The following is a 57,671-nucleotide window of genomic DNA, read 5'->3' as shown; positions in this document are numbered from 1 at the left end:
GCCCTGCTGGACGGCATGAAGGCCAAGAAGCCGACGGGCCCGTACAACATCGAACTGTTCGCCGGTTCCCCCGATGACGCCAACGCCAAGGTCTTCTTCGACGGTGCCATGAAGGTGCTCAAGCCGAAGATCGACGACGGTACCCTCAAGGTCCTGTCCGGCCAGACGTCCTTCGAGCAGGCCGTTATCCAGGGCTGGAAGGCTGAGAACGCCCAGCGTCGTGCCGACACCCTGCTGACCGGCAGCTACGGCAGCGCCACGCTCGACGGCGTGCTGTCCCCGAACGACACGCTGGCCCGCGCGGTCCTGACCTCTGTCAAGGCCGCCGGCAAGCCGCTGCCGGTCATCACGGGCCAGGACTCCGAGGTCGAGTCGGTCAAGTCGATCCTCGCCGGTGAGCAGTACTCCACCATCAACAAGGACACCCGCAAGCTCGTCGAGCACGCGATCACCATGGTCAAGGACATCCAGGCCGGCAAGAAGCCTGAGATCAACGATGACAAGTCCTACAACAACAAGGTCAAGACCGTTCCGGCGTTCCTGCTGCAGCCGGTCATCGTGACCAAGGAAAACGTTAAGACGGCCTACGTCGACGATCCGGTACTCGGACCGCTGACCAAGTAGTCTCAACGCTCCACCATTAGGGCCCCGGCTCCCCCCGCTGACCAATTCGGTCAGGGGAGGGCCGGGGCTCTTTTGTGCGCCGGGGACGGCATTCCGCTACGGAATCGGACACAGGCAGGCCGGGCCCGGGGTGCAGCTGTCCGAAACCGCAGCGGAAAGTCCCCGGGCCGCGTGGGCCACGGGGTGAGAAGATGACACCATGTCTGCCCCCATCGCCACCCCGTGGCTGTTCAGCCAGCCGGACCAAGACCCGCGGACGGCCACCGGCGCCAGGCTGCGGTGGGGCGTGGTCGCCACCGGCGGCATTGCCGCCGCGGTGACCCGGGACCTTGAGCTCCTGGCCGATGCGGAGTTGTACGCGGTGAGCTCGCGCAGCCAGGCCGCGGCCGACGCATTCGCGGCCGACTACGGCTTCGCCCGGGCGTACGGCGACCAGGACGGGTCGGCCGGTTATGAACGGCTGCTGGCCGACGACGCCGTCGACGTCGTCTACGTCGCCACACCGCACGCCCAGCATCACACGATTGCGCGGGCGGCCCTGGCGGCTGGCAAACACGTGCTGTGCGAGAAGGCCCTCACCATCAATGCCCGGGAGGCCTCCGAGCTGGTGGAGCTGGCGCGGGACAGGGGCCTGTTCCTGATGGAAGCCATGTGGAGCCGGTTCGTGCCCAGCATGCAGCGGGCGTTTGAAATCGCCACCTCCGGCGAGATCGGCGAAGTCAAGTGGGTCGCCGCCGACCTGGGCTTCCCCGCCCCGTACTCCCCCACGTCCAGGCTCTGGGCGCCGCGCGACGGCGGCGGCGCCCTGCTGGACATCACGGTCTACCCGCTGCTGTGGGCGCTCGGGACGCTCGGGTTCCCGCAGACGGTCAGTGCCACCGGCTGGCTCAACGACGACGGCGTGGACGCCCAGAACGCGCTGACCCTGGGCTACCACCACGGCGCCCAGGCCCAGCTCACGTCCTCGCTCCTGGCCCACGGCCCCCGCGTTGCCACCGTGGCCGGCAGCGGTGGCTTCCTGCAGAGCCTGGGGTCGATCAACAACCCGAAGGAACTCCTGGTGCGGGTGGGCTTCGACGAGCCGCGCACCGAGCGGTTCAGCGTGGTAGGGCGCGGCTACAGCTATGAACTCCGCGAGGTCACACGCTGCATTCAGCAGGGCCTCACCGAAAGCCCGGTCATGCCGCTGGAGGATTCGCTCAACACCATGCGGCTGTTCGACGGCGTCCGCGCGCAGCTGGGAGTGAGCTACCCGAACGACCTGCACTGACCAGGGTCTGTGGGGGGGCGGCCGCGGCGGCTACGGCGCTGGATTCGCGGGCCGAAATCACGGCTCTGCGGCGGCCAAATTTACCGTCCGCTATGGACTAGCCCCGGCCCCCGGACTTAGGCTGTAGACCAATCGTCGATAGATTTCGGGGAGGGGTGTTGCGCATGCAATCAGCAGCGAGCCCCTCCCCTGCGCGCCGCATCGTGCGGACCGTGTTGCTTGCCATAGCGGCCGCGCTGACGTGGTTGGCGCTCTCTGCCGCAGCCGCGAGCGCCGACGGACTCACGGTCTCCAGCACCGTTCCGAGTACCTCGAGTACTTCGATTGCGGCCATGATCCAGCTGCCGATGACGGACGACGTGACGGAGCCCAGTTTGCCGGCCCCGATTCCAGTGGCGCCCGCCCCGACGCTGCCGGCAATCGTCCCGGACCTGCCACCGGCTCCGATGCCTCCGGCCCTGCCGCCCCCGCCCGTGGCGCAGCCGGCCCCGCCCGTGGCGCAGCCGGCCCCGCCCGTCGTGCCGGTGACCTTGCCGGCACCGCCCGCAGCCCCAGCGCCGGCCCCTGCCCCGCCCGCGGCTGAGAGCCCGCCCCGGTCCCGCCAGCAACCGGGCCGGTGGCCTCTCCGCCTGCGGAGCCTGCCCCCGTTCCCGCGCCTGCCCCCCCCCCGCCCCCGCCCCGTCACGTGCTCCCTCCCCCGTTCCTGCCCCTGCCCCTGCGCCAGCACCGGCGCCAGCCCCCGTCCCTGAGCCCGCACCCGCGCCGCCGGTCGTCGACCCTGCCCTCCCGGCCCCGGATCCGGTGACCGACCCGGCTCAGGACCCTGGCGGCCTGCCAGGTGTCCCGGTGGTTCAACCGGCCCCGGACCCCACGCTCCCGGTGGGCCAGCCCGCGACTGGCACAACACCGACGGCGCCGCTGCCCGGTGGGGTCCCGGCGGTGCCGGCTCCCGGGCCCGCGGTGCCCGGTACGACGCCGACTGTCCCTGTCCCTGCGCCCGCCCCCGTGACCACCCCGGCGGCGCCGGCGCCGGTGCTCCTTGTCCTGCCGATGGAAACGGTGGCGGCCGTGTCCCCTGCCGACCCCGCGCTGGCCTGCGGCCCCGGGGCGGCAGCGCAGCCCCAGCCCGGCATGGCCAATTCGACCGGATACGCGACCGTACGCCAGGCCTATGTTCCGCTCATGGTCCTGCCGGAACCTCACGCCGCGGGCAGTCCGGCCAGCGCCCCGCCCGCAGAGAACCCAGTACCCGCCAGCCCCGTCCCGTCCGGCGGCAACACCCCGGCCGCGCCGGCGGCGCCGGCCGGCGGGAACGACGGCCCGCGCCCTTGGGGTGGCGGAACCGGCCTCCCGGCGCCCAGTGCCCTGCCGCCGGTGCCGGGCTCGGGTTCTGGCAGCGGAGCCGCCTCCAGCGGCACGTCCGGCGCCCTGGCCTGGCTGCCGGGTTCACTGTTCTTCATTCCCCCCATGGGCGCCGACCCGATCAGCGGTCCGCTCCAGCACGTCCATCCTGCTGACGCCGCCGATCCCGGATCTTCTCCTGACTAGAAGGGCCGTTCTCTGCCAATTTCCTGCGCAGAGCACGGTCCTTCGGGCTGCCATGTGCGCCCGCCATCAGTCATTCAGGAGAATTTCCCATGGACCTCACAGTCCGCGACCGGATCAACGGCACCCCCGCTTCGCCTAGGCGCCCCGTCTCAGCGCCGTCGGCGAACCGGCCCGCGCCGGCCCCTCGCGCATCCCTTCAGCTTCGCCGCACCCAAGTGAGACCCCCGCACGCAGAACGTCCGCCGTAGCGCGTGGCCGCTCCTGTCCTGGTCCCTTAACCGCCGGAGCGATGTCGTTGGGTCCGCTGGGGGATCCAACGGCCTCACAGGCAATGGCGAAGCCTCTTCCCTACGAGTGAAAGGTGGATACATCAACCCCTATGCCAGGTGGGCGGAACAGCGCCATGCTGGACCGCGATACCCGTACCCGTATTATTCTTTAGGGGCGCCACCACGGCGCCGATGAGAGGGACGGGGTAACATCGTGGACGCTTCGCCCAGCGAGGTCACGACAGAGATTCTGAGCGGCCGCTACCGGCTTGGGGAAGTGGTCGGCCGGGGCGGTATGGCCTCCGTGTACTCGGCCCGGGACGAGAACCTGGGCCGGGACGTCGCGCTGAAGCTGTTCGCTCCGCAGTCCGCCGATGCCGATGAGCTCAAGCGGCAGCAGGCCGAAATCGAACTGCTGGCCACGTTGAACCATCCGAGCCTGGTGACGCTGTTCGACGCCGGCACAGACACGCGGATCCCGGAGGAGCCGAGGCCCTTCCTGACCATGGAACTGGTGGACGGCCAGGACCTCCGGAGCCGGATCCGGCACAGTCCCGTGCCGCTCGACGAACTTGCTGTCATCGGCGCGGGACTCGCGGATGCCCTCGCCTACGTCCACTCCCTCGGCATCATCCACCGCGACATCAAGCCGGCGAATGTGCTGCTGGTGCAGGTCCGGCCGGGCGAGCCGCTACGGCCGAAGCTGACCGATTTCGGCATTGCCAGGATCGTGGACGGAACCCGGCTCACCGCTACCGGCACCATGGTGGGTACGGCGGCGTACCTGAGCCCCGAGCAGGCCCGCGGCGCAGACATGGGTCCGGCCAGCGACATCTACTCGCTCGGCCTGGTCCTGCTGGAGTGCATCAAGGGTTCGGTCGAATACCCGGGAAGCGCCGTCGAGTCCGCGGTGGCCCGGCTGCACCGTGCCCCGGTCATTCCGGACAGTGTTCCGGCGGAGTGGGCCACGCTGATCCGGGCGATGACCGCGCTGGACCCCTTGGACCGTCCGGCGGCCGCCGAGCTGGAGTCGGCCCTGCGCCAGGCGCTGATCTCCCCGGACTCGCTGCCGGGTGCCCTGGCCGAAGAGCGCACCCGGGTGCTGCCTGCCCCGCCCGCCAGGGCTCCGCGGTCAGCGCAGGACACGGGTCCCGGAATCACACGGAACACCGCCCAGGATTCCGTCGGCGCCGCTCCCCGCCTGGACGGGCAATCGCACCCCCGCTACGCCCTGAACCCCGACGGCCCGGCTGCCGGCCGTTCAGACGGCCGCAGCGTCCCCTCCCGCTGGCTCACCCGGTTCCGTGCGAGCCGGCGGCGCACTAAGGTCGCCCTGGTCCTGGCCGTGCTCGCACTCCTTGCGGCAATCGCCGTCGCCGCCACCATCCTGGCCGCACCGAAGCCCGCACCCGCCGTCGTCCCCTACCCCGCCGTCACCGGCGACCTGGGGGAACACCTGAAACAACTGCAGAAGAGCGTGCAACCATGATCGGCAAAAGCACACGGCGTTGGAGCCCAGCACTGGCCGCACCCGTGCTGACGGCCGTCCTGGTCGCGGGCTCGCTCTCCGGCTGTGCCGGGACGGCGCCCGAACTGGACGGCGGGGCGGCCACACAACTCCAGTCCCAGGTCCTCGCCGTCACCGAGGCGGCGGCCACCGAGGACTCTGCCGGCGCGCTGAAGCTCCTGGACGAACTTATGACCAAGCTCGATGCGGCCGCCGCGGACGGAAAGGTGTCCTTCAAACGCCACCAGAGCATCAAGGCGTCCGTTGATGTTGTCCGCGCCGATCTCACGGCCAAGATCGCCCAACAACAGGCGGCCGCGGCCGAGGCTGCGAAGGCCGCCGCGGCAGCCCAAGCCGCCGCCCAGGAAGCGGCAGCAAAGGCGGCCGCGGATCAGACAGCGGCCCAGGCGCCGGCGCCCGCACCGGCCCCCGCTGATAACGGCAAAGCTAAGGGAAAAGGCAAAGGCGGCGGCTAGCCACTCCCGGCTTTCCCTATCCGCCGGTTCCGGCTAGCTTGGTCAGTCAGGCCGAAACCGGCCTGCCGGCCGCCGACTGAAGGAGTGAAGCAAGCATGGCAACAGTCCAGGAATCCATCAATGTGAACGTTCCCCTGAGCCAGGCCTACAACCAGTGGACCCAGTTTGAGGACTTCCCGCAGTTCATGAGCGGCGTCGACGCCGTCAGGCAACTCGACGACACCACGGTCCACTTCCAGACCAGCATCGGCGGGGTCAAGCGCGACTACGACGCCCGGATCACCAATCAGGACCCCGACCGGCAGGTGTCGTGGGAGAGCCTTGACGGTCCCCGCAACGCAGGCACCGTGCGGTTCGCGGAACTCGGACCGGCGGAAACCAGGGTCGACGTCGAACTCAGCTGGGAGCCCGGCTCGGCGACCGAGAAAATCGGCGCAGCCGTCGGCCTCGACTCCCGGCAGGTCGGCGCAGACCTGCGGCGGTTCAAGACTTTCATTGAGGGCCGGGACTTCGAAACGGGCGCCTGGCGCGAGCGCGTGAGCGGCGGCGAGGTGGATGGGCAGCTGCCCGCGGCGCCGCTGCTGACCGACACCGGCTACGACGTCGTCGGCGCCTCCGGGTCGCTGAACACCGATCCGGACATGGCCACCGAACCGGCCTTCGACGGCGGCACAACCGACGACCGCCGCAACCGCAGGGCCTCCGACCGCTGACGCGGGGGCCGCTTAAACGCCCAAGGGCGCACCGGGTCCTCCCGGTGCGCCCTTGTTATTGCGGAGTTATTGCGGAGTCGTTGCGGAGGCTAGCCCAGCAGGGACAGCACGTCGCTGAACTTGGCCGAGGGCCGCATCACGGCGGAGACCTTGTCCTCGTCCGGACGGTAGTAGCCGCCGATGTCGACCGGGGACCCCTGCACGGAGAGCAGTTCGCCGACGATGGTCTCCTCGTTGGAGCTCAGCGCGTCGGAGACCGCGGCGAAGGCGGCGGCCAGCTCGGCGTCGTCCTTCTGGCGTGCCAGCTCGTCGGCCCAGAACTTGGCGAGGTAGAAGTGGCTGCCGCGGTTGTCCAGCTCGCCGGCCTTGCGCTTGGGCGACTTGTCCTCCAGCAGGAACGTGCCGGTGGCGCGGTCCAGGGTGTCCGCCAGGACCTGTGCGCGGGCGTTGCCCGTGGTGGTCGCGAGGTGCTCGAAGCTCACGGCGAGGGCCAGGAACTCGCCCAGGCTGTCCCAGCGCAGGTGGTTTTCCTTGAGCAGCTGCTGGACGTGCTTGGGGGCGGAGCCGCCGGCGCCGGTCTCGAACAGACCGCCGCCGTTGATCAGCGGGACGATCGAGAGCATCTTGGCGCTGGTGCCGAGTTCGAGGATCGGGAACAGGTCCGTGAGGTAGTCGCGGAGCACGTTGCCGGTGACCGAGATGGTGTCCTCGCCCTTGCGCAGGCGTGCCAGGGTGAAGGCCGTGGCCTCATCCGGGGACATGATTTCCAGCTGCAGGCCTTCGGTGTCGTGGTCCTTGAGGTATTCCTCGACCTTGGCGATCATCTGGGCGTCGTGGGCGCGGGTCTTGTCCAGCCAGAAGACGGCCGGGGTGGCGGAGGCGCGGGCGCGGGTGACGGCCAGCTTGACCCAGTCGCGGATCGGCACGTCCTTGGTCTGGCAGGCGCGCCAGATGTCGCCGGGGGCAACCTGGTGCTCGATCAGCACGGTGCCGGCGTCGTCGACCACCTGGACGGTGCCGGCGGACTGGATCTCGAAGGTCTTGTCGTGGCTGCCGTATTCCTCGGCCGCCTGGGCCATCAGGCCGACGTTCGGGACGGTGCCCATGGTGGTCGGGTCGAAGGCGCCGTTGGCACGGCAGTCGTCGATGACGACCTGGTAGATGCCGGCGTAGCTGCTGTCCGGCAGGACGGCGAGGGTGTCGGCCTCCTGGCCGTCGCGGCCCCACATGTGACCGGAGCTGCGGATCATGGCCGGCATCGAAGCGTCGACGATGACGTCGGACGGCACGTGCAGGTTGGTGATGCCCTTGTCCGAGTCAACCATGGCGAGCTCGGGGCCGTCGTTGAGCCCCTTCTGGATGGCCGCCGCGACGTCGTCGCGGATTTCCTCCGGCAGGTCTTCGAGGCCGTTGAGGATGGAGGCCAGGCCGTTGTTGGGGCTGAGGCCGGCCGCGGCGATCTGCTCGCCGTAGGTGGCGAAGAGCTCGGAGAAGTACGCCTTGACGACGTGGCCGAAGATGATCGGGTCCGAGACCTTCATCATGGTGGCCTTCAGGTGTGCGGAGAAGAGCACGCCCTCTTCCTTGGCTCGGGCAACCTGGGCGGCGAGGAAGCTGTCCAGTGCGGCGGCGCGCATCACGGTACCGTCGATGACCTCGCCGGCCAGCACGGGGAAGGCCCGCTTGAGGACCTTGACCGTGCCGTCTTCCTTGACCAGCTGGATCTTGAGGTTCGTGTCAGCCTCGATCACGACGGACTTCTCGTTGGAGCGGAAGTCGTCGGCATCCATGTGGGCGACGTTGGTCTTCGATTCCGGGGACCAGGCGCCCATGCTGTGCGGGTTCTGGCGGGCGTAGTTCTTGACCGAGAGCGGCGCGCGGCGGTCGGAGTTGCCCTCGCGGAGCACCGGGTTCACGGCGGAGCCCTTGATCTTGTCGTAGCGGGAGCGGACGTCCGTCTCCTCGTCCGAGGCGGGGTTGTCCGGGTAGTCCGGCAGGGCGTAGCCCTGGCCCTGCAGCTCGGCAATGGCGGCCTTCAGCTGCGGCACGGAGGCGCTGATGTTGGGCAGCTTGATGATGTTGGCCTCGGGCGTCTTGGCGAGCTCGCCCAGTTCGGCCAGGGCGTCGCTGACGCGCTGCTCTTCGGTGAGGTAATCGCCGAAGACGGCGATGATGCGGCCGGCTAGCGAAATGTCGCGGGTCTCCACTTCCACACCGGCCGTCGAGGCGAACGCCTCGACAATCGGCAAGAACGAATAGGTGGCCAGCATCGGCGCTTCGTCGGTGTGGGTATAGATAATCTTGGCCATTGCTCGGGCGTCTCCCTGAAAGTCTGCGGAAATCTTTGTTATCTCAACGGCTCTAACTTACCCGAGTTGGCCGCATTGGCGGCTATCCGGGACGGGCTCCCGGGCCCGCGTGACACCGAAACCGCAGTAACTTTGCGGAAATCTTGCGTGACAAATGTTGACAGATCGCTTTACCCATTCGTCAAGTTGACGTAGTTTCTAACCCATCACAGCGGCCCGCCCCGGCTGACCGCCCCGCATTCCTCCCGGTTAGGACACCCATGAGAACACCCAAGACTCTGGCCACCAGCCTCCTCAGCCTCTCCGCCGCCGCACTCCTGGCGGTCTGCGCGGCCGGCTCCGCGTCGGCCACACCTGCCCCCGCAGCGCAGGACAAGGAAACTTCGCTGGTGGCCAGCCAGTCCCTCGACGGCGCCCAGGCTGCCGAGTACTGGACGCCCGAGCGCATGAAGTCCGCGATCCCGGGTGATGTGTTGGCCAACAAGGCGCTGGCCCGCGGCAACAAGTCCCCGGCCGCCACGGTGGAGAAGGGCTCGAGCACCCAGATTTCCGGCAAGGCTGCCCGGGGCAAGACAACCCTGCATGCGGACGAGTCCCCGGTCTCCAACATCGGAAAAGTGTTCTTCACCATGGGCGGCAGCAACTACGTTTGCTCCGGCAACTCAGTCAGCGCCAGCAACAAGAGCACGGTCTCGACCGCCGGCCACTGCGTCAACGAGGGCCCAGGGGCGTTCGCCACCAACTTCGTCTTCGTCCCGGCCTACCTCAACGGCGCCGCGCCCTACGGCAAATGGGCTGCCAAGGCCCTCTACACCACGACCCAGTGGAGCTCGGCCGGGGACATGCAGTACGACACCGGGTTCGCCGTCGTCACCCCGCTGAACGGACAGAACCTGTCCGACGTCGTCGGTTCCTCCGGCGTCCAGTTCAACGCCGCCCGCGGCCTCACCTACAAGTCCTACGGCTACCCCGCCGCCTCGCCGTTCGACGGCCAGTCCCTGGTCAGCTGCACCGGCCCGGCCTCCGATGACCCGAACAACCCGCAGTTCAACGCCCAGGGCATCCCCTGCGACATGACCGGCGGATCCTCCGGCGGCCCCTGGTTCATCGGCACCAGCTCCTCCGGCTACCAGAACTCCATCAACAGCTACGGCTACGGCACCCGTTCCACCGTTATGTACGGCCCGTACTGGGGCTCTGTCATCCAGCAGGCCTACACGACCGCCGCAGCTTCCTAAACCCTCATCCCCGAGAAACCCTCAACCCAGGAAAGGAAAAAGCGACGCGGGGCTCTTGCCGCCCAACCCCCTCGACAGGGCGGCAAGAGACCCCGCGTTGCTGTGTGCCTGCGGTTGCTGGCTGCTGGGTGCTGGGCTCTAGGCCCTGGACCCTGGACCCTGGACCCGCGAATGGACATGCCCATCGCTGGGGCCGCCCTGCACCGGGCATGCCCATCGCTCGGGCCGACCGGTGGACATAACCTACATATGTCCATTCACGGGCGCGAAGAATGAGCATGTCCGTCGGTCCTGACGCTCATGTCCATCCCTGGGCGCGAAGAATGGGCATGTCCGTCGGCCCTGACGCTCATGCCCATCCCTGGGCGCGAAGAATGGGCATGCTCGTCGGCGTCGCCCGCCCGGACCCCGCAGCATCAAACCACGCGCTTCCCCCACAACCCCGCACCCCGAAACGCCACAAAAAATGGACATGCCCTCCCGGAAGGAAGGGCATGTCCATTCTTCGGAGCAGCCGTTGAGCATGTCCCCTAGCGGAACCTAGTGGAAGAAGTGGCGCGCGCCGGTGAAGTACATCGTGATCCCCGCGGCGTTGGCGGCGGCAATGACTTCCTCGTCCCGGACGGAGCCGCCGGGCTGCACGACGGCGCGGACACCGGCGTCGATCAGGATCTGCAGGCCGTCGGCGAACGGGAAGAACGCGTCCGACGCTGCGACGGCGCCCCGGGCCCGTTCGGGGGCGCCGGTGGCATCGGCGTTGGAGGCCCCGCCGGCGCCCTCCACATCGGAGCTCACCGAAACCCCGAGGGTGTTGGCCCGTTCGACGGCGAGCCGGCAGGAATCGAGCCTGTTGACCTGACCCATCCCGATTCCGACGGCGGCACCGTCGGCAGCGAGCAGGATCGCGTTGGACTTGGCCGCCCGGCACGCGGTCCAGGCGAAGGCGAGGTCGGCCAGGGTCGCGGCGTCTGCGGCGTCGCCCGCAGCGAGGGTCCAGTTGGCCGGGTTGTCGCCCTCGGCGTCGACCTTGTCCGTGGCCTGGACCAGCATGCCGCCGGAGACCTGGCGGAACTCGGTCGGGTAGCGGCCGTAGCCCTCGGGCAGGGTCAGCAGGCGGATGTTCTTCTTCTTGGACAGGATTTCGACGGCCTCGTCCTCAAAGCCCGGGGCAATAACGACCTCGGTGAAGATGCCGGCCACGGTCCGGGCCATGCCGGCGGTAACGGTGCGGTTGGCCGCGATCACGCCGCCGAACGCGGAGACCGGGTCGCAGGCGTGGGCCTTGGCGTGGGCGTCGGCGATCGGGTCCGCGGCGGAGGCGGAGCCAACGGCCACGCCACAGGGGTTGGCGTGCTTGATGATGGCGACGGCGGGCTCGTCGAAGTCGTAGGCGGCGCGGAGGGCGGCGTCGGCGTCGACGAAGTTGTTGTAGCTCATGGCCTTCCCGTGCAGCTGGTCGGCCTGCGCGATGCCGGCCGGAGCGGCCTTGTCCACGTAGAGGGCCGCCTGCTGGTGCGGGTTTTCGCCGTAGCGGAGCACCTCGGAGCGCTCCAGGGCAAGGCCGGCGTAGGCGGGCCAGTCGATCACGCCGTCGCCGTCCTCGTCGAGGAACTGGCTGGCGGTCCAGGTGGCCACGGCGGTGTCGTAGCTCGCGGTGTGCGCAAACGCCTTGGCGGCGAGCCGGCGCCGGGTCTTCAGGTCAAAGCCGCCGGAGGAGGCTGCTTCCACCACGGCACCGTAGGAGGACGGGTCCACCACGATCGCGACGGCGGCGTGGTTCTTCGCGGCAGAACGCACCATCGCGGGGCCGCCGATGTCGATCTGTTCGACGACGTCGTCCTGTGCGGCGCCGGACTTCACGGTCGCCACAAAGGGGTAGAGGTTTACGACGACGAGGTCGAACGGCTCGATCTCCATGTCCTGGAGGGTCTTCATGTGCGCCGGGACGCGGCGGTCGGCGAGGATGCCGCCGTGCACGCGCGGGTGCAGGGTCTTGACGCGGCCGTCCAGCATTTCCGGGGAGCCGGTGACTTCTTCGACTTCCTGGACCGGGATTCCGGCGGCGGCGATCTTCTTGGCGGTGGAGCCCGTGGAGACGATCTTGACGCCGGCTTCGTGCAGGCCCTTCGCGAGTTCCTCCAGACCGGTCTTGTCGTAGACCGAAATGAGGGCCCGGCGGATGGGAACACGGTCGATGGATACACGGTCAAGCTGCGTAAAGCTCACAAAAGTCTCCGTCTTATATCGCGGCGCGGCCGCGGGTGGTGGGGATGCGGCCAGTTTATCGCGTCACGGCTGCAGGGCTGCCCGCGCGCCGGAGTGTGAAGCTTCACGGCAGGCGCGCCCCGGGACGTAGAGTTTTCACAGGAGGCCGAGATGAATACGTACACCACTGTGCCCAGCGGCGAACAGGTGGTCCAGGAACTGCCGTGGCGGTGGAAGGTCCAGGGCAGGATTTTCCTGATCGGCGGCCTGGGCTTCATGTTCGATGCCTGGGACGTCACGCTCAACGGCATCCTCATTCCTCTGCTGTCCAGGCACTGGTCGCTGAGCCCGGGCGATGCCGCGTGGATCGGCACGTCGAACCTGATCGGCATGGCCCTGGGCGCCTTCATCTGGGGCACCATCGCGGACACCATCGGCCGCAAGAAGGCCTTCACCGCCACCTTGCTGATCTTCTCGATCTTCACGGTCCTCGGCGCCTTCTCCCCCGACTTCCTCTGGTTCGTGGTGTTCCGGTTCATGGCCGGCTTCGGCCTGGGCGGCTGTATCCCGGTGGACTACGCGCTGGTGGGCGAGTTCACCCCCCGCAAGCAGCGCGGCAAGGTCCTGACTGCGATGGACGGCTGGTGGCCCATCGGCGCGGCGCTGTGCGGCTTCGTCTCGGCCGGACTCGTCGCCGTCTTCGCGGACTGGCGGCTCACCATGCTGGTCATGGTGCTGCCCGCCCTGCTGGTGTTCTGGATCCGGCGCAGCGTTCCGGAGTCGCCGCTGTTCCTGATCCGCAAGGGACGCCGCGAGGAAGCCGCCAGGGTGATCGACGACCTGGTCGAGGCCACCGGCGCCGAAGCCCGGGTCTACAGCCTGCCCGAACCCCAGGACGCACCCCGGCTCTCCGCCGGCAGCGCCTGGACCCAGCTTCGCGCGCTCTGGCAGTTCAACTGGAAGATCACGACGGCGGCTTGGGCCCTGTTCTTTTCCATCCTGCTGGTCTATTACCTGTCGCTGACCTGGATGCCACGGATCCTGATCGGCGCCGGCTTCGAGGAGTACAAGGCGTTCCTCACCACGGCGTCGATGGCCGCCGTCGGCCTCCTGGGCGTGGTGGTCGCCGCGCTGCTGGTGGAGCGGACGGGTCGCAAGTGGATCCTCGCCGTTACGGGCCCGCTCTCGGCGCTGACGCTGGTGATTGTCGCCGTCGTCGTGGATATCCCGACGGCGGCCGTCTTCTGGCTGCTCGTGTTCGGCTTCGTGGTGCAGGTGGCGATCCCGGTGCTCTACGCCTATGTATCGGAGCTGTACCCGACAGAGCTGCGCGGCTCGGGCTTCGGTTGGGCCTCGACGTTTTCCCGGCTCGGCGCCGGCTTCGGGCCGCTGGTCTTCGCCGCCTTCCTGTGGCCCGAGCTGGGACTGGCCACGTCCTTCGCCTTGGCCGGCGGCCTGGTGCTTCTCTCGGTGCTGTGGATGGCGTTCTTCGCCCCGGAGACCAAGCAGCGCCGGCTGGAGTAGCTCCCCACCGGCTCCGGACGCCGGAATGCCCTATCACCTATGGTTGCTCTGAGGGCTCAGAAGTAGCCATACGTGATAGGGCATCCGGGGATGGGCCTACTGGATGCAGGTCACGTATACCGTGAGGGCGTTGTTCTTGATTTGGGTGACGGACCATCCGGTGGTCCCCAGGGGCTGGCTGGCCGTCACCTGATTGCCGTTGCCGCTGTTAAGCACGAAGCCACCGCCGACGGCGACCTTGCCGGCCGGGCAGCTCGCCGTGACGGTGAACGCGGTACCGCTGCCCGACGCGGTGCTCACGGACGTGGATGCCGCCGCGCCGGTAGCTCCCGTGGCTCCGGTTGCGCCGGTGGCCCCGGCGGGTCCAACAGGGCCGATGGCTCCGGTCTCGCCCTGGATGCCCTGGGCACCCGTCGCGCCGGTCGCCCCCGTGGCTCCGGTCTCGCCCTTCTCGCCCTGGAGGCCCTGGGCACCGGTTGCGCCGGTCGCACCGGTGTCACCCTTCTCGCCCTGGAGGCCCTGGGCGCCGGTTGCTCCGGTGTCACCCTTCTCGCCCTGGACGCCCTGGGCACCGGTGTCGCCCTTGTCGCCGGTATCGCCCTTGGCCCCCGTCGCCCCCGTCTCACCGGTCGCCCCGGTGTCACCCTTGTCGCCGGTATCGCCCTTGGCGCCCGTCGCCCCCGTCTCACCGGTGGCCCCGGTATCACCCTTCTCCCCCTGGATGCCCTGGATGCCCTGGGCGCCGGTCTCGCCGGTGAGGCCGATCAGACCCTGGATCCCCTGCGGGCCGACGGGTCCCACGGCACCCTGGATCCCTTGCGGACCGGCGATGCCCTGGATGCCCTGCGCGTTCCAGGTGATGGCGGTTTCCTTCTTCGGATCGCAGGTTTGTCCGGGTGCCAGCACCCGGAGCTGACCGCCGTTGTTGATGTTGTAGCAGCCGTTGATTTCGCCGGTGCCGGACGTCGTCGAGGCGGCGTAGGCTGCCGAAACGGCGCCCGTCCCGAGAACGAGCGCAGCGGTCAGGCACAGGACTTTTGGACTTGTTTTTGAAAAGCTGAACTGAGACACGAGGTACCCCCAGAGACGCAAGAGACGAATGAGATTGCGCCAGACTATGGCCCCGGAGGGCAGTAAAACCTGCCGCAGAATACTCGACTTTCGCCCGGTACTACCCGACTTTTTGGACCGGTACTCGCTTTTCAGCCGACTACTACTTGGTGCGGCCAAACGGGCCCGCGGTCGGGGTCGGTTGAGGGCTCAAACGACCACTAATGCGAGTTAGTTGGACGGGGCGGCCGCCGCGGCGGCGAGGGCCTTGAGGGTCGAAACCAGCAGCCGCCGTTCCACGATCTTGATCCGTTCGTGCAGGGTTTCCTCGGTGTCGCCGTCCGCCACGGTCACCGCCTCCTGCGCGATGATCGGCCCGGTGTCCACGCCGGCGTCGGCCCAGTGCACCGTGCACCCCGTGACCTTCACACCGTAGGCCAGGGCGTCGCGTACGCCGTGCGCGCCGGGGAAGGCTGGCAGCAGGGCCGGGTGGGTGTTCAGGTATTTGCCCCCGAACGCCTCGATGAAGTCCGCGCTGACAATGCGCATAAAGCCGGAAGAGACGACGACGTCGGGCCGATACTCGGCCACGGCCCGGGTGAGCGCGGCGTTCCAGGCGGCGCGGTCCGGGTAGGCCTTGAAGTCCACCACGAACGTGGGGATTCCGGCGGCGGCGGAGCGCTCCACACCGTAGGTTCCGGGCCGGTCCGCCCCGACGGCGGCTAGCTCAACGTCCAGCTCGCCGGTCTTGACGGCGTCGATGACGGCCTGGAGGTTGGAGCCGGTGCCGGAGACGAGGACAACAATGCGCATTGCCTTAGCTTATGGGGCCGCTCGCGTACGCTGGAAAATATGAATTCACCCCTCGTACCCGGCGGAAGCCCGCGGAACCAGAATCCGCGGAGCGAGGCGGCAAAAGCGTCGCTGCTCAGGACGCACAACCTGTTCCGCATGTTCATCGTGGCGGTGCTCGGGGCGTTCTTCGTGTTCCAGTTGGACGTCAACTACCTTTGGCTGGCCGCGCTCCTGACCGTCGCGGGGCTGGTGCTCGGAGTCCTGCTCCTGGTCCGCGCCACGAAACTGCGGGAATCCCGCCTCGTGCTTTTTGGAACCATCTCCGGTCTGGTGGTCACCGTGGTGATGGCCCTGATGATCATGGTGTCCGCGGTGTTTTTCAACCAGATCCGGGACTACCAGCAATGCGCCCGGCATGCACTCACCCAGCAGGCCGCCTCGGCCTGCCGGACGGAGCTGGAAAAGTCGATGCCCACCCAGCTGCGCTAGAGCAGCTGCCGGATTAGTCGGACTCGGCGGCCAGCTCCAGGTCCGCCTCATGCAGTTTCTGCCGGCGTTCCAGCCACGGCCCCGCTGCGTAGCCGATCACGACGCCAATGCCGGCTTCCACCCCGACGAACAGCGCCGTCATCAGCGGGTCCGGGCCGATGTCCGTGAGCCTGCCAATACCGGCCGATCCCCGTGCCAGCCAGGCCAGCGCGGCGGCCAGCAGCCCCGCCACGGCCCCGGTCATGGCACCCAGGACCAGGGTGGAAACCGTGGCGGTGAACCAGCGCGCCTTGACCTTGATGGAGAGCCATTCGTCAAAGTGGTTTTCGCCTTCGCGCAGGAACCACCAGCCCGCCAGGACACCGGCGAGGGCCGGCACCACCAGGGCCACGAAACCGTACTCCAGCGCGCCGGAGGGCAACGCGGCGAAGACCGGGATGGAGGGCAGTGGCCCGACGGCGGTGTCCAGCGGCCCGGCATGGGAGCCGACGCCGAGCGCGAAGCCGGAGCCGGACGTCCAGGCGAGCGCAAACACGGCCAGGTTGGGCAGGTAACCCAGTTGGGCGATGGTCAGGGCGGCACCGCCCACGGCGCCGGCGTCGAGCGCTTCGTAGACCGCAATGACGAGGTTCCAGTGAATGAGGAGGTCGACGGTGAGCAAGGTGGCGGCCATCGCCAGGCTGGCCATCACCGCCACGAACCCGGCTTTGAGGACGGAGCCGAGGTAGGAGCCGGCCCAGCGCGAATGCTGGCTGGTGCGCGAGAGCCAGGCGACGGCGTCGACGCCGATCAGCCGGCTCCAGGAACCCGCCTCACGCCGGGCCCCTATCACCATGCCGAGCGCAAAGGGGATCAGCGGGACGATGGAGGCGTACCAGAGGCTGACGCCCACCTCGGCGGTGCGGCAGACGAAGCCGGTGGCGAACCCGAAGGCGCCGTACATCAGCCAGGAGCCGAGCAGCGCCTGCCACAGCTGGTCGGTGTACGAAGCCCGGGCAAGCCGGCGGCCGGCGCGCCAGGCGAGCAGGAACGGGATCAGGGTGAGCCCCAGCGGGACCAGCGACAGGACGCCTGATTCAGGCTGGGCCGCGGCGCCGTCGCCGACGGTGTCCAGCAGCAGGGGCACCCCGTGGATCACCAGCCACGCCTGGCCGGCGAGCCGTGCGAGGAATTCAAACCCACCGTCCCGGAAGCCGGCCGTGGCCCAGACCGCGACGATGGGTGCCACCACGGCGAGCGCGGAAATCACTGCCGCCTGTGCGGACTCAAGCGCCCCCTGCAGCCACAAAGGCATCGGAAGGCCACGGTCCCCGGTCTGATCAGCGCGCAGTTTCATCGTGATCCATCGTGCCACGCGCCGGGCCGTGTCCGGCGTTCCGACAGGCTTTCTCCCCCGCATTTCCAAGCCGCCGGGACGGCCCGCGGCGGCGCTTTTTCCCCTACCCCGCCGTAAAATTTAAAGTGTCCGCAATCACTGGTTGGAGGCAGAAAATGACTACCGCATCTCCACATGCGCACGGCGTACATTTCGGACGGACAGATGTCCAAAACGTCGGCATGGGTGTGGGTATTGTCCTAATTGTCGTGGGCGTCCTGGGGTTCATCCCGGGCATCACCACGCAGTACAGCGAGCTGAGGTTCTTCGGGCCCGATTCCCGGGCCATGTTCCTCGGCCTGTTCCAGGTGTCCATGCTGCTGAACATCGTCCAGCTGGCCATCGGCGCCACCGGCTTGACCATGTCCCGCAACGGCATGGGAGCCCGGAACTTCCTCATGGGCTTTGGCCTGCTGTACATCATCTTCAGCGTTTACGGGCTGATCGTCGGCGTAGGGTCGGCGGCCAATTTCCTTGCGTTCAACACCATGGACAACTGGACCCACCTGGTGCTGGGCGTGGCAATGATTGGCGCCGGCTGGCTGCTTTCGAGGCATCTGGCCGATGACGCACAAACCCGGTAAGCGAACACCGGGAAAAGGGAGCCGCGAATGAGGACCGTTTCATAGCAATCCAATAATTCGTACTACCTGCTGGTGCGGACGCTGCGAGGTAACTCAGGCGTCCGCACCAGCTTTCTCTTTTTCCCCGCGTCCGCGGGCAGGGCTTTGCGCCAAATGCTGGACTTATTCGACGGCGGAACCCCAGACTGGCCTGACTCACCGACCTGAAAGGTTTTCCATGCCGGACTTCTCAACCTTTATCCCGTTCCTCGCGATCCTCGCCGGGGCGCTCCTCGTCGTCGCCGTCGTCTGGGTGGCGATCAAGCTGATGTGGAAGGTGGCCGAGCCGAACGAGGCGCTGATCATCTCCGGCCTGACCCGCGGCACCCTGGAGACCAGGGACGGCATGGACTTCAAAATCGTCACCGGCAAGGGGGCGCTGGTGTTCCCCGGCCTGCAGACCGTGCGGACCCTGTCCCTGACCCTGAACGAGACCGAGCTCAAGGTCTCCTGCGTGACGTCCCAGGGCATCCAGGTGATTGTCGAGGGCGTGGTGATCTACAAGATCGGGGATGCCCCGCCCTTCATCGCCAATGCCGCGCGCCGGTTCCTCGGCCAACAGCCCAAGATGCAGAGCCAGGTCTACAACGTCTTCGAGGGGCACCTGCGGTCCATCATCGGCAGCATGACCGTGGAGGAAATCATCCGCGAGCGCGACAAACTCGGCTCACAGGTCCGCAGCGCCAGCGGGGTGGAGATGGAGAAGCTGGGCCTGGTGGTCGACTCACTCCAGATCAAGGACCTCCAGGATCCCACGGGCTACATCCAGAACATCGCCAAGCCGCACATCGCGCAGGTCAAGATGGAAGCCCGGATCGCCGAAGCCACCCGCAACCGGGAGGCGGCCGAGCGGGAGGCGGAGGCGGCCGCGCAAATCGCCGACGCGCAGAGCCTGTCCGCGATCAAGCAGTCGGAGGCCCAGGCCAACGCCGAACGCGCCCGTGCCAACGCCGCCCAGGCCGGCCCGCTGGCGGAGGCGACCGCGCGCCAGCAGGTGGTGGTGCAGGAAACCGAAGTCGCCAAGCTCGAAGCGGACCGCGAGGAACAAAAACTCCAGACCACCATCCGGAAACCCGCGGACGCCAAGGCCTACGCCAAGCGCACCGAGGCCGAGGGCCAGAAATCCGCCGACATCAGCGCGGCCGAGGCGCTGGCCCGCCGGACCGAGCTTGAGGCCCAGGTCAACGCCCGGCGCACCGAGCTCCAGGCGCAGGCCAACGCCACGGCAGCCGCGGCCGCAGCCGGGGCCACCCGCGTCACCGGCGAAGCGGAAGCTGCCGCCACAAAAGCCCGCGGTGACGCCACGGCGTCGTCGATCCAGGCCAAGGCGCTGGCCGAAGCGGAAGGCATCAAGGCCCGCGGCGAAGCGCTCGGCACCAACCAGGACGCGGTCATCTCACAGCAACTGGCCGAAAACATGCCCGCCATCATTGCGGCGGCCGCCGAGCCTTTCGCCCACGTCGGGCAGCTCACCGTCCTCAACGGCGGGGAAGGCATCAACCGGATGATCGGCGGCATCCTGGCCCAGGTGGGCGACTACCTGCCCGCGCTGCGGACGGCACTGAAGGACGGCCGGCAGGCAGCCAAACAACCGCCGAAAGCTCCGGATGCCTAGGAACGTCGACCGCAGCCTCACTGGCAGGATCGGCCGGGTCACGGGACGGGTGGGGCCTGGCACCATCGGAGAGGTCATGCTGCCCTTCCGTGGCGGCACGAGCGCGTTCCACGCCCACCCTTTCGACAAAACGAGCGTCTTCGCCGTCGGGGACGAGGTGCTGGTGATCTACTTCGAACCGCCCCAGACGGTCTATGTGGACGAACTCCCGGACGTGCTCCGGCACGACGGCCTCGGCTAACGCTGCCGGGCGCCCGGAGGCAAGGGCGGGTCGATCCCCGCGTCCATTTGCCGGAGATGGCCGCTCCGAGGCCCGTCTGAGCGGCCGTCTCTGGCAAATGGGCGCCAACGGGCTGGAGGGCGCCTGAGGCCGCCGCCTGTTAACCCACTCTTCCCCCTCAGGCCACACCCGTGACCCCGCGCCGTCAGCCGCCGCGGCCACGGTGGAGGCGTGAGGATCGCACTAGTCGCCGAATCATTCCTGCCCCAGATGAACGGGGTCACGCACTCCATCCTGAGGGTCCTGGAGCATCTGCAGGACCGCGGGGACGAGGTGCTGGTGATCGCGCCGTCGACCCAGGACACCGCCGTCCCCGGCGAGGTTCACGGCGCTCAGGTCCACCGGCTTCCCTCCGTGCCTTTGGCCGGCTACACGAACGTACGGGTGGCGTTGGGCGGTGTGGCCCGGGTCAAGCGAATCCTTGCCGACTACGCCCCCGACGTCGTCCACCTCGCCTCACCGTTCGTGCTCGGCTGGCGGGCAGCCCAGGCCGCGCACCAGCTTGGCATCCCCAGCGTCGCCATCTACCAGACCGAGGTCCCCGGCTACGCGGCCCGGTACGGCGTCCCGTTCCTGGAGAACTGGGCCTGGAACCGGGTGGACCAGATCCACCTGCTCGCCTCGCGCACCCTGGTCCCGTCCACGTTCGCGCTGAACCAGTTCCTGGGCCGCGGCATTCCACGGGTTCAGATGTGGCGGCGCGGGGTGGACACCGCCCGCTTCAGCCCGGCCAAGCGCGACGCCGCGTGGCGGGCCGCCGTTGCCCCCGGCGGCGAGCGCATCATCGGCTACGTGGGCCGGCTCGCGGTGGAGAAACAGGTTCAGGATCTGGCGGTGCTCGCGGACGTTCCCGGCACCAAGCTGGTGATCGTCGGCGACGGTCCGCAGCGCGACGCCCTTGAGGCCGCGCTCCCGCAGGCCGTGTTCACCGGTTTCCTCGGCGGCGAGGAGCTGGCCCGCGCTGTCGCTTCCTTTGATCTCTTTGTCCATCCCGGCGAGTTCGAGACCTTCTGCCAGACCATCCAGGAGGCCATGGCATCCGGTGTCCCGGTGGTCGCCACGGGCCGCGGCGGCCCACTGGACCTCGTCGAGAACTCGCGGACCGGCTGGCTCTACCCGCCCGGCGACCTCGCCGCGCTGCGGGCCCGGGTGACGGACCTGACCGGCGACGACGCCAAGCGTCGCGCCTTCGCCGCCGCCGCCCACGCCTCGGTCCAGGGCCGGACCTGGCACGCGCTGGGCGAGGAACTGGTGCTGCATTACCAGGCGGCCCTGGCCAGACCCGCCACCCCCGGCCCTAGCAGCCCCACCCCAACCATCCCCAGCCCCACCAGAGGAGCAACCCTGTGAAGATTTCCGTGATCGGCTGCGGCTACCTCGGTGCCGTGCACGCGGCCACCCTGGCCTCGATGGGGCACTCGGTGGTGGGAATCGACGTCGACGCCGCCAAGGTGGCCCAGCTGGACCGCGGCACCGCCCCGTTCTACGAACCCGGCCTGGACGAGCTCCTGCGCGACGGCCGCGCCAACGGCCGGCTCGCCTTCTCCACCAACTTCGCCGACACCGCCGGCGCCGAGCTGCACTTCCTCTGCGTCGGCACGCCGCAGTCAAAGACTTCCGACGGCGCCGACCTCAGCTACCTGGTGGCCGCCACTCAGGCGCTGCTGCCCTTCCTGGCGCCGCGCGCCGCCGTCGTGGGCAAGTCCACCGTGCCGGTGGGAACGGTGGACATGCTCCGCGGTGTGCTGGCCGGACGGCCGGATGTGCTCCTCGGCTGGAACCCCGAGTTCCTGCGCCAGGGGACGGCCGTCAAGGATTCACTGGTCCCTGACCGGCTGGTGTACGGCGTACCCGGCGGCGCGGATTCGGCGCGTCATCCCGACAGCGCCGGCGCGGCCGTCACTGCGGCCCTGGACACGGTGTACGCACCCCTGATCTGCGCCGGCATCCCCCGGATCATCTGCAACTTCGCGACGGCGGAACTGATCAAGTCGGCGTCGAACGCCTACCTGGCCACCAAACTGAGCTTCATCAACGCCATGGCCGAACTCTGCGAGGCCTCCGGTGCGGACGTGACGGAGCTGGGCGAAGCGATGGGCTTGGATCCGCGGATCGGCGGCCGTTACCTGCACGCCGGCCTCGGCTTCGGCGGCGGCTGCCTGCCCAAGGACATCCGCTCGCTCCGGGTGCAGGCCGCCGCCCTGGGCGTGGACTCGGTGGACGCCTGGATGGCCACGGTGGACGGCATCAACCAGGGCCAGCGCTCCCGCACGGTGGAAGCCGCCCGGGAGCTGTGCGGCGGCCAGCTGGGCGGCCGGCGGGTGACCGTGCTGGGAGCGGCGTTCAAACCGGACACCGATGACATCCGCGACTCCCCCGCCCTGGACGTGGCGCAGCAACTGGCGGACGCCGGTGCGCACGTCACCGTCACTGACCCGGCCGCGATCAACAACGCGTGGTTGCGCTACCCGCAGCTGCGCTTCGAGGCCTCCACCGAACAGGCGCTCGACGGTGCCGAGCTGGTGCTGCTGCTGACCGAATGGGAGGCCTACCGGGGCCTCTCGCCTGCGGCGGCCGGGGACCTGGTCCGGCGTCGGACGGTGCTGGACGCCCGGAACGCACTCGACGCCGCAGCCTGGGCGGCGGCGGGCTGGACCGTGCGCGGGCTGGGCAGGGCAGAGGCCCAGGCCAGGACCACAAGCCAGGCCGCAAGCCAGGCCGCCGCTGCACCCGGCCGGCCCGCCTCCGCCGGCTGAGTCCCGCGCCGTGGCGCCCGGGCCGCGCTGCGCCCCCTATGATTTCTGAGGGGAGGATTCAGCATGCAGCATCGTAGGTCTCAGATTCATCCGGTCGTGTCCGGGTGAGCACTTCAGCGCGCACCGAAGAGGACGCCCGGCTCCGCGAAGCCATGTCCCTGCTCTCAGCCACGCTGGAGTCCACCGCAGACGGCATCCTCGTGGTCAGCGCCGCGGGCCGGATCTCTTCCGTGAACAACAAGTTCCTTTCGATGTGGGGCATCCCGCGCGAGCTTGTGGACGCCGGCGACGACGAGGCCGTGATCGGCTCCGTGATGGGCCAGCTGGTGGATCCCGATGCCTTCGTTGAGAAGGTCACCGCCCTCTACGCGGACCCGGATGCCGAGAGCCACGACGTGCTGCGCTTCCGCGACGGACGCACCTTTGAACGCTATTCGCGCCCGCAAAAGGTTGAAGACCGGGTAGTGGGCCGCGTCTGGAGCTTCCGCGACGTCACCCAGGCCCGGCGCGACCAGGACCAGATCAACCGGGCGATGGCGGATCTCGCGGCGCAGGCCAGCCAGCTGAAGCGGCTCGCATTCCAGGATCCGCTGACCGGGCTTTCCAACCGCCAGCTCTTCAACGACCGGCTGGCGCACGCGCTGGCCGGGCCCTGCGGGACCGCCGTCGACGTCCTTCTGCTGGACCTGGACGATTTCAAGGAAGTCAACGACGTCCACGGCCACCACGCCGGGGACCAGATGCTGATCGAGGTGGGCCGCCGGCTCCGCGCCTGCGTCCGGCCCAGCGACGTTGTAGCACGGCTGGGCGGCGACGAGTTCGTGGTACTGCTGGTCGGTTCGCTCGACGCCGACGCCGCCGCCGAGCGGATCGTCGAATCCCTGGGGGTGCCGGTCTGGCTCGACGGCACGATGCTGCGGCCCAGCCTGAGCCTGGGCCTGGCCTCCATCGGCGAAGGCGCAGACGACGCCTCCGAGCTGCTCCGCCGCGCGGACATCGCCATGTACGCGGCCAAGGCCGCCGGCAAGAACCGCTACCTGCGCTTCCGCCCGGAAATGATGGCGGCCCTGCTCGAACGCACCGACCTCGAGGCCGGGCTGCGGGCCGCCGTCGACGGCGGGGAGATCACCGTGCATTACCAGCCGATCGTCTCGGCCCGGCTGGGCACCGTGGTCAAGGTTGAGGCGCTGGCCCGCTGGGAACGCGACGGTGTCCTGGTCCCGCCGCAGCAGTTCATCCCCACCGCCGAACGCAGCGGCCTGATCGTGGAAATCGGCACCGAGGTCCTGCACCGCGGCTGCACCGAGCTCGTGTCCTGGCTTGCCGAGGACCCCACCCGGTCGCTCGCCGTCAACGTCTCCGGCGTGCAGCTGCAGCACGGCAACTTCCCTGAGCTGCTGTTCGCCACCGCCGGCTCCTGCGGCGTCGATCCGCACCAGCTGGTGGTGGAGGTCACCGAGAGTGTCTTCTTCGACGACGACTGCCTGGTCCAGCGCCAGCTGCTGCAACTCCGCAGCGCCGGAGTGCGGGTGGCGCTGGACGACTTCGGCACCGGCTACTCCTCGCTGGGGCGGCTCCAGGACCTGCCCGTGGACACGCTCAAGATCGACCAGTCCTTCGTCGCCATGATCCGCACCGGCGACGAGCGCCTGCCCATCCTCAACTCCATGATCGACATGGCCCACGGCCTGGGCCTGACCGTCACCGCAGAGGGCGTCGAGACCCCGGAGCAGGCGGGATACCTGATGAGGCGCGGCTGCGATTCCCTTCAGGGTTTCCTGTTTTCCAAGCCAAAGCCGGCGTCTGAGCTCCCCGCTGCGCTCCAGGCGTCAACGCAGACCATCACCGCGCTGCGCGCCGACACTGCCGCCCAAAGGCAACCGGTGCTGTGATTTGAGTCTCATGGCCCTATGATGCTTGAAGTTTAATGACCACCGCCCTGTCGGTGGAATGGGAAATCAAGCGCCTGGGGGCTGGCATCGACGTGGAACAAGGACTGGCGGAGACCCTGCTTGAGCAGGGCCCCGATGGGTTGCTGCTGCTCAACACCGACGGAACCATCTCCTTCCTCAACCCGGCCGCCGAACGCCTGTTCGGGTACACCTCGGAGCAGCTGGTCGGCCTGGTGCACACCCGCCTCCTGGTGGAGGATGACCGCGGCGGGTTCCTACGGGTCCTGAGCCGCCTCGGCCGCGCGGGCACCTTCGGCACCAAGCCCTTTCCCGCCGTCGGGCTGCACCGCAACGGCACCGAAATCCCGCTGGAACTGACCTGTTCCCTGGTCACGACGCGCGCGAAAACCTCGATGGCGGTTGCGGTACGGGAGACCACCCACCGCGTGGACGACGACGCCGGGCGGCGCCACGCCGTCTCGCTCCTCGACGCGACCCTGGAGACGACGGCGGACGGCATCGTCGTGGTATCCAACACCGGCCAGATCACCGGCGTCAACGAACAATACCTGCGGCTGTGGGGCATGCCGCGCGAGATCCTGGCGGAGGATGACGCCTCCGCGCTGGTCCGGTTCATCGCCAAGCAGCTGCTGGACCCGGACTCCTTCAAGGCCAAGGTTGCCGAGCTGTACGCCAACCACGAGTTGCACAGCCAGGACCTGCTGGAGTTCAAGGACGGCCGCACCGTGGAACTGTATTCGCGCCCGCAGAAGGTCGCGGACGAAGTGGTGGGCCGGATCTGGAACTTCCGCGACGTGACCACGCGGATCATGGCGCAGGACCAGGCCCGGCGCGCCCTCGACGAGCTGGCCCAGCAGGCCGACCAGCTCAAGGCCTTGGCCTTCCAGGACCCGCTGACCGGGCTGGCCAACCGCATGCTGTTCAACGAACGCGCCACGGCAGCGCTGGAGACCTCGGGCCCGGTGGCGGTGCTGCTGCTTGACCTGGACGACTTCAAGGAAGTCAACGACATCCTGGGCCACCACGCCGGAGACCAGATGCTGGTGGAAATTTCCCGCCGGCTGCAGAACTGCGTGGGACCGCACGGCACCGTGGCCCGGCTGGGCGGCGACGAATTCGTGGTCCTGCTGGAGGGCTGCAACGACTCCGACGCCGTGGCGCAGCGGATCGTGGGCACCCTGAATGCCCCGGTCTCCATCGAGGGGACCCTGATGCGCCCGGGGCTGAGCCTGGGCGTGGCGACGCGCGGGGCGGAGAGCATGTCCTCCTCCGAGCTGCTGCGGCAGGCGGACGTGGCCATGTACGCCGCCAAGGAGGCCGGCAAAAACTGCTACGTGCACTTCCAGCCGGAGATGCTGGCCACCCTGCTGGAACGCACCCAGCTGACCGCGGGGCTGCGCCGCGCCGTCGAACTCGGTCAGATCACCGTCTTCTACCAGCCCGTGGTTTCCACGAACCGGCGCGAGGTGGTGCAGTTCGAGGCCCTGGCCCGCTGGGAACGCGACGGGGAACTGATGGCCCCGGACGCCTTCATCCAGACCGCAGAGCGCAGCGGCCTGATCCGTGACATCGGGGCCGAGGTGCTCCGGCAGAGCTGCACCGAGCTGCAGCCCTGGCTGGCCGAGGATCCCGGCCGGACCCTCGCCGTGAACGTCTCCGGCGTGCAGCTGCAGCACAAGGACTTTGCCGAGCGGGTGCTGGACATTGCCGCGTGGAGCCGGGTCGATCCGCACCAACTGGTCATCGAGGTCACGGAAAGCGTGTTCTTCGACGCCGACTCCCACGTGATCCAGCAGCTGATCACCCTGCGTGCTGCCGGGATCCGGGTGGCGCTTGACGACTTCGGCACCGGCTACTCCTCATTGGGACGCCTGCAGGAACTCCCCGTGGACGCGGTGAAGATCGACAAGTCGTTCGTTTCCATGCTGCACACCGGCGAGGAGCGGCTTCCCATCCTGACCTCGATGATCCACATGGCGCACAGCCTGGGCCTGCGGGTGACGGCGGAGGGCATCGAAACGCCCACCCAGGCCCGGTATCTGATGGAGCACGAGTGCGACGCCCTGCAGGGCTACCTGTTCTCCCGTCCGGTGCCGGAGGCGCGCCGGGCGGCGGCTGTGGCCCAGTCCTCCGAGGCCATCGAGGCACTGCAGGAAGCCGCTGTCGCGTTGTAGTCCGGGGGCGTATCTGGCGCTGATTCCGGGGCAGCAGCGGGCACCCAGTCTGGGCGCCCAGACGACACATTCGGACGCTTTTGCAAATACCGTCGGGGCGGCGTGAGAGTGTGCTGACGAACACATATGATTTCAGCAGTCGCGGTCCGCAGCGAACCCCCAAGGGATTCCCGCGGTGCGCCACCATTCACAGATCCACGCTTTTGGGGGCAGTACACATTATGGACGCAGCATTCGCACAGACGGTGCTGGAGCACAGCCCCGACGCCCTCGTTCTGCTTGCCCCGGATGGATCCATCTCTTTCTTGAACAACGCCGCGGAACGGCTCTTCGGCTACTCCCGGGCGCAGCTGCTCGGTGCCGACTACAGCCTGCTGCTGGCCGAGGCCTCCCGGGAGGACTTCCACCAGCTCCTCACAGGGCTGGCGACCGGGAACTCCGGCGTCGCCGGCCGCGGAGCCGGCGCCACACGGCTGCCCTTCGCCGGCGCGGGCCGACGCGGGGACGCCTCCGAGTTCGCCCTGGAAATCACCTGCGCGGCGCTGCCGCCCGCGGCTGGGAGCACCGGCAGCGACGCCGCCGTCGCGCTCTCCGTCCGCCCCGCCACCGCCAGGCCCTCTATCGCCGCGAGTCAGTCCGCACCCGCGCACGACGCCGGCGCCCCGGCAGCCGCTGCCGCGCCCCGCCGTCGGACGTCCCCGCTGGAGGCCGAACTGGTGCCCGGCACCACCGGCGTCCTCCCCCGCCTCACGCCCGCCGAGCAGGACGACCAACTGAAGGCGGCGGTGCTGCGGGACACGCTGACCGGGCTGCCCAACGGCACGCTGTTCAACGAACGGCTCGCCGCGGCGCTGCGGCGGCCGGATCCGGTGGACGTGCTGCTGCTGAACGTCGACGATTTCAAGAGCTACAACGACATGCTGGGCCGCTCCGCCGCGGACGAGCTCCTGGTGGAAGTAGCCAGCCGGCTGCGCAACTGTGTCCGCCCGCACGACACCGTGGCTCGGCTGGGCGGCGACGAATTCGTGGTGCTGCTGACTGAGTGCCTCAACGCCGGCGCCGTTGCGAAGCGGATCTCCGAGTCGCTGTACGTCCCGGCACGGATCGGCGGCTCCACGGTGCGGCCCGGGGTGAGCATGGGCCTGGCGTCCAAGACACCGCAGACCCATGACGGAGCCGAACTGCTGCGGCAGGCGGACTCGGCCATGACGGCGGCCAAGGCTGCGGGGAAGAACACCTGGCTGCAGTTCCGGCCGGAGATGTTGAACACCCCCGCGCACAAGGCCCAGGGCGAGACCGGGCTGCGGCAGGCCGTTGAGCTGGGCCAGATCTCGGTCCACTACCAGCCGGTGGTGTCCCCCGGGCTGGGCGCCGTGGTGCAGTTCGAGGCGTTCGCGCGCTGGGAGCGGCACGGCAAGCTGGTTCCGCCGAACCAGTTCCTGCCCGTGGCCGAGCAGAGCGGGCTGATCCGCGAGATCGGCGACGAGGTCATGCGCCGCGCCTGCGCCGAGATCCGGCCCTGGCTCGCCGGCGATGCGACGTACAGCGTGGCCGTGAACGTCTCCGGCCTGCAGTTCCAGCACCGCGACTTCGCCACCGACGTCCTGGGCATCGTCGCCTCGACCGGGGTGGACCCGCGCCAGCTGGTGCTCGAGCTGACCGAGAGTGTGTTCTTCGACGCCGATTCGGACGTGCTCCGCCAGCTCCGGCAGCTGCGCGAGGCCGGCGTACGGATCGCGATGGACGACTTCGGCACCGGGTACTCGACGCTGGGCCGGCTCAAGGAACTCCCGCTGGACAAGGTCAAGATCGACCGGTCCTTCGTGGCGATGATCAAGACCGGCAAGGAACACCTGCCCTTCTTCCGCACCATGATCAACGCGGCCCAAAACCTGGGCCTGAAGGTCACGGCCGAGGGCATCGAGACGCCGGCGCAGGCCAAGTACCTGATGGATCTGGGCTGCGACTCGCTGCAGGGCTACCTGTTCGCCAAGCCCGCCCCGGCCAGCGACCTCGCCGGCACGATGGAAAGCGCCCTCACCGCGATCGACAAGGTCGAAGCCGCGGGGTAGGCCCGCCCCCACGGTCCCTCAGCTCCGGCGGCGCGGTGTGTGGCCACGGGCTAACGTTCCTGCCCGGTTACTACGCTCAGCGGCCCTCCCGCAGCCCGGTCCACCGTGAGTTGGCGCGGCGTCCGCCTCCTGCCGACGGCAACAACTGGGCTGGAACGTCGTGATCCTGCGCCTGTCAGCCCCGGGGATCGAGCTTATCGACGTCCTGCGCCACCATGGCCGCGCTGCGCTCCCACAGCTCCTTGGCCAGCCCGGCGTCGTACGCCTGCTTGTTAGCCTTCGCCAAGGCCCGCTTGGCGTAATATGCCCCGGAGGCCCACTCTTGGCCCGGCGTGGCCGTAGCGAGCCATACCAGGGTGTCTGCGCCCTGCTCCGGGGACAGCATGAACCGGTTGAGGAAGCTGCGGTACATGAAGCGGAAGGGGCTCGTGGTCTCGGCGGCGAAGTTGGTCGCGACCACCCCGGGGTGGAACGCCGCCGTGGAGATGCCGGCCGCGTGGTACCGGTGGTGCAGCTCGGCGGTAAAGAGGATGTTCTCCAGCTTCGCATTGCCGTAGGCCAGGTTGACGGAGTATTTGTTCGCGACCTCGAGATCGTCGATGTCCAGCCGGCCGTAGAGCGAGTTGGCGGCGCTGGAGGTGTTGATGACCGTGGCATTGCTGGCGGTGAGCACGTCCATCAGCTCGGTGGTGAGCAGGAACGGTGCCAGGTGGTTGATCTGAAACGTTTTCTCATGGCCGTCCACGGTCAGCTCCCGGGCGCCCATGATCCCGCCGGCGTTGTTCGCCAGGACGTCGATCCGCGGATACTTCTCTTTCAGCTGCGCCGCGAGCCGCCGCACCTGCGCCAGTTCGGCAAAGTCGGCGACGAAATAGTCGGCTCCTAGCTCCGCCGCGATCTGCTCCGTCTTCTCCTTGGAGCGCCCCACGACGACGACGTTCTCCCCTTGGGCGGCCAGCGTCCGGGCTGCGGACGCCCCAATGCCGTCGCTGGCGCCGGTGATAACGATGGTCCGTGCAGTCATGGGATCTCCCGTGGTCGTTGCTTCAATGGGTCAAGCTACTCAAGGGTAATCAACGCTGAACAGCCGGCCGGTGTTCCGTTCGAACCCGGCCTCTTTCGGGTGTTAAATGGCGCAGGCCCCGACACTGTGTGGCGGGGCCTGGCTGTAATGGTTGTCCGGCGGTGACCTACTCTCCCACACCCTCCCGGGTGCAGTACCATCGGCGCTGTGGGTCTTAGCTTCCGGGTTCGGAATGGGACCGGGCGTTTCCCCCACGCTATGACCGCCGTAACCCTGTGTCCGCACCCGCGGGGGCTGTGAAAGCCGTCCCCTGGGTGGGAAATCTTGTGGTTACAACATGTTCGCTGCACTTGGTGCAGTTGTGGTGTTGTTATTTTGTTGTTGGTTCCTGTGCAACGTTTCGTCTGGCGACGGGTTTGTTGTTTGGGAACCACATAGTGGACGCAAGCAATCTTGTTTCTTTTTACCCGCCCCTGGTGCGAACTCCTTTTGAATAAAGTTCGCGGGGTGGGTGTGTGGTGTAAGTTATCGGCCTATTAGTACCGGTCAGCTTCACGAGTCGTTAGTCCTCGCTTCCACATCCGGCCTATCAACCCAGTGGTCTGGCTGGGGGCCTCTCACACACAAGGTGTATGGAAATCTCATCTCGAAGCGAGCTTCCCGCTTAGATGCTTTCAGCGGTTATCCCATCCGAACGTAGCTAATCAGCGGTGCACTTGGCAGTACAACTGACACACCAGAGGTTCGTCCGTCCCGGTCCTCTCGTACTAAGGACAGCCCTTCTCAAATTTCCTGCGCGCGCAGCGGATAGGGACCGAACTGTCTCACGACGTTCTAAACCCAGCTCGCGTACCGCTTTAATGGGCGAACAGCCCAACCCTTGGGACCTACTCCAGCCCCAGGATGCGACGAGCCGACATCGAGGTGCCAAACCATGCCGTCGATATGGACTCTTGGGCAAGATCAGCCTGTTATCCCCGAGGTACCTTTTATCCGTTGAGCGACGGCCATTCCACAATGTACCGCCGGATCACTAGTCCCGACTTTCGTCCCTGCTCGAGATGTCTCTCTCACAGTCAAGCTCCCTTGTGCACTTACACTCGACACCTGATTGCCAACCAGGCTGAGGGAACCTTTGGGCGCCTCCGTTACTTTTTAGGAGGCAACCGCCCCAGTTAAACTACCCATCAGGCACTGTCCCTGACCCGGATTACGGGCCGAAGTTAGATGTCCAAAGTGACCAGAGTGGTATTTCAACGATGACTCCACCCGAACTGGCGTCCGGGCTTCAACGTCTCCCACCTATCCTACACAAGCCACTCCGAACACCAATACCAAACTATAGTAAAGGTCTCGGGGTCTTTCCGTCCTGCTGCGCGTAACGAGCATCTTTACTCGTACTGCAATTTCGCCGAGTTTATGGTTGAGACAGCGGGGAAGTCGTTACTCCATTCGTGCAGGTCGGAACTTACCCGACAAGGAATTTCGCTACCTTAGGATGGTTATAGTTACCACCGCCGTTTACTGGGGCTTAAATTCTCAGCTTCGCCTTGCGGCTAACCGGTCCTCTTAACCTTCCAGCACCGGGCAGGAGTCAGTCCGTATACATCGTCTTGCGACTTCGCACGGACCTGTGTTTTTAGTAAACAGTCGCTTCCCCCTGGTCTCTGCGGCCCCTGCACGCTCCGGACAGCTAGTGTCCATCACGATAGGGGCCCCCCTTCTCCCGAAGTTACGGGGGCATTTTGCCGAGTTCCTTAACCATAATTCTCTCGATCGCCTTAGTATTCTCTACCTGATCACCTGTGTCGGTTTGGGGTACGGGCGGCTAAAACCTCGCGTCGATGCTTTTCTAGGCAGCATAGGATCACCGAATCCCCCCATACGGGGGTCCCGTCGGGTCTCAGGCATCATGAACGGCGGATTTGCCTACCGTTCGCCCTACATCCTTAGACCGGGACAACCATCGCCCGGCTCGGCTACCTTCCTGCGTCACACCTGTTAATACGCTTGCCTCCCAGGATCAGGTCCCGCGCTCCACCAAAACCCTCACACCACAAGGGTGATCGGGCAGGTCTCGGGCGGTTAGTATCCCCTGTTCAGCATGGGCGGTTTTTCGCCGGTACGGGAATATCAACCCGTTGTCCATCGACTACGCCTGTCGGCCTCGCCTTAGGTCCCGACTTACCCAGGGCAGATTAGCTTGACCCTGGAACCCTTGATCATTCGGCGGACGGGTTTCTCACCCGTCTTTCGCTACTCATGCCTGCATTCTCACTCGTGTAGGCTCCACCGCTGGTTTCCACCGCGACTTCACTGCCCACACGACGCTCCCCTACCCATCCAGACGCCTGAACCACAAGGGCTTAGCTAATATCTGAATGCCACAACTTCGGCGGTGTACTTGAGCCCCGCTACATTGTCGGCGCGGAATCACTTGACCAGTGAGCTATTACGCACTCTTTTAAGGATGGCTGCTTCTAAGCCAACCTCCTGGTTGTCTTCGCAACTCCACATCCTTTCCCACTTAGCACACGCTTAGGGGCCTTAGTTGGTGGTCTGGGCTGTTTCCCTCTCGACTATGAAGCTTATCCCCCACAGTCTCACTGCTGCGCTCTCACTTACCGGCATTCGGAGTTTGGCTGACGTCAGTAACCTTGTAGGGCCCATTAGCCATCCAGTAGCTCTACCTCCGGTAAGAAACACGCAACGCTGCACCTAAATGCATTTCGGGGAGAACCAGCTATCACGAAGTTTGATTGGCCTTTCACCCCTACCCACAGCTCATCCCCTCCATTTTCAACTGAAGTGGGTTCGGTCCTCCACGACGTCTTACCGTCGCTTCAACCTGGCCATGGGTAGATCACTTCGCTTCGGGTCTAGATCACGCCACTGCAACGCCCTGTTCAGACTCGCTTTCGCTACGGCTTCCCCACACGGGTTAACCTCGCGACGTAACACTAACTCGCAGGCTCATTCTTCAAAAGGCACGCCGTCACAACTACAAGGCTGCTCCGACGGATTGTAAGCACACGGTTTCAGGTACTGTTTCACTCCCCTCCCGGGGTACTTTTCACCTTTCCCTCACGGTACTGGTCCGCTATCGGTCATTAGGGAGTATTTAGGCTTATCAGGTGGTCCTGACAGATTCGCACGGGATTTCTCGGGCCCCGTGCTACTTGGGATACTTCCCAGGCGGCACACTACATTTCGGTTACGGGGCTCACACCCTCTCTGGCCGGCCTTTCAAGACCGTTCACCTATGCACATGCTCTCACCCCACTGTCCCGGCAGAGACAGAACGGAAAGTCCCACAACCCCGACCATGCAACGCCCGCCGGCTATCACACATGGAACGGTTTAGCCTGATCCGCGTTCGCTCGCCACTACTGACGGAATCACTATTGTTTTCTCTTCCTGCGGGTACTGAGATGTTTCACTTCCCCGCGTTCCCTCCACGCACCCTATGTGTTCAGATGCGGGTCACCAGATCACTCGCGCGTCTGGCGGGGTTTCCCCATTCGGACACCCTGGGATCACAGTCCGGTTATCGACTCCCCCAGGCTTATCGCAGATTCCTACGTCCTTCTTCGGCTCCTAATGCCAAGGCATCCACCGTGTGCTCTTAAAAACTTGACCACAAAAGATCAAGGAGTAATTTCGAGAGAACCATGAAAACCACCCCCACACCCAAAGGCGCAAGGACAGATCCAGGTTCATATTCTTGGAAATTGCTTCTTATAAAAGATGCTCGCGTCCACTATGTAGTTCTCAAACAACAACCCCGTACCACACACCCCACACACCCCAAAAGAATGCATGCTCGCTGCAGCCGGGAAACCAGAAACACAAGTCCCGGACACCACAACCCCAAAAGGCCACGGACACCCGGTCCTGTTGTCTCAGGACCCAACAGTGTGCCAAACACTACCTGGCAGTTCATTCCGGCGAGCGTTCCAGGAACCCCCCGAGGGAGGAACCGTACTAACTGCCGGCCTGTGCCGCCAGGCACCTATTTGTTGATATTCCACCCGTGAGCACCCGCCGCAGAACTAGCGTCTGCGCAACGGGCGTACTCCTGACAACACCACCACACCCACATAACGCGGGGCGGGGTTGTTGTAGGTGCTCCTTAGAAAGGAGGTGATCCAGCCGCACCTTCCGGTACGGCTACCTTGTTACGACTTAGTCCCAATCGCCAGTCCCACCTTCGACAGCTCCCTCCCACAAGGGGTTAGGCCACCGGCTTCGGGTGTTACCAACTTTCGTGACTTGACGGGCGGTGTGTACAAGGCCCGGGAACGTATTCACCGCAGCGTTGCTGATCTGCGATTACTAGCGACTCCGACTTCATGGGGTCGAGTTGCAGACCCCAATCCGAACTGAGACCGGCTTTTTGGGATTAGCTCCACCTCACAGTATCGCAACCCTTTGTACCGGCCATTGTAGCATGCGTGAAGCCCAAGACATAAGGGGCATGATGATTTGACGTCGTCCCCACCTTCCTCCGAGTTGACCCCGGCAGTCTCCCATGAGTCCCCGCCATTACGCGCTGGCAACATGGAACGAGGGTTGCGCTCGTTGCGGGACTTAACCCAACATCTCACGACACGAGCTGACGACAACCATGCACCACCTGTGAACCGGCCCCAAAGGGGAAGGACTGTTTCCAGCCCGGTCCGGCCCATGTCAAGCCTTGGTAAGGTTCTTCGCGTTGCATCGAATTAATCCGCATGCTCCGCCGCTTGTGCGGGCCCCCGTCAATTCCTTTGAGTTTTAGCCTTGCGGCCGTACTCCCCAGGCGGGGCACTTAATGCGTTAGCTACGGCGCGGAAAACGTGGAATGTCCCCCACACCTAGTGCCCAACGTTTACGGCATGGACTACCAGGGTATCTAATCCTGTTCGCTCCCCATGCTTTCGCTCCTCAGCGTCAGTTAATGCCCAGAGACCTGCCTTCGCCATCGGTGTTCCTCCTGATATCTGCGCATTTCACCGCTACACCAGGAATTCCAGTCTCCCCTACATCACTCTAGTCTGCCCGTACCCACCGCAGATCCGGAGTTGAGCCCCGGACTTTCACGGCAGACGCGACAAACCGCCTACGAGCTCTTTACGCCCAATAATTCCGGATAACGCTTGCGCCCTACGTATTACCGCGGCTGCTGGCACGTAGTTAGCCGGCGCTTCTTCTGCAGGTACCGTCACTTTCGCTTCTTCCCTACTGAAAGAGGTTTACAACCCGAAGGCCGTCATCCCTCACGCGGCGTCGCTGCATCAGGCTTGCGCCCATTGTGCAATATTCCCCACTGCTGCCTCCCGTAGGAGTCTGGGCCGTGTCTCAGTCCCAGTGTGGCCGGTCACCCTCTCAGGCCGGCTACCCGTCGTCGCCTTGGTGAGCCATTACCTCACCAACAAGCTGATAGGCCGCGAGTCCATCCAAAACCACAATAAAGCTTTCCACCCCCCACCATGCGATGAGGAGTCATATCCGGTATTAGACCCAGTTTCCCAGGCTTATCCCAGAGTTAAGGGCAGGTTACTCACGTGTTACTCACCCGTTCGCCACTAATCCCCCAGCAAGCTGGGATCATCGTTCGACTTGCATGTGTTAAGCACGCCGCCAGCGTTCATCCTGAGCCAGGATCAAACTCTCCGTTGAAGTAAAACAGACACAACCAGGAACCCCGGGAAAACGGGATAACCAGGCTGCACAAAATTTGAAACCAGCTAAAAACACCAGACCACACCACGGGGTGGCGGATCCGGCAAATTCAACCAATTCAATACAATAAATTGGTATCAACAAACTTGGCACACTATTGAGTTCTCAAACAACAGACACACCCGGCACCACCACAACCCCTCAGGGCCGCGGATCGCTCCGGAGCAACTTTTCAAACTTACCCGCTCACACGGTCCTAAGCAAATCAACGTTTCCGCGATTACCAGTCCCACACAGCAGGCCCCCACCCGAAATCAGCACGCAAATTTGCGAACCATTTTCCAGGCCGTTTAGAAGGGGGTCGGTCGCTATCTTTCCGCATCAGCGGCGGCGACTCGAACTACTTTACACACCAACCCGACCCGGAACAAATCGACCCCCAAGGGGTGCCCCGCGACGTCATATTCGCTGGAATTACGCGGATTCCGGCCGCCGCAGCGGCCCCCAAACGGCCAGGCGGCCGACGTCGGGCTTCTATGGAGTGGGTCACACGACGGACGACCAAAGCTTGGGCATGCCCATCCAAGGGGTGCGCTGATAGGCGTAGGCTATCCATGCTTCCGCGCGGCACGTATCGAAACCCTGGCCGGCAGCGGCGAACCATCAGAACCGAACGGTGAAGGAGCCGGCATGGATACCCGGAAATTGAAATATTTCCTGGCCGTCGTTGACCACGACGGATTCAGCCGTGCCGCGGAGCATTTGCTGATCGCGCAGCCCTCCCTCTCCCAGACCATCGCCGGCCTGGAGAAGGAGCTCGGCGTCCCGCTCTTCCACCGGATCGGCCGACGCGCTGTTCTCAGTGAAGCGGGCAAGGAACTCGTCGGCCCCGCCCGGCTCGTCATGCGGGACCTGGATGCCGCACAGTCCGCCGTGCAGGCGCTGCGCGGCGTGCGCAGCGGGCGGCTGGACATCATCACCATGCCTTCACCGGGTATCGAGCCGCTGACGTCCATGATCGCCGAGTTTGTCCACGCGCATCCCTCGGTGCGCCTCAACGTCAGTGCCGCGTTTACGCCGGAAGAGGTCATCGAGTCCGTCCGCAGCGGCAGCTCGGAGATCGGCGTGGCCGGCTCACCCACCCCGATCCGGGTCCCGGGCGTGCAGGTCCTGGAGCTGGAGCGCCAGCCGCTCATCCTGATCGTCAACCCCGAGAAGGACACGTTCGGCCCGGGAACTGCAATTCAGCGTGAGGATCTGGGCGGACACCGGCTGATCGCCAGCCAGCGAGGCTCCCTGATGCGCTGGTTGGTCGACGATGCCGTGGCCCGCGGCGTCAGCACCGAAATCGTCGTTGAGGTGGCCCACCGGACCTCCATCCTGCCGCTGGTCCTGGCCGGTGTCGGACACGCCGTGATGCCGTCATCCTGGGCTCCCCTGGCGCACAAGTCCGGGCTCCGCACCCTGCTGATCGAGCCCGTCTCGCACCTCGACGTCGCCATCCTGAGCCGTAAGGAAGACCTCACCCCGGCCGCCCGGGCGTTCCTCAAAGTCGCGGAGCTTCACGCATCACTGGCAGCTCGTGGCCAGGACTCCGCCCCCGCCACCGGCCACGACGAGGACCACAACAGATAGGCAGAGCCTATTTGCGGTATCGATTCTTGGTCTTGGACGCCCGCCGCAGCCAGCCCGTTTACTTGAAGAGGACCAGCAGCGTGACGCTGCTAACACACTCAACGAGGAGGTAGGCACATGAGCGCCGCCCAGAAATTCAGCATTGCTTCCATCCCGGCCGACGGCGTCGGCAAGGAGGTCGTCTCCGCCGGCCGCCGCGTCCTGGAAGCCCTCGCCCGGAACTCCGACGGGAAGTTCGCCTTCGAGTGGACCGAGTTCCCCTGGGGCTGCGGCTACTACGAGAAGACCGGCCAGATGATGGACCCCCGCGGCCTCGAGGCCCTGAAGAACTTTGACGCCATCTACTTCGGCGCAGTCGGCTGGGAGAACGTGCCGGACCACATCAGCCTCTGGGGCCTGCGGCTGAACATCACACAGAACTTCGACCAGTGGGCCAACGTCCGGCCGGTGAAGTTCCTCCCCGGCATCCAGTCCCCGCTCCGCAAGGCCGACCACACCGAACTCGACTGGATGGTGGTCCGCGAGAACAGCGAAGGCGAGTACGCCGGACTGGGAGGCCGGAACCTCAGCGGCCGCGGACCCGGCAACGAGGTCGCGCTCCAGACGGCCCTCTTCACCGAAAAGGGCTGCGAACGGATCATCCGGTTCGCTTTCGACCTCGCCCGGACCCGCACGGTCAAGAAGGTCTCCTCGGTGACGAAGTCCAACGCCCAGCAGTACGGCATGGTGCTGTGGGACGAAACCTTCCAGCGGGTGGCCCTCGATTACCCGGACGTAGCGACCGAGAGCGTCCTGGTCGACGCGATGAGCGCGAAGTTCATCCTCAAGCCGGAGGACCTGTCCGTCGTCGTCGCCTCCAACCTCAACGCCGACATCCTCTCGGACCTCGGCTCGGCCCTGGCCGGCAGCCTCGGCCTGGCGGCAAGCGCAAACCTGAACCCGGAGCGCCGTTTCCCGTCCATGTTCGAACCGGTTCACGGGTCCGCCCCGGACATTGCGGGCAAGGGCATCAGCAACCCGATCGGCGCGATCGCCAGCGCCGCCCTGATGCTGGACCACTTCGGCCTGCATGAAGAGGCCCGCCAGGTGGAAGCCGCGATCGAGCAGACCACAGCGGCCGGTCATCTGACCCGCGACGTCGGTGGCGACGCCAGCACGGACGACGTCACCGACGCCATCATCGAGGCACTGACCCGCACCCTCGCCGCCGTCTAGCAGCCGCCGTCTAGCCACCGCAGCGCACGAGCCCCCACGAGCCCGGAGAGGGCGGCGGCGCGGCATACCGCCGTCGCCCTTTCCGCCACTTTTGTACACCAGACCAATCCAGCGATATTCCACAATGAGGTAGGAAGCATGGAACACATCACCACCGCCGGCGCAGCAACGCGGGCACCCAAGACACCCTGGTACCGGCAGTTGTACTTCTGGGTACTGACCGCCATTCTCATCGGCATTATCGTCGGCTGGCTCGCCCCGACCGTCGGGATCGCCATGGAACCCATCGGGACCACCTTCGTCAACGCCATGCGAATGCTCATCGGCCCCATCGTGTTCCTGACCATCGTGGGCGGCATCGCCAGCGTCGCCGACCTCAAGAAAGTGGGGATGACCGGGCTGAAGGCCCTCACCTACTTCCAGGTCGGCACCATCCTCGCCCTGATCTTCGGCCTCGTCGCCATCAACATCTTCCGTCTCGGCGACGGCGTCAATGCCAACGCGGGCTCCATCAAGACCTCGGACTCCGCGGCCAAACTCATCGACGCCGGGGCGAAGCAGGAATGGTGGCAGTTCCTCACCCACATCATTCCCAACAGCATCATCGGACCCTTTGTTGAAGGCGACATCCTCCAGATCATCTTCATCGCCGTCGTCTTCGGCATCGCCCTGAACGCCATGGGCAGGGTCGGTGCGCCCGTCCTGGACGGCGTCCAGCGCCTCACCGGTGTGATGTTCAAGATCCTGGGCTTCATCATGAAAGCCGCCCCCATCGGCGCCTTCGGGGCCATGGCCTTCGCAGTGGGAAAGTACGGGGTCTCCTCACTTACCAGCATGGGCGGCCTGATCGCCCTCTTCTACGTCACCTCCATCCTCTTCGTCGTGGTGGTCCTCGGCTCCGTCATGGCCTTCCTCAAGCTGAACATCTTCACGATGATCCGCCACCTCAAGGAGGAGTACCTGCTCATCCTCGGCACCTCCACCGCCGAACCGGCACTGCCGGGCCTGATGCGCAAACTCGAGCACGCCGGGGTGAAGAAGGAAACCGTCGGGCTGGTCGTCCCCACCGGGTACAGCTTCAACCTCGACGGCGCAGCCATCTACCTTTCGCTGGCCGCCGTCTACATCGCCCAGGCCACCAACACGTCCCTGAGCATCGGCCAGCAGCTTGGCCTCATCGCCGTGATGCTGCTGACTTCCAAGGGCGCTGCCGGCGTCGCGGGCGGCGGCTTCATTGCCCTGACCGCCACGCTGGCCACGATCGGCACCATCCCCGCCGCCGGCATCATGCTCATCTTCGGCATCGACAAGTTCATGTCGGAGTGCCGCGCGCTGGTCAATTTCACCGGCAACGCCGTCGCCACGCTCTTCATCGCCTGGTGGGACCGGACCCTTGACGCAGACCGGGCCCGTCGCGTCTTCGCCGGCGAGCTCGTCGAGCCCCTCCCCCAGGAAAATGCCGTCGCCAGCGACGAGGTCACCGACGTCGACGACGACGTCACCGCCTACGACCGCCGCCCCGCCTACTCGGAAACCAGCTGACATGCACACCACCACCGCCCCGAAAACCGTTCGCACCCTCATTGCCCCGGACAAGTTCAAGGGCAGCCTCACCGCCGGCGAGGTTGCGGACGCCCTGGCCGCGGGGCTCCGCTCGGCAGCCGGAGCGGGGAACGGAACGGTACTGTGCGAACTCCTGCCGCTGGCGGACGGAGGTGACGGCAGCGTCGACGCCGCCGTCACCTCCGGCTTCACCCGGCACCGCTACACGGTCGCCGGACCCACAGGCCAGCCCGTTCACGCCGGCATCGCGTTCGACGGCGCCACCGCCGTCGTCGAGGTGGCCAACACGTGCGGCCTCGGACTCCTGCCGGGCGGACGGCTGGAGCCGCTGGACGCCTCCAGCCGCGGCTTCGGCGAAGCGGTCCTCTTCGCCCTCACCCTCAAACCGGCCCGGATTGTCCTCGCCCTGGGCGGCAGCGCCAGCACCGACGGCGGCATGGGCATGCTCGCCGCCCTCGGCTGCACCTTCCTCGACGCCGAAGGCCGGCCACTCTACGGCAGCGGGAAGGACCTGGCCCGGGTCCACTCCGTCCACCGGAAACCGCTCCCCGAGCTGGCCGACACCGAGCTCATCGTGGCCAGCGACGTCACCAACCCGCTGCTGGGCGCCCAGGGTGCGGCGGCCGTATTCGGACCCCAGAAGGGCGCCGGGCCTGACGACATCGCCGCCCTCGAAGCCGGCCTCGAGCACTTCGTGGCCACGATGGACGGGGCGGGATTCCCTGACGCGACGGCGCTGGCCGGCCATCACGGCGCCGGGAGCGCCGGTGGAATCGGCTACGCGTCCCTGTTGCTGGGCGCCCAGCAGGTCTCGGGCGCGGACTACTTCCTCGACCTGTTGGACTTCGACACCCGCAAGGACGGCTGCGACGTCGTCATCACCGGCGAGGGCAGCATCGACGAACAAACCCTGGCCGGGAAACTTCCCGCCGCCGTGGCCCGGCGGTCCGGCTCCCGTCCCATCATCGCCGTCGCCGGCCGGTCCCTGCTGCCGAAAGACCGCTGGCCCGAGCTGGCCCTCACCCGGGTGTTTACCCTCGCCGACTACACCGAGCAGGACTCGTCCCATGACCCCCGGCTCTCCGCGGCACTGCTGCGCAGAATCGGAAAAGACATCGGAACGGCCCTCCTCTAGGGCCTACCGCTGCGGCTGCAGCGACTTGCTCCAGAGCACGGTGCCGGTGGCGTCGCGCAGGCTGGCGGTGAAGACGTCGTCGGCGCCCAGGTCCACGTGGCCGAAGAACTGGCTCTTGCCGCTGCGCGGGGATTCGTTGGCGTAGGCGCCGGCCTTGAAGAACGCCACCTCCGGCCCGAATGTCCCGTCCAGGGCGTTCGGGCCGAAGCTGCCGGCGTTGATGGGCCCGGCCACGAATTCCCAGAACGGGTCGAAGTCGGTGAACGCGGCGCGCTCCGGGGAGTAGTGGTGCGCGGCGCAGTAGTGCACGTCGGCGGTCAGCCAGACCACGTTCTTAACCCGGTTGCGCTTGAACGCGGAGAGCACCCCGGCGATCTCGAGTTCCTTGCCCAGGGGGGCGCCGGCGTCGCGGTTGGAGAGCGATTCCTCGTTGACGGGGCCGTCCGGGACCACCAGCCCCAGCGGCAAGTCTGCGGCGATGACCTTCCACGTGGCCTTGGACTTGCTCACCTCGCGGATCAGCCAGTCGGCCTGCTCCTGGCCCAGGATGTGGGTCAGGTGCGTTTCCTTGCCGTCGGTATTGGGGTCCTTGAAGCTGCGCATGTCCAGGCAGAAGATGTCCAGCTGCGGTCCGCGGCTGATCTTGCGGTAGATCCGGGCGGGCTCGAAGCCGGTGCCGCCGGCGCTGACGCCGGCGATGGGCTGGTACTCCTGCCAGGCCTGCCGGCCGCGGGCAGCGAGCACGTCCACGCGGCGTTCGGTATAGCGGGTGTCCGTGAGGATCTGGCCGGGGTACCAGTTGTTGTGCGTCTCGTGGTCGTCCCACTGCGCGATCACCGGGACTTGCGCGTACAGGGCGCGGATGTTCTTGTCCATCATGTTGTAGCGGTGCCGGCCGCGGAACTCGTTGAGGGTTTCGGCCACCTTAGAGACTTCCTCGGTGACGAGGTTGCGCCAGAGGCGGCCGTCCGGCTCGGTTACCTGGGCGCTGATGGGTCCGTCGGCGTAGATCGTGTCGCCGGAGTGGATGAAGAAGTCCGGCGCCGTGGCGTGCATGGCCGCGTAGCCGCGCATGCCGCCGATCTCCTCGTTGATGCCCCAGCCCTGGCCGGCGGTGTCGCCGCTCCAGACGAAGCTTTGGCCCCGGGCGGCGCGGCCGCTGCTGAGCTGCCCGGTTTCCGGGGCGGTGCTGAACGAGCCCTGCGCGGTCTCGCCGGCATTTCCGTCGGCGTCCTCGAAGTGAAGGCTCAGCGCGAAGTGGGTGCCGGCGGGCAGGTGCTCGGCGTTGATCTTGGCGGTGAAGTCGGTTGCCTCGGACGCGGCGCTCCCGCGCAGCACCCGCTGGAAGGCGCGGCCGCCGCGGAGCGGGGACCCGTCGTCGTCGACGGCCAGCAGGTTCGCCACGAGGGTGCCCGGGCCCGACGCGCGGGACCACAGCACGCCGGAGCCGGTGGTGACATCGCCGGTGGCAATGCCCGACGGCAGGGTCAGGCGGTTGCGCACCAGGGCGACGCCGGCGGGCCGGGCGGCGCTGGCCGCTCCGGCCGTTGCGGGGACGACGGCGGCGGCACCGGCGGCGGCCAGGGCACCTTTGAGGACATTGCGGCGGGTGATATCAGTCATGGTGTTCATCCTTGACTGCCCGCGTAAACCTGCGGTGGCGGGGGCGTGAACAGCGCCGGGCCAGTGGATTGAGTCGCTTACCGGAACCACAGGGTGGGCGGGAAGCTTCGGTTCGCCGAGGCGTACGGTTCGCTGGGCAGGTTGCCGGCTTTCCACGGTTCAGCGGACCTGACCTCGGGGGTGTGGCCGTGGCCGTCCCGCAGGATGGCGACGAAGGTGCCGGGGATTGCGACCAGCGCGGATCCGGCGAGGAGGACGGCGATTACTTCCATGGTGATGCACCTCTGATGTGGGTGGTGGGTGGATGATTTCAGTGTCGTCAGGCACCGTGTGAGCAGGCGTGTGAGCGGCGTTCCGGCGGTAAAATTGCCCGTATGGCCGACACCTGGATTCGGCTCCTCGGCCCGCCCCGGATCGAACCCCCTGACGCAGCAGCCCCCGCGGACTTACTGAGGGGCGTCACTCCCCCGGGCGCGGCTCCCCCGCAGCCCCGCGGCCGCAAGGCGTGGGCGGTGCTGGCGTACCTTGCCCTGAACCCGGCGGGCGCCGGCCGGTCCCGGACCGCCGCGCTCCTTTTTCCAGACGCCGCGGATCCCCTCGGCGCCCTGCGCTGGAACCTGTCCGAGCTGCGCCGGGTGCTTGGCGGGGCGGCGATCGCGGGCGACCCCCTCCGGCTGGAGCTGCGGCCGGGCTGGCGGTGCGATGTGCTGGAGCTGGGCTCCGTGGCTCCCAGGGGCGTGGATCCTGCCGGCTTCGAGGGCCAGCTGTTGGAGGGCCTCAACTTTGCCGACAGTCCGGTGTTCGAGTCCTGGCTCGCGGACCAGCGGTACCGGATGGAGAACGCGGTGCAGTCGCTGCTCTATGACGCGGCGCTTGCCGCCCTGGCAGCCGTCGTCCCGGCGGACGCGGCCGCGCTGGCGTCCCGGGCGCTGCGGCGGGATCCGTTCAATGCCGACTGCGCCGCCGTGCTGGTCAAAGCACTCGTGGCCCTCGGTGAGCAGCGTCGCGCCCGTGAGCAGGTGACCGCCTTCGGGGAGCTGTACCGCGCGGAGCTCGGGCTGCCGCTGCCGGAGGAGGTCCGCCGGGCGCTCTCCGAGGCCGGTCCCACCGCGGATTCCGGTACGCCTGCCAATGCGGCCACCGTGCGGTCCTACCTCGACGCCGGCGCCGCCTCACTCTCGGCCGGCGCGGTGGACCGCGGCCTCGCGCAGCTGCGCCTCGCCGTCGAACTGGCCCAGCGGGCGGGTGAACGGCACCTGCTGGCGGAGGCGCTGGTGACGCTGGCGGGGGCGGTGATCCATCAGGCGGGCGGCCGCGGCGCCGAGGTGGCGGACTTCCTGCACCGCGCGCTGACGGCGGAGGCGCCCGACGGCGGCTCCCGCACGGCTGCTGCCGCGTACCGGGAGCTGGGCTATCTGGCGGTGCAGCGCGGCGTCCCGGACCGGGCCGCCGGCTGGCTGGCGAAGGCGATGCGGGCGGCCAAGGGGTTCCCGGACGAGCAGTCGAGGATCCTGGCGATCCAGGGGATGCTCGCCTCGGACACGGCGCGGTACGGGGACGCGGAGGCCGCGCTGGGCGAGTCGGTGCGGCTGGCCGCGGAAGCGGGGAACCGCCGGCAGCAGGCCTTCGGCGAGGCGTTGCTGGGCCGGGTGTACTTGATCCGCGGCGAGCTGGTCCCGGCAGCGGCTTGCCTGGACCGGGCCCTGGCCGGGGTGGTGGCCGAGCACTGGACGGCGTTCGAACCGTTCGTGGCTGGGCTCCGCGGCGAGACGTACCTGGCGGCCGGCCGGCTCCAGGAGGCCGCGGCACTGATCGACCGGGCCTGGGTGATGGCCGAGCAGGCCGGTGACCACTGCTACATGGCCTTGGCGGCCGGGGCCGAGGCGCGGCTGTTCCTGGCGCACGGCGACCTGGCCGCCGCCGAACACTGGGTGGGCCGGGGCCTCGCACCCAGCCCCTGGTACCTCTGGTACTCGGCCCGGCTGCTCGACGTCGCTGCGGAAGTGGCGATCGCCGCCGGGTCGCCGCGGGCCTCCGAGTTCGCGGACCGGCTGGGCACGCTGGCCAGCCGGTCCGGGATGCGCGAGTTCGCGGTACGGGCCCAGTCACACCGAGCGGCCCTGGGTGATGCGGATGCGGCGGAATCCGCGCGGTGGCTGGCCAGGGAGATCGACAACCCGGTGCTGGCCGGCTGGTTGGCGCAGCGGCAAGAGAGGTGAGGCCGCCGCCTGGGTGAGGCGGCCGCCGACGTCGGGCGGTTGCTGTGCGGTTGCTCTATCACGTATGGCTGTTCTGACGGGCTCAAACTAGCCATAAGTGACAGAGCATCCGGGCGGTGCCCTGCTTAGAGGGAGGCGGCGTCGACGAAGGCGACTTGGCCGGCGTACTGCTGGTAGAGCTTGACGGCTTCGTCGACGTCGATGTTTCCGATGTCGAGGGAGACGGCGAGGCCCTCCAGCTGGGCGTTGGAGGTTTCGGCGGCGCTGACCCGGTCCGCGACGGCGCGGGAGGTGGCGAAGTTGGTGGCGAGGGCCGCGGCGACGGAGAGGATCACGGCGAGCAGGCAGAGGACCCGCCAGACGATCGAGTCCTCGCTGAGCGCGAAGAGGCCGGCGACGGCGTCGGTGAACCCGGTGCCGCCCACCGCGGGGCCGGCGGTGAGCGCGGCGGCGAGGCCGCTGCCAATGATGCTGATGTTGGAGAGTCGGTTCCGGCGGGGTCGTTCGCGGGCCAGGTAGGCGCGGATGGCGCGTTGCTTTTCGTCGATCCGGGCGGACAGCCGTTGCCGGGCGTCTGGTGTTTCGCTCATGGTGTGTGCCCGCTTCCCTCGCCGATCCCTGGGGCTCCGCGTGGTGGCGAACGCGGACAGCAACAGGATGCGCCCGGCCGGGGTTGGTGTCCAGAGGGCCGGCCCAGCACACCCGGGTTAAACAAAAGCAGGGCCCGTCCGGAGACGGGCCCTGCTAGAAACCTAACGGTTCCGGGTATCTAAGGAAATTAGATAGCCTGGATGTTGGTGGCCTGAGGACCCTTGGGGCCCTGCTCGGTTTCGAAGGAGACCTTCTGGTTCTCTTCGAGGGAGCGGAAGCCGGAGGAGTTGATCGCGGAGTAGTGCGCGAAAACGTCCTGCGAGGAGTCATCGGGGGAAATGAAGCCGAAGCCCTTTTCAGCGTTAAACCATTTGACGGTACCAGTAGCCATTATTTTTGTCCTTCGTGAAGGTGGAGGAACTGTCCCGACTTTCGGGTCCTCCTGTTTGGGGTGCTCAAAACCGCTGCTTCAGAAGAACACGGACTTTCGACCGTGCGTACTGCCTGAACTACGAACTGCATAAACACAACAACAAGATCTACTCTACAGGACGGATGGCCGGGCGGTTTACCACGCGTCATAAAGGGCGCCATTCACGACGCCGGCCCCGGTGAGCCCTCCGGCGCGAACCGGCTCAGATAGCCCAGTCTCGAACTATGCACGTGGGCGGCCATACCTTGCTCCGCGGCCTGGGCGTTCCCGGCGTCAATGGCCGCCATGATGGTGCGGTGCTCGCTCCAGGAACTCTTTCCCCGGGAATCGACGTCCGAAGCGTAGAGCCATTCGATCTTCCCCGAGATCTGGCGCAGGAGTGCCGTCAGGGAAGCACTTCGACTCAGCTCCGCGACGCCCAGATGGAAGCGGATATTGAGCTCTGGGAGCAAATCGATCCGTCCGTCGGCAATCGCCTGGTCTCCCTCTTCCAACAGGGCGGCAAGGTCCTTGCGGGTTTTCCACCAGGCCGGGTCGGGGCCGCCCGCGGCAAACTGCGCCGCCGCGTTGCGGGCGGCCCGCCGTGCGGTGGCCGCCTCCAAGGCTTCCCGGATGGCAAAGAGGTCATCTGCGTCATCGACCGGGATGGCAGAGACCGTTGACCCGGCGAAGGGTTTCGACTCAACGAAGCCCTCAACTTCCAGCGCCCGCAGCGCTTCCCGCACCGGTACCCGGGAGATACCGTACTTGTGCGCCAACGCCGTCTCAGTGATCCGGCTGCCCGCCGGGAGAACACCGAAAATGATGTCCCGCCGGATCTCGTCCTGGACGCGCTGCCGGGGGGCGTTTTCCGCGCTATCTAGCGAATGCTGCACCAGGAATGGCTCCAAGTAGTTCTCGGGTGTAGTCGGCGGACGGAGCCAGGAAGACCTGGTCCACGCTGCCCGATTCCACCACTTTTCCGGATTTCATGACCACCACATTGTGTGCGATCTGGCGGACCACGGCCAGATCGTGGGTAATGAAGAGGTAGCTCAGGCCCAGCCTATCCTGCAGGTCTCCCAACAGGTCCAGGATCTGTTCCTGGACCAGCACATCCAGCGCCGAGACGGCCTCGTCGCAAATGAGGACCTCGGGTTCCAAAGCGAGCGCCCGGGCGATCGCCACGCGCTGGCGCTGCCCGCCGGAAAGTTCATTCGGGCGGCGCTGGGCGACAGTGCGAGGAAGGGCCACCTGGTCCAGGAGCTCGCCCACCCGCTGCCGCCGGCTCTGCGGATTCCCGACGCCGAAGATCCGCAGCGGTTCGTCGATCAGTCGCTCGATCGAGTAGGTCGGATCCAGGGAGCCGAACGGGTCCTGGAAAACCGGCTGGACGATCCGGCGCAGGGCGCGCCGCTCGCGGACGTTGCTGGTGGCGAGGCTGCCGCCGTTGATGAGGGCCTCTCCTCCGGACGCGGTTTCGAGGCCCAGGACAATCCGGGCCACCGTGGTTTTGCCCGAACCCGATTCACCGACGATGGCGGTGGTGGTGCCGCGTTCGACACTGAAGGAGACATCGTCCACGGCCTTGACCACCCCGCCGCGCTGGCCCCGCAGTTTGAACTCCTTGAAGAGGTTCCGCACCGTCAGCACCGGAACCGGCGATGCCCCGGCGGCTGGCCCCGCCATCACCCCGACGCCGGGCAGCAGGCTGGCCGACGGCGCCGCGGCGACCAGACGGGCGGTGTATTCCTCCTGCGGGTCGAACATGATTTCCTGCGGTGTGCCGGTTTCGACGATCCTGCCGTCAGCCATCACGATGATCCGGTCCGTGCGGTCGGCGGCCAGTCCCAGGTCGTGGGTGACGAAGAGCAACGAGGTGCCACGGGCGTCCACGAGGGTTTGCAGGTGGTTCAGGATCTGCCGCTGCACGGTGACGTCGAGCGCGGAGGTCGGTTCGTCGGCGATCAGCAGGTCCGGTTCGCCGGCGAGGGCGATCGCGATCAGCACCCGCTGGCGCATCCCGCCGGAGAACTCGTGCGGGTACTGCCCGTACCGGCGGCCGGCGTCGGGGATCCCGGCTTCCGCCATCAGTTCGACGGCGCGCTTCTTCACGGCGGCCCGGCCGCGCAGGCCGTTGCTGACCAGGGCGTCCGCGATCTGCGCGCCGACCTTCATGGACGGGTTTAGATTGGACATCGGGTCCTGCGGGACCAAGCCGATCCGGGTGCCGCGGATGGCGCGCATCTGCTTCCCGTTCAGGTCAGCCAGATCCGTGCCGTCGAGCAGGATGGAGCCGTTGGAGATCCGGCCCGTGCCCGGGAGCAGGCCCAGGATGGCGCCGATCACGGTGGACTTGCCCGAGCCGGACTGGCCGACCACCGCCACACGTTCGCCCTTCTTGAGGTCAAAGCTGACGCTGTCCAGCACCGGGGCCCCGCCGTAGCTGACCTCGAGATTGCGAACGGAGAGAAGGGTTGTGTCCTTGGTGTTAACGTCCTGCTGCATAGCCCTGGGCTCCTCGTGGGTTGGCGGCGGCCTTCAACAGGCCGGATTCGGGATCGGAGACCACGCAGGAGAGCCGGCCGAGGGCCCAGTCTCCGGCGCGGGTGACAACGTGGCCGCGGCGCTCCAGCTCGTCAATGACGGTTTCGCCCAGCCGGTCCTCGACCACGGCGCCGCCCGGGGTCCAGGTCCGGGGCCAGAAAGACCCCGGGATGGAGGTGGTGTGCAACGCGGGGGCATCCACCGCTTCCTGCGGCGAGTACCCGCCCACCAGGGTCCGGAGCAGGTAGAGGAGCTGCCACTGGTCCTGCTGGTCGCCGCCCGGCGAGCCCAGCGCCGTGACCGGCTTGCCGTCCTTGAGGACCAGGGTGGGGGTCAGGGTGGTGCGCGGACGTTTGCCCGCGGCCAGCGTAGAGGGGGCGCCGTCTTCCAGCCAGGTCATCTGCAGCCGGGAGCCCAGGCAGAAGCCCAAGGCGGGAATGGTGGGCGAGGACTGCAGCCATCCACCCGAGGGGGTCGCCGAGATCATGTTGCCCCAGCGGTCAACCACGTCAATGTGGCACGTGTCGCCGCGGGTTTCCCCGGTCGGCATCACGGTGGGTTCGCCGACGCCGGCAAACATGGGCTCGCCTTTGCCGGCGTGCAACGGCGGCAGGTATTCGGTGCGCAGCGGCGGGAGGAACGGCTCGTGGCCGGGAACGGTGCCCGGGCGGAACTCATGCGAGGCCCGGTCGGTGATGAGTTCGCGCCGCTGGTCGGCGTACTCCGGGCTCAGCAGGTAGTCCAGCGGCACGGCGGCGTCGCCGTAGTACGCCTCGCGGTCGGCGATGGCGAGCTTTTGCGCTTCCAGGATGGTGTGGGCACCGAGGGCGGTGGAGGGATCCAGATATTCGTCCGGGAAACCGTCCAGGATCGCCAGAGTCTGCAGCAGGGCGGGGCCTTGGCCCCAGGGACCGGTCTTGGCGATCGTGTGTCCGCGGAATTCAAGTGTGGCGGCCGATTCGTAGGAGGCGCTGCAGGCCGCGAAGTCCGCTTCGGTGATGACCGCGGCGTGGTCCGTGCCGGAGGAGTGGCGGTGCGGGGTGGCCAGGAATTCGACGGCGGCCTTCGCCACGAAGCCCTCGCTCCATTCGCGCCGGGCGGCGTCGATCCGGGACTCGCGCGATCCGGCCCCTTCGGCCGCATCGCCGGCTCCGGCCGCGACCAGCCGGTCCAGGACATCGGCGTAGGCGACGTTCTTCACCATGTCCCCGCCGGACGGAATCTTGCCGTCCGGCATCCAGAGGGCGGCCGACGTTGGCCAGTGCTCCGTGAAGAGGTCCTTGACGGAAGCGATGGTGGTTCCCACCCGGTCCACAATCGGGTGACCGTCCCGGGCGTAGCCGATCGCGAAGGCCAGTACGTCGGCGAGCTCCCAGGTCCCGTGGTCCCGGAGCAGGAGGAGCCAGGCGTCGACGGCGGCGGGAACGGCCGCGGCCAGGCCGCCGGCACCGGGCACGAGTTCCAGGCCCTCGGCCAGGTAGTGTTCGCGGGTCGCTGCGGCGGGCGCCGGACCCTGCCCCATCAGGACAACGGGGTCGGAGGGAGCGTCTGCGGTGACGAAGACGCCGGTCATGTCACCGCCCGGGCCGTTCAGGTGCGGCTCCACGACGTGGAGTACAAAGGCGGCGGCGACGGCAGCGTCAAACGCATTGCCGCCGCGTTCCAGCACGGCCTGCGCGGACGCCGTCGCGAGCCAATGGGTGGAGGCGGTCATACCGAAGGTGCCTTGCAGGGTGGGGCGGGTGGTGAAGGAATCTGCGGGTGTGTAGGTCACGGGTTACTTTCGGCTCGAGGTTGCAGGGTCCAGGGCGTCGCGCAGGGCGTCCCCGAAGAGATTGAAGGCCAGGCAGATGACGGCGATACCGATGCCCGGGATGATTGCCGCGGTCGGCGAACGGAAGATGTACTGCTGGGCATCGGAGAGCATGATGCCCAGGCTGGGTGAAGGCGGCTGGATCCCCAGGCCCAAAAAGGACAGCAGGGCCTCCCCGATCACGGCGACCGGCATGATCACCGTGGCCTGCACGATCAGGGCCGAGGCGGTGTTGGGCAGGACGTGCCGGAAGATGATCCGGCCGCCGGAGGCGTCCATGGTTTTGGCGGCCAGCACAAAGTCGCTTTCCTTGATCCGCAGGGTTTCACCGCGGACCACCCGGATCATGGCGGGGATGTGCGCGATGCCCAGGGCGATTGCGGCGTTGCCCAGGCTGGGTCCGCTGATGGCCACCAGCCCCACGGCAATGATCAGGAACGGGAAGGCGAGGGTGACATCGGTGAGCCGGGAAATGATGACGTCCAGCCATTTCCAGTAGCCCGCCAGCAGTCCCAGCGGCGCGCCGACGAGAACCGAGAGCAGCACGGAGAGGACACCGACGATCAGCGAGGCACGGATGCCGAAGACCAAGCGGGAGAAGATGTCGCGGCCCAGGTCGTCGGTGCCGAGCAGGAAGCCGACGGTGCCGGGCTTCTGGAACGGGGTGTTGAAGTGCACCTGCGCGGGATCGTACGGCGCAATGAGCGGCGCGAAGAGCGCCACGAGGAGCACCAGGGCCAGCATGATGCCGCCGGCCAGGCCCAGCGGATTGCGGCGCAGGGAGTTCCAGATACGTCCGCGGGAGGAGCCCAGTCCTGCTGAGTCCAGCGCTACGGGGCGGATTTCGGTGATGGCCATTTAGTTGCCTCCTACTCGGATTTTCGGATTGATGACCGAGTACAGGATGTCCACCGCGAGGTTGATCACGATGTAGCTCACGGTAATGATGAGCACCACGGCCTGGATAACGGGATAGTCGCGGGTGAAGACGGCGTCGAGGGTGAGCTTTCCGAAGCCGGGCAGGGCGAAGATCCGCTCGGTGACCACGGCTCCGGAGATCAGGCCGCCGAGTTGCAGGCCCACGATCGTGACTACAACGATCAGGGAGTTTCGCAGCCCGTACCGGAACAACACACGGCCGGAGCTGAGGCCCTTGGCATTGGCGGTCCGGACGTAATCCGTGCTCATGGTTTCGATCATGGACGCGCGGGTCTGCCGGAGGATCACCGCGGCCAGGGCGGTGCCCAGGATGATGGCCGGCAGCGTCAGGTAGTACAGGCCCCGGACGGGGTCCTGCCCGACGTCGACGTAACCGGAGGCGGGGAACCAGCCGAGGTTGACGGCGAGATAGAGGATTGCGAGCAGGCCCAGCCAGAAGCTTGGCACCGAGAGGCCCACCAGGGCCACTGCGTTGGAGACCCACTCGGGCCAGCGGCCGCGGAAGCGCTCGGAGACGACCCCGAGGAGGATGCCGGCGACGACGGCGAGGACGATCGCGTAGGCGGCCAGCCAGAGGGTGACAGGAAGCGTGGTTCCTACCAGGTCCGTGACCGGGGTGCCCGTACGGGTGGACCGCCCAAGGTCGCCCTGCAAGAGCCGGCCGATAAAGGCGAGGTACTGCGCCGGGAGCGGCTGGTCCAGCCCGAGCTGGGCCCGGACGGCATTGAGTTGTTCGGGGCTGGCTTCCTCCCCGGCCATTGCGATCGCCGGGTCGCCGGGGAGTTGGCGGATCCCGATGAAGATGACCAGGGAGGCCAGGACCAGGGTGACAAGGGACTGCCAGAGTCGGGTCGAGAGATAGCGGATCATGGTGGGTCCTTACTTCTTCGTCACGAAGGCTGCGTTGCTGAGGTGGACGACGCCGTCGGCAAAGGTGTCGATGCCGGCCACCGTGGTGCTGTAGGCCGTGAGGCTGCGGACGCGGTAAAGGTAGATCACCGGATTGTCAGCCTGGACCTGCTTCACCACCTGGCCGTAGAGCTGCGCCCGGGCGGCCTGGTCGGTCACGCTGGACGCTTGGGCGAGGAGCTTGTCCACCTGGGGGTTGCTATAGCCGGAGTAGTTGTTGCCTGCGCCGGTGGCGAGGAAGTTGAACATGTTGCCATGCGGGTCCACACGACCGGACCAGCCAAGCTGGAGGGCGGCGAAGCTTCCGCGGGTCTGAACGTCCAGCAGGGTGGAGTACTCCACGGGCCGGATGGTCAGGGCAAAGCCGCCGTCCGCCACGGCAGCCTGCAGTGCCTGGGCGTAGCGCAGCGCGTCAGGAGAATTGCTGACCTGCAGCTCCACCGGGTATGGGGTCTGCACTCCCGCTTCCTGCAGCAGCGCTTTGGCCTTGGTCGGATTGAACTCCGGGCAGGCCCTGCTCAGGTCCGAGGCGAAGGGGCTTGATGGCGCGATCGGCGAACAGGCCGGTTCGTACCAGTTGTTGAAGACGGTGTTCACCAAGGCCGCGCGGTCCACTGACATTGAGAGGGCCTGGCGGACCTTGGCGTCCTTGGCCGTGGGGGTGTTGATCTCCCCCGGCGGTTTGCCGACGCCGGCGGTGTTGCCGAGATTGAGCGTCAGGCCCTGGTAGCCCAGCGACCCCACCTGCAGGATGCCGACGCCGGCCTCCTTGGAGAGTGCGTCCACGTCCTGCGGGGAGATGGAGTCCGCCACCTGGACGGCGCCGGAGCGCAGGTTGGCAGCCCGAATGTTCGAGTCCGTCATGATCCGGTAGGTGATGGTGTCCAGATGGACGTTTTTGGCGTCGTAGTAGAGCGGGTCCCGTTCGACCTTGATGGAGGTCTGCGGCACGCGCCCAGCGAACTTGAAAGGGCCCACGCAGACCGGGTGGTCACCGAAGGCGGCGCCGGCGGCGGCCACGGCCTTGGGTGAGAGCACCATGCCGGCACGGTCCGCAAGGGCTGCGGTGATCGGCGCGAAGGGCTTCTTGTAGTTGATCCGCAGCGTGGTGTCGTTCAGCGTCTGGACGCTGGCGATCGGCCCCAATTCGCTCTTCCGCGCAGAGCCTTTCAGGGTGAGTCCACGCTCGATCGTCAGGCGGGCGGCGTCGGCGTTGAACGGGGTGCCGTCGGCGAAAGTGGCGCCGGTCCGGACCGGAATGGTCACGGCAAGGCCGTCCGCACTCACCACGGGCAGCGCGGTGGCCAACTGCGGGACAATCTTGCCCTTGTCGTCGATGTCGTAGAGCTTCTGGCACATCGTCTGCATGACGTAGCGCGTGTAGAGGGACGACGACGTCGTGGGGTCCAGGCGGTCCGGTTCGGCGGAGAGCGCCATCACCAGCGCCCCGCCCTCCTGGATTTTCTGGTTTCCAATCGGCGCGGACATTACGTCCGTGCGAGTGACGGCTGCTGGCAGGGCTTGGATCGGCTGGCAGCCGGTGGCAGCAACGGCAACGATGGCGATGCTTCCCACCAGGGCGGCAGCCCGGGCGTAGCGCCGGCCGTTGACCGGGGCGGCGGTGGTGCGGAACAAGAGTGACATGCGGATCCAAATCATCGGGTCGAAGACGACGTCTGTATTGAATACAATCGGTGTATGGATACTACATTCGTATACTTTTGTTTCAAGGATGTATCGGAGATATTTCTGTGAATCGCCAAAAATTTTTGGTCCGCACGGACCGCCTGCATCTGGCCCTGATGCTGATGCTGACGTTTTCCACCGGCGTGGTGGATGCCGTGGGCTATCTGGGACTGGACCGCGTGTTTACCGGCAACATGACCGGGAACGTGGTGCTGCTGGGCATGGCCGTGGTGGGCGGCACCGGCCTGCCGATCCTGCGGCCGGCTCTGGCGCTGGCCTTCTTTATGTTGGGCGCCGCTTTGGCGGGACGGGTACTGCGTCGCGGCGGCGAGGGCTGGTCCGCCCGGACCTCCGCGAGCTTCCTGACCGTGGCGTTGGGCCTCTGGGCGTTGACCGTCTTTGTGGCCCTGGCGCCGGTGCATGCCGAACAGTCCCTGGGCAGCACCACTACCTCGGCGATGGCCCTGGTGATGGGGATTCAGGCCGCGACGGCCAAGAAACTCAAGGTTGCAGAGATCACCACGGTAGTGGTCACGTCCACCATCACCGGGCTCGCTGCCGACTCCCGCCTGGCCGGCGGCAGCGGCGTCCACTGGGTCCGCCGGGCGCTGGCGATCGTACTGATCTTGCTGGGCGCCCTGACCGGGTCAGCGGCACTCCTAGTGGGGTTGTGGCTGGGGCTCGGGGTGGCCGCTGTGATTGCCTCGGTTGTGGTGGGTGTCGGGCATGCGCGGTTTCGGATGGACGCGCGGGCAGCCTTGGCGGAGGTCGAGGAGACCGCCGGGGTTGGGGCCGGGGTGGGTTGACCACGCGGCACAGGATCGCCGCTCGCCGTAGCGCCTCAGCGGTTTAGCGGCGGAGCGCCGGCGTCGGCGTCGGCTTCACCATGGCCTTGGCCGGCGGGGCCGGCTGGCTGTCCATCCGGGAGTCTCGGGTCTCACGAGCCCCGCGGGCGTCCGTTGCCTGCCGGCTGACGCGCCGCTCCACGGCGCGTCCGGCGGCGATCGAGAGCCGGTGCGCAGGCCGTTCCACATAGCGGTAGAACAGTTCGGCGGCCAGGAGCGAGGCCGCGACGGAGACGGCGAGCGCCAGCGGCAGCGAGACCTGCCTCAGCAGGGTGACACCGGCCAGGATGATCGGCAGGTGCACCAGGTAGAGGCTGAAGGAGACGCGGCCCAGCCACTGCGCCGCGGCGGTGTCCCCGAGTTTCTTCGCCGAGCCGCACAGCAGGAACACCAGGACGATCAGCGTCGCACCGACGGTGACCACAGCCTCGACGCCGACGATCGGCTGGTCCCGGCTGATCCATTCCGCGTTGGCCAGGAACAGGCCGGCGGCGGCGACCAGCAGCCAGATGAGGCGCGGCAAGGACCGGGTCAGCTCGCGGATCCGCTCACGTTCGGCGCCAAGGATCGCCCCGATGGCGAAAATCGGGAGATAGATCAGCCAATCCAGGCGGAGCACCCCGCCCGCGACGGCCAGGGCCAGCGCGATGACGAGTTTCAGGTGCCAGAGGTTCCGCCAGCGGACGGCAGCCACCACGTAGGCCGGAAGCAGGAGGGAGAACGCGACCTCGTACTTGAGGGTCCACAAAGGCGTGTTGATGGTGCTCGCGTTCAGCAGGAGCAGGGCATCCTTGAGGACCTGGCCCACGCTCGGGTCGGTCACGTACATGTCCGCCCAGACGCTTTGCAGCGGCGACGCCGACCGTGGAATGAGGGCAATCAACGCGACCGCCAGGGCCAGGGATGCCCAGGCCGGCAGGTAGAGGCGCAGCAGCCGCTTGGCGTAGTACGGGGCCCAGCTCCTGGCGGCCCCGGCCTTGGTGAACGGCAGGATCAGCACGAAGCCGGAGAGCACAAAAAAGACGTGCACCGCCGGGGTGCCGTTCCAGAGGATGTGCAGCGGGGAGAAGACCGCCCAAGCCTCCGAACTCGTCAGTCCTCCGGTGCGGTCGCCGGCCACCACCCGCCCGATGTCGGGGAGCGTGGAGAGCGCATGGCAGGCAACCACCACGAGGGCGGCAAGCCCCCTGAGGCCGTCCAACTGCGTGACTCGGGTTTGACCAGACTGATTCCGCATCAACCCTATGTTACCAGTTCGTTACATTGGGGCGGGGTAGCGGCGTCTTCATCCGCCCAGCCGCGGGGCGGCGCCGGCCGACGTCGTCCGGGCCGCCGTGCGGTGTTGGAGCCGTTCCGGTCTCAGGATCTAGGCGCCAATATTGGCAGTGCTGGACTCGGCGATCCGCTTGATGGCGGCGAGCGTCCTCGGAATGCCGTCGAGCGCCTGCTGGGTGCGGTCCGCGATTTGGGCGTCCGCTCCGTCGCCGAATTTCTCATCGAACATGGCTATCCCCTCCGGCAGGAATTCCCACGATTCGCTCAGGACGGTTCCGGCGTCGGACGGGGTGAGGGTGAAGCCCCAGCGGACATACTTGCCACCTACCACCCAGGCGAACTCGCGGCCGCGTTCGGCAGCCACCACCTGCGATCGGGTTTCCCAGGACCGCGTCGGGAGCTCGTTACGGCCCGTGAACCAGGCACCGACGTGGCCGGCGCCGTCCTGGTCGTCCCACCAGCATGACGTACAAACCGGGCTCCACTCACCGGTGCGGGTGATGTCGGAGACCAGGTCGTAGAGCGTCTCGGCGGATGCGTTGACCGTGACCGAATCTTGGTATTGGCGGATGCTGCGCTGATTCATGAGGTCCATCCTTACAGATGCCTCCCTCTACCGCCGCTGGCTGCCGCCGAAGGTAGCCACTGCCCTCAGCAGCAAGGTCTTAATCTTCCTCGAGCAATCCGCAGCCCTGTGTCCTCCGAATTGCTGGCATAAGCATCGGGCCGGCCGCACACCGGCCGGCCCGTCACCGCAAGCCCGCACCCAAGGAGCCCCGCATGACCACCACGACCCATTCCCGAACCACAGCCCGCACCACCGTCCAGAAGGCAAGCCTCGCCGTCGGCGCCGTGTTCCTGCTGGTCGGCGTCCTGGGCTTCGTCCCGGGGATCACCACCGACTACGAGTCGCTGCAGTTCGCCGGCCACCACTCCGAGGCCATGCTGCTGGGCCTGTTCCAGGTCTCGGTCCTGCACAACGTCGTCCACCTGCTCTTCGGCGCCGCCGGCTTGGTGCTGGCCAGCACCGCCACCGGCGCCCGCTCCTTCCTGCTCTACGGCGGCGTCATCTACCTGGTCCTGTTCGTGTACGGCTTGGTGGTCCCGGAAGATTCGGCCGGCGACTTTGTGCCGCTGAACAGCCTGGACAACATCCTGCACCTGGTGCTCGGCGCCGGCATGATCGCGCTGGCAGTCATCCTCACCAAGGGCCGCGCCAAGGCCCGCGCCTAGGCCAGCGCCGCACGCAAAACCCAACCTCCCAACGAACGCGCCCATCGGACCCCGATGGGCGCGTTTGTTCTCCGTCGGGGAAGATCGGCAGGCCCTCAGCTGGGTGCCATGACCACCGTCCCGGCGAAGCGCAACCCCGTCGGCTCCCGCGTCACCCGAGCGGTGCAGACCCTCACGCCGGGGTACTTCGCCCACACGATGGCCAGCGGGATCATCTCGGTTGGGCTTGAGCTCGAAGGGTTCGGCGCACCCTCGTACGTGGGACCGGCCGGTTCCGTCAGCGTCGGCGCGCGGCAGCCGCTCTCCTGAGCGGGCCGGGACCGGCCCCGCGCGGTTCCTCGCTGAACACAGTTGGAAACCCGGCTCAGGCGGGCAGGAACCGGGGAAGAGAAGGCGCGGCCGTTTCGCCAATGCGCAAGGTGCGTATAGTGCCAGACTAACGTTCAGCGAACTCTCGCAAAGGAGACAGGCTATGAAGTTCCAGCCATACCGTTCACCGTCAACCGGGTGCGAGGTAC

At 67.0% G+C, this 57,671-nt stretch carries 44 protein-coding genes and 3 rRNA genes (2 of these 47 running past the window's edge); 26 read left to right on the top strand and 21 right to left on the bottom strand.

Features of this window, described 5'->3' with window-relative positions:
• From FFF93_RS04180 to FFF93_RS04150, 6 genes are all read left to right on the top strand, one after another.
• Nucleotides 1-624: the 3' portion of a sugar-binding protein gene (locus tag FFF93_RS04180; protein WP_138770035.1), read on the top strand. The gene continues 474 nt to the left of window position 1, outside the view; the window shows 624 of its 1,098 coding nt (coding positions 475-1,098); the start codon falls outside the window, past its left edge; its stop codon occupies nt 622-624.
• Nucleotides 625-823: 199 nt separating this feature from the next.
• A complete protein-coding gene (locus FFF93_RS04175; protein ID WP_138770036.1) occupies nt 824-1,894 on the top strand; it encodes a Gfo/Idh/MocA family protein in 1,071 nt (356 codons plus the stop codon).
• A gap of 1,005 nt (nt 1,895-2,899) precedes the next feature.
• On the top strand, nt 2,900-3,442 hold the full coding sequence (locus tag FFF93_RS04165) for a hypothetical protein (protein WP_144766395.1): 543 nt from the start codon (nt 2,900-2,902) through the stop codon (nt 3,440-3,442).
• A 480-nt stretch (nt 3,443-3,922) separates the two neighbouring features.
• Complete coding sequence (locus tag FFF93_RS04160; protein ID WP_138770037.1) at nt 3,923-5,200, top strand: serine/threonine-protein kinase; 1,278 nt, start codon at nt 3,923-3,925, stop codon at nt 5,198-5,200.
• Nucleotides 5,197-5,694, top strand: a complete 498-nt coding sequence (locus FFF93_RS04155) for a mucin-associated surface protein (protein ID WP_261375286.1) — start codon at nt 5,197-5,199, stop codon at nt 5,692-5,694. The genes FFF93_RS04160 and FFF93_RS04155 overlap by 4 nt, the downstream gene beginning before the upstream one ends.
• 95 nt (nt 5,695-5,789) lie before the next feature.
• Entirely contained in the window at nt 5,790-6,407 is a 618-nt protein-coding gene (locus FFF93_RS04150; protein ID WP_138770038.1) for an SRPBCC family protein, read from the top strand.
• Nucleotides 6,408-6,496: 89 nt separating this feature from the next.
• Here FFF93_RS04150 and FFF93_RS04145 read toward each other — a convergent pair whose 3' ends face one another.
• Nucleotides 6,497-8,716 (bottom strand): NADP-dependent isocitrate dehydrogenase, encoded by a 2,220-nt coding sequence (locus FFF93_RS04145; protein ID WP_138770039.1) that lies wholly within the window; start codon nt 8,714-8,716, stop codon nt 6,497-6,499.
• A 260-nt stretch (nt 8,717-8,976) separates the two neighbouring features.
• Here FFF93_RS04145 and FFF93_RS04140 point away from each other — a divergent pair, with 260 nt between their 5' ends.
• Complete coding sequence (locus FFF93_RS04140) at nt 8,977-9,954, top strand: serine protease (protein ID WP_138770040.1); 978 nt, start codon at nt 8,977-8,979, stop codon at nt 9,952-9,954.
• Nucleotides 9,955-10,494: 540 nt separating this feature from the next.
• Here the strand turns inward: FFF93_RS04140 and purH are convergent.
• Nucleotides 10,495-12,180: a bifunctional phosphoribosylaminoimidazolecarboxamide formyltransferase/IMP cyclohydrolase gene (gene purH, locus FFF93_RS04135; protein WP_138770041.1), complete on the bottom strand. Its 1,686-nt coding sequence runs from the start codon at nt 12,178-12,180 to the stop codon at nt 10,495-10,497.
• A gap of 150 nt (nt 12,181-12,330) precedes the next feature.
• Between purH and FFF93_RS04130 the strand changes: the two genes are divergently transcribed.
• Entirely contained in the window at nt 12,331-13,683 is a 1,353-nt protein-coding gene (locus FFF93_RS04130) for an MFS transporter (RefSeq protein WP_138770042.1), read from the top strand.
• A 96-nt stretch (nt 13,684-13,779) separates the two neighbouring features.
• On the opposite strand, the gene FFF93_RS17195 is transcribed toward FFF93_RS04130, so the two are convergent.
• Both FFF93_RS17195 and purN read right to left on the bottom strand, forming a co-directional pair.
• The gene (locus FFF93_RS17195) at nt 13,780-14,754 is read right to left on the bottom strand and encodes a collagen-like protein (protein ID WP_222424644.1); all 975 of its coding nucleotides are present in this window, start codon (nt 14,752-14,754) and stop codon (nt 13,780-13,782) included.
• A 210-nt stretch (nt 14,755-14,964) separates the two neighbouring features.
• Nucleotides 14,965-15,546, bottom strand: coding sequence for a phosphoribosylglycinamide formyltransferase (purN, locus tag FFF93_RS04120; protein WP_138770043.1), 582 nt, complete (start codon nt 15,544-15,546; stop codon nt 14,965-14,967).
• Between the two features lie 39 nt (nt 15,547-15,585).
• On the opposite strand from purN, the gene FFF93_RS04115 reads away from it, so the two are divergent.
• On the top strand, nt 15,586-16,017 hold the full coding sequence (locus FFF93_RS04115; RefSeq protein ID WP_138770044.1) for a hypothetical protein: 432 nt from the start codon (nt 15,586-15,588) through the stop codon (nt 16,015-16,017).
• 13 nt (nt 16,018-16,030) lie between these two features.
• Here the strand turns inward: FFF93_RS04115 and FFF93_RS04110 are convergent, their stop codons facing one another.
• Nucleotides 16,031-17,353 carry a DUF6350 family protein gene (locus FFF93_RS04110; protein WP_138770045.1) on the bottom strand — a complete coding sequence of 441 codons (1,323 nt, stop codon included), beginning with the start codon at nt 17,351-17,353 and terminating at the stop codon, nt 16,031-16,033.
• Between the two features lie 155 nt (nt 17,354-17,508).
• Between FFF93_RS04110 and FFF93_RS04105 the strand changes: the two genes are divergently transcribed.
• The 8 genes from FFF93_RS04105 to FFF93_RS04070 all read left to right on the top strand — a co-directional run bounded on the left by FFF93_RS04105 (nt 17,509) and on the right by FFF93_RS04070 (nt 28,825).
• Entirely contained in the window at nt 17,509-17,976 is a 468-nt protein-coding gene (locus FFF93_RS04105; RefSeq protein ID WP_138770046.1) for a DUF4383 domain-containing protein, read from the top strand.
• A 217-nt stretch (nt 17,977-18,193) separates the two neighbouring features.
• A complete protein-coding gene (locus FFF93_RS04100; protein ID WP_138770047.1) occupies nt 18,194-19,630 on the top strand; it encodes a flotillin family protein in 1,437 nt (478 codons plus the stop codon).
• Nucleotides 19,623-19,871, top strand: a complete 249-nt coding sequence (locus FFF93_RS04095) for a hypothetical protein (RefSeq protein WP_138770048.1) — start codon at nt 19,623-19,625, stop codon at nt 19,869-19,871. The genes FFF93_RS04100 and FFF93_RS04095 overlap by 8 nt, the downstream gene beginning before the upstream one ends.
• Before the next feature lie 210 nt (nt 19,872-20,081).
• A complete protein-coding gene (locus FFF93_RS04090; protein ID WP_138770049.1) occupies nt 20,082-21,260 on the top strand; it encodes a glycosyltransferase family 1 protein in 1,179 nt (392 codons plus the stop codon).
• On the top strand, nt 21,257-22,666 hold the full coding sequence (locus FFF93_RS04085; RefSeq protein WP_138770050.1) for a UDP-glucose/GDP-mannose dehydrogenase family protein: 1,410 nt from the start codon (nt 21,257-21,259) through the stop codon (nt 22,664-22,666). The genes FFF93_RS04090 and FFF93_RS04085 overlap by 4 nt, the downstream gene beginning before the upstream one ends.
• A 152-nt stretch (nt 22,667-22,818) precedes the next feature.
• On the top strand, nt 22,819-24,558 hold the full coding sequence (locus tag FFF93_RS04080) for a bifunctional diguanylate cyclase/phosphodiesterase (protein ID WP_138770555.1): 1,740 nt from the start codon (nt 22,819-22,821) through the stop codon (nt 24,556-24,558).
• A gap of 35 nt (nt 24,559-24,593) precedes the next feature.
• Nucleotides 24,594-26,753 carry a bifunctional diguanylate cyclase/phosphodiesterase gene (locus FFF93_RS04075; protein WP_186372225.1) on the top strand — a complete coding sequence of 720 codons (2,160 nt, stop codon included), beginning with the start codon at nt 24,594-24,596 and terminating at the stop codon, nt 26,751-26,753.
• 221 nt (nt 26,754-26,974) lie between these two features.
• Nucleotides 26,975-28,825, top strand: coding sequence for a bifunctional diguanylate cyclase/phosphodiesterase (locus FFF93_RS04070; protein WP_138770051.1), 1,851 nt, complete (start codon nt 26,975-26,977; stop codon nt 28,823-28,825).
• A 175-nt stretch (nt 28,826-29,000) separates the two neighbouring features.
• Here FFF93_RS04070 and FFF93_RS04065 read toward each other — a convergent pair whose 3' ends face one another.
• The 4 genes from FFF93_RS04065 to FFF93_RS04050 all read right to left on the bottom strand — a co-directional run bounded on the left by FFF93_RS04065 (nt 29,001) and on the right by FFF93_RS04050 (nt 35,510).
• Entirely contained in the window at nt 29,001-29,849 is an 849-nt protein-coding gene (locus tag FFF93_RS04065; protein ID WP_138770052.1) for an SDR family NAD(P)-dependent oxidoreductase, read from the bottom strand.
• A gap of 153 nt (nt 29,850-30,002) precedes the next feature.
• Nucleotides 30,003-30,119: ribosomal RNA gene (rrf, locus tag FFF93_RS04060) — 5S ribosomal RNA — on the bottom strand.
• A gap of 245 nt (nt 30,120-30,364) precedes the next feature.
• Nucleotides 30,365-33,488, bottom strand: a 23S ribosomal RNA gene (locus FFF93_RS04055).
• Nucleotides 33,489-33,985: 497 nt separating this feature from the next.
• Nucleotides 33,986-35,510: ribosomal RNA gene (locus tag FFF93_RS04050) — 16S ribosomal RNA — on the bottom strand.
• The 16S, 23S and 5S rRNA genes sit together here, the layout of an rRNA operon.
• 693 nt (nt 35,511-36,203) lie before the next feature.
• Between FFF93_RS04050 and FFF93_RS04045 the strand changes: the two genes are divergently transcribed.
• From FFF93_RS04045 to FFF93_RS04030, 4 genes are all read left to right on the top strand, one after another.
• A complete protein-coding gene (locus FFF93_RS04045) occupies nt 36,204-37,148 on the top strand; it encodes a LysR family transcriptional regulator (RefSeq protein ID WP_261375285.1) in 945 nt (314 codons plus the stop codon).
• Between the two features lie 117 nt (nt 37,149-37,265).
• A complete protein-coding gene (locus FFF93_RS04040; protein WP_138770053.1) occupies nt 37,266-38,363 on the top strand; it encodes a tartrate dehydrogenase in 1,098 nt (365 codons plus the stop codon).
• Between the two features lie 138 nt (nt 38,364-38,501).
• Nucleotides 38,502-39,905: a C4-dicarboxylate transporter DctA gene (gene dctA, locus FFF93_RS04035; protein ID WP_138770054.1), complete on the top strand. Its 1,404-nt coding sequence runs from the start codon at nt 38,502-38,504 to the stop codon at nt 39,903-39,905.
• 1 nt (nt 39,906) lies between these two features.
• Nucleotides 39,907-41,061 (top strand): glycerate kinase, encoded by a 1,155-nt coding sequence (locus tag FFF93_RS04030; RefSeq protein WP_138770055.1) that lies wholly within the window; start codon nt 39,907-39,909, stop codon nt 41,059-41,061.
• 3 nt (nt 41,062-41,064) lie between these two features.
• Here the strand turns inward: FFF93_RS04030 and FFF93_RS04025 are convergent, their stop codons facing one another.
• Together FFF93_RS04025 and FFF93_RS04020 are read right to left on the bottom strand one after the other, a co-directional pair.
• Nucleotides 41,065-42,693, bottom strand: coding sequence for an alkaline phosphatase (locus tag FFF93_RS04025; RefSeq protein WP_138770056.1), 1,629 nt, complete (start codon nt 42,691-42,693; stop codon nt 41,065-41,067).
• A gap of 68 nt (nt 42,694-42,761) precedes the next feature.
• A complete protein-coding gene (locus FFF93_RS04020; RefSeq protein WP_138770057.1) occupies nt 42,762-42,956 on the bottom strand; it encodes a hypothetical protein in 195 nt (64 codons plus the stop codon).
• Between the two features lie 102 nt (nt 42,957-43,058).
• Here FFF93_RS04020 and FFF93_RS04015 point away from each other — a divergent pair, with 102 nt between their 5' ends.
• Nucleotides 43,059-44,903: an SARP family transcriptional regulator gene (locus tag FFF93_RS04015; protein WP_138770058.1), complete on the top strand. Its 1,845-nt coding sequence runs from the start codon at nt 43,059-43,061 to the stop codon at nt 44,901-44,903.
• A 125-nt stretch (nt 44,904-45,028) separates the two neighbouring features.
• Here the strand turns inward: FFF93_RS04015 and FFF93_RS04010 are convergent, their stop codons facing one another.
• The 8 genes from FFF93_RS04010 to FFF93_RS03975 all read right to left on the bottom strand — a co-directional run bounded on the left by FFF93_RS04010 (nt 45,029) and on the right by FFF93_RS03975 (nt 53,758).
• Entirely contained in the window at nt 45,029-45,493 is a 465-nt protein-coding gene (locus FFF93_RS04010; protein ID WP_138770059.1) for a hypothetical protein, read from the bottom strand.
• A 188-nt stretch (nt 45,494-45,681) separates the two neighbouring features.
• Nucleotides 45,682-45,885 carry a cold-shock protein gene (locus FFF93_RS04005; protein ID WP_011690916.1) on the bottom strand — a complete coding sequence of 68 codons (204 nt, stop codon included), beginning with the start codon at nt 45,883-45,885 and terminating at the stop codon, nt 45,682-45,684.
• A gap of 203 nt (nt 45,886-46,088) precedes the next feature.
• A complete protein-coding gene (locus FFF93_RS04000; RefSeq protein WP_138770060.1) occupies nt 46,089-46,802 on the bottom strand; it encodes a GntR family transcriptional regulator in 714 nt (237 codons plus the stop codon).
• Nucleotides 46,783-48,414, bottom strand: a complete 1,632-nt coding sequence (locus tag FFF93_RS03995; protein ID WP_138770061.1) for an ABC transporter ATP-binding protein — start codon at nt 48,412-48,414, stop codon at nt 46,783-46,785. Before FFF93_RS03995 ends, FFF93_RS04000 begins: the two co-directional genes overlap by 20 nt.
• Nucleotides 48,398-50,227: a gamma-glutamyltransferase family protein gene (locus tag FFF93_RS03990; RefSeq protein WP_138770062.1), complete on the bottom strand. Its 1,830-nt coding sequence runs from the start codon at nt 50,225-50,227 to the stop codon at nt 48,398-48,400. The genes FFF93_RS03995 and FFF93_RS03990 overlap by 17 nt, the downstream gene beginning before the upstream one ends.
• A 3-nt stretch (nt 50,228-50,230) precedes the next feature.
• Nucleotides 50,231-51,124: an ABC transporter permease gene (locus FFF93_RS03985; protein ID WP_138770063.1), complete on the bottom strand. Its 894-nt coding sequence runs from the start codon at nt 51,122-51,124 to the stop codon at nt 50,231-50,233.
• Nucleotides 51,125-52,075, bottom strand: a complete 951-nt coding sequence (locus FFF93_RS03980) for an ABC transporter permease (RefSeq protein WP_138770064.1) — start codon at nt 52,073-52,075, stop codon at nt 51,125-51,127. It abuts the gene before it with no gap.
• A gap of 9 nt (nt 52,076-52,084) precedes the next feature.
• On the bottom strand, nt 52,085-53,758 hold the full coding sequence (locus FFF93_RS03975) for an ABC transporter substrate-binding protein (protein ID WP_138770065.1): 1,674 nt from the start codon (nt 53,756-53,758) through the stop codon (nt 52,085-52,087).
• A gap of 107 nt (nt 53,759-53,865) precedes the next feature.
• Between FFF93_RS03975 and FFF93_RS03970 the strand changes: the two genes are divergently transcribed.
• Nucleotides 53,866-54,606 carry a YoaK family protein gene (locus FFF93_RS03970; protein ID WP_261375283.1) on the top strand — a complete coding sequence of 247 codons (741 nt, stop codon included), beginning with the start codon at nt 53,866-53,868 and terminating at the stop codon, nt 54,604-54,606.
• A gap of 43 nt (nt 54,607-54,649) precedes the next feature.
• On the opposite strand, the gene FFF93_RS03965 is transcribed toward FFF93_RS03970, so the two are convergent.
• Nucleotides 54,650-55,846 carry an acyltransferase gene (locus FFF93_RS03965; RefSeq protein ID WP_222424643.1) on the bottom strand — a complete coding sequence of 399 codons (1,197 nt, stop codon included), beginning with the start codon at nt 55,844-55,846 and terminating at the stop codon, nt 54,650-54,652.
• 165 nt (nt 55,847-56,011) lie between these two features.
• Entirely contained in the window at nt 56,012-56,506 is a 495-nt protein-coding gene (locus FFF93_RS03960; RefSeq protein WP_138770067.1) for an SRPBCC family protein, read from the bottom strand.
• A gap of 194 nt (nt 56,507-56,700) precedes the next feature.
• On the opposite strand from FFF93_RS03960, the gene FFF93_RS03955 reads away from it, so the two are divergent.
• From FFF93_RS03955 to FFF93_RS03945, 3 genes are all read left to right on the top strand, one after another.
• A complete protein-coding gene (locus FFF93_RS03955) occupies nt 56,701-57,153 on the top strand; it encodes a DUF4383 domain-containing protein (RefSeq protein ID WP_138770068.1) in 453 nt (150 codons plus the stop codon).
• Between the two features lie 108 nt (nt 57,154-57,261).
• Nucleotides 57,262-57,462, top strand: a complete 201-nt coding sequence (locus FFF93_RS03950; RefSeq protein ID WP_186372224.1) for a hypothetical protein — start codon at nt 57,262-57,264, stop codon at nt 57,460-57,462.
• A 163-nt stretch (nt 57,463-57,625) separates the two neighbouring features.
• Nucleotides 57,626-57,671, top strand: partial view of a haloacid dehalogenase type II gene (locus FFF93_RS03945; protein WP_138770069.1) — the start only. 701 nt of this gene lie beyond the right edge of the window; 46 of the gene's 747 nt are visible here — the first part of the coding sequence; it begins with the start codon at nt 57,626-57,628; its stop codon lies beyond the right edge, outside the window.

Source organism: Arthrobacter sp. KBS0702 (assembly GCF_005937985.2).
GTDB lineage: Bacteria > Actinomycetota > Actinomycetes > Actinomycetales > Micrococcaceae > Arthrobacter.
This window is presented reverse-complemented; position numbering and strand designations above follow the sequence as displayed.

Coding starts and splice junctions, on each gene's coding strand:
- FFF93_RS04065 (WP_138770052.1), bottom strand. CDS start 29,849: ATGACTGCACGGACCATCGTTATCACCGGCGCCAGCGACGGCATTGGG.
- dctA (WP_138770054.1), top strand. CDS start 38,502: ATGGAACACATCACCACCGCCGGCGCAGCAACGCGGGCACCCAAGACA.
- FFF93_RS04175 (WP_138770036.1), top strand. CDS start 824: ATGTCTGCCCCCATCGCCACCCCGTGGCTGTTCAGCCAGCCGGACCAA.
- FFF93_RS04025 (WP_138770056.1), bottom strand. CDS start 42,693: ATGAACACCATGACTGATATCACCCGCCGCAATGTCCTCAAAGGTGCC.
- purN (WP_138770043.1), bottom strand. CDS start 15,546: ATGCGCATTGTTGTCCTCGTCTCCGGCACCGGCTCCAACCTCCAGGCC.
- FFF93_RS04010 (WP_138770059.1), bottom strand. CDS start 45,493: ATGAGCGAAACACCAGACGCCCGGCAACGGCTGTCCGCCCGGATCGAC.
- FFF93_RS03975 (WP_138770065.1), bottom strand. CDS start 53,758: ATGTCACTCTTGTTCCGCACCACCGCCGCCCCGGTCAACGGCCGGCGC.
- FFF93_RS04100 (WP_138770047.1), top strand. CDS start 18,194: ATGCCGGACTTCTCAACCTTTATCCCGTTCCTCGCGATCCTCGCCGGG.
- FFF93_RS03980 (WP_138770064.1), bottom strand. CDS start 52,075: ATGATCCGCTATCTCTCGACCCGACTCTGGCAGTCCCTTGTCACCCTG.
- FFF93_RS04150 (WP_138770038.1), top strand. CDS start 5,790: ATGGCAACAGTCCAGGAATCCATCAATGTGAACGTTCCCCTGAGCCAG.
- FFF93_RS03950 (WP_186372224.1), top strand. CDS start 57,262: ATGACCACCGTCCCGGCGAAGCGCAACCCCGTCGGCTCCCGCGTCACC.
- FFF93_RS04130 (WP_138770042.1), top strand. CDS start 12,331: ATGAATACGTACACCACTGTGCCCAGCGGCGAACAGGTGGTCCAGGAA.
- FFF93_RS04115 (WP_138770044.1), top strand. CDS start 15,586: ATGAATTCACCCCTCGTACCCGGCGGAAGCCCGCGGAACCAGAATCCG.
- FFF93_RS04005 (WP_011690916.1), bottom strand. CDS start 45,885: ATGGCTACTGGTACCGTCAAATGGTTTAACGCTGAAAAGGGCTTCGGC.
- FFF93_RS04095 (WP_138770048.1), top strand. CDS start 19,623: ATGCCTAGGAACGTCGACCGCAGCCTCACTGGCAGGATCGGCCGGGTC.
- FFF93_RS03955 (WP_138770068.1), top strand. CDS start 56,701: ATGACCACCACGACCCATTCCCGAACCACAGCCCGCACCACCGTCCAG.
- FFF93_RS04075 (WP_186372225.1), top strand. CDS start 24,594: ATGACCACCGCCCTGTCGGTGGAATGGGAAATCAAGCGCCTGGGGGCT.
- FFF93_RS04020 (WP_138770057.1), bottom strand. CDS start 42,956: ATGGAAGTAATCGCCGTCCTCCTCGCCGGATCCGCGCTGGTCGCAATC.
- FFF93_RS04080 (WP_138770555.1), top strand. CDS start 22,819: ATGTCCCTGCTCTCAGCCACGCTGGAGTCCACCGCAGACGGCATCCTC.
- FFF93_RS04110 (WP_138770045.1), bottom strand. CDS start 17,353: ATGAAACTGCGCGCTGATCAGACCGGGGACCGTGGCCTTCCGATGCCT.
- FFF93_RS04040 (WP_138770053.1), top strand. CDS start 37,266: ATGAGCGCCGCCCAGAAATTCAGCATTGCTTCCATCCCGGCCGACGGC.
- FFF93_RS04045 (WP_261375285.1), top strand. CDS start 36,204: ATGGATACCCGGAAATTGAAATATTTCCTGGCCGTCGTTGACCACGAC.
- FFF93_RS04070 (WP_138770051.1), top strand. CDS start 26,975: ATGGACGCAGCATTCGCACAGACGGTGCTGGAGCACAGCCCCGACGCC.
- FFF93_RS04030 (WP_138770055.1), top strand. CDS start 39,907: ATGCACACCACCACCGCCCCGAAAACCGTTCGCACCCTCATTGCCCCG.
- FFF93_RS03960 (WP_138770067.1), bottom strand. CDS start 56,506: ATGAATCAGCGCAGCATCCGCCAATACCAAGATTCGGTCACGGTCAAC.
- FFF93_RS03995 (WP_138770061.1), bottom strand. CDS start 48,414: ATGCAGCAGGACGTTAACACCAAGGACACAACCCTTCTCTCCGTTCGC.
- FFF93_RS04015 (WP_138770058.1), top strand. CDS start 43,059: ATGGCCGACACCTGGATTCGGCTCCTCGGCCCGCCCCGGATCGAACCC.
- FFF93_RS04155 (WP_261375286.1), top strand. CDS start 5,197: ATGATCGGCAAAAGCACACGGCGTTGGAGCCCAGCACTGGCCGCACCC.
- FFF93_RS04145 (WP_138770039.1), bottom strand. CDS start 8,716: ATGGCCAAGATTATCTATACCCACACCGACGAAGCGCCGATGCTGGCC.
- FFF93_RS04140 (WP_138770040.1), top strand. CDS start 8,977: ATGAGAACACCCAAGACTCTGGCCACCAGCCTCCTCAGCCTCTCCGCC.
- FFF93_RS04105 (WP_138770046.1), top strand. CDS start 17,509: ATGACTACCGCATCTCCACATGCGCACGGCGTACATTTCGGACGGACA.
- FFF93_RS03985 (WP_138770063.1), bottom strand. CDS start 51,124: ATGGCCATCACCGAAATCCGCCCCGTAGCGCTGGACTCAGCAGGACTG.